Here is a 57,671-nt window from a genome sequence, read left to right as displayed (position 1 = left end):
TGTTGTTGTGGCAGAAGACTCCAAGCTGTTGCGTGACCTGCTTGTCACAACGCTCCATGAGGCAGGCTACAAGTTCATCCGTGACTTTGGCAACGGTCAGGACGCCTGGGATTACCTGCAGGATCTTTCCCGCAAGAACGGTCCCATTGAGAACCATGTGCGCATTATCATCTCTGATATTGAGATGCCAAAGATGGACGGTCACCGCCTCCTCAAACTCGTACGCGAAGACAACCGCCTCGGGGAGGTACCGCTCGTGCTCTTCTCCTCGCTCATCAGCGAAGAGATGAAGCGCAAGGGCGAGAGCCTAGGCGCATCGGGTCAGGTCTCAAAACCGGAAATCAATCAGCTCATCGACCTCATTGATACGCTGATCTTCGGTGAGCCGCTCCATGATGTTGTTGCGGAACCTTGAATGTCTATTTTCGAGGACTGCTGCGAAAGCGGCAGTCCTTTTTGTTTTCGATTGGGCGCATGAATCATGTATTTAGGTTAAAAGACACTGTTGTATGGAAGCTTTTTTTGCGTTATTGACATGCCGGAAAAATCTCGCTATCATAGGGCATGAAGGAGTTGATAAAATGAAGGTAGCAGTCCTTATGGGAAGCGATTCCGACTGGCCGATCCTAAAGCCTGCGGTAGAACTTCTGAAACAGTTCGGCGTTGAACCGGTGGTCAAGGTCGCTTCGGCACATCGGACGCCGTCGATGGTTCGTGATTTCGTCATGGAAGCGGATCACAATAAGGAGTTTGCCGCATTTATCATCGCGGCGGGAGCTGCCGCGCATCTTGCGGGGGTGGTGGCGAGCTATACGATTAAACCCGTGATCGGCGTGCCTGTAAATGCGACGCCGCTGAACGGCATGGACGCACTGCTCAGCACGGTGCAGATGCCGTCGGGTGTACCCGTTGCGTCGATGGCGGTGAACGGGGCAAAGAACGCCGCGATATTTGCGGCGGAGATTCTGGCCATACATGATGCCTCCATCGCAGAGGCATTGATGGACTATCGTGAGAAGATGGTTCTGGACGTTGAGGCAAAGGCGGCGCGTGTGGCGGCACAGCTCTGATACGGAGTCTGCGGGAAGCGGCTCAGTGTGGTATATGGGAATGATGAAAGGCAGGATATAATGGAGCGTAAAGAAGCTCTTTATGAGGGCAAGGCAAAGATTATGTATGCGACGGATCGTCCCGACGAAATCCTCGTTTATTATAAGGACGATGCGACCGCCGGCAACGGCGCCAAGAAGGGCACGATCGCGCATAAGGGCATCATGAACAATAAGATGACGGCGTTCTTTTTTGACCTTCTCGCCAAAGAGGGCGTTGCGCATCATTATATCTCCATGCCGAGCGAGCGCGAGATGCTGGTTAAAAAGCTGACGATCATCCCCCTTGAGGTTATTATCCGGAATGTCGCCGCGGGCTCTCTCGCACAGCGGCTCGGGCTCGAGGAGGGCGTACCGATGCCGTTTCCGGTCATCGAGTACTGCTACAAGAACGACGATCTCGGCGATCCGATGCTCAACCGCTATCACATCCGTGCGATGAAGATCGCGACGGACGCGGAGCTGGACGAAATCGAGCGCATCTCACTGAAGGTCAATGATGTGCTCACAAAATTCCTCAAGACAAAGCGCGTCGACCTCATCGACTTCAAACTCGAGTTTGGCAAGGATGCGGCGGGGCATATCATTCTCGCGGACGAGATCTCCCCGGATAACTGCCGGTTCTGGGACAGCGACACGAAGGAAAAATTGGACAAAGACCGGTTCCGCCGTGACCTTGGGAACGTGGAGGACGCCTACAAAGAAATGCTTCACAGACTGACGGGAGAAGCATAAGAACAATGTATCTAAAAGAGCCAAAGTGGAAGGAAGAGTGCGGCATCTACGGCGTCTATTCCGGGACGGAACCGGTCGCCGAGATGACGTATCTCGGTCTTTTTGCGCTCCAGCACAGAGGACAGGAAAGTGCGGGCATCGCTCTGACGGACGGGTATTGGATTGACGTCAAAAAGGGCATGGGGCTCGTCAGCGAGGTGTTCGGCGCGCATCTTCCGCAGCTTGACAATGCAAAGATCGCGATCGGTCACGTCCGCTATGCGACGACGGGGTTCAGCCTCGCCGCGAATGCGCAGCCGCTGCGCGTCAACTATGCGGGCGGGGCGTTGGCGCTCGCCCACAACGGGGATCTGACGAATGCCGCGATCATTCGCCGCGAGCTTGAGGATCGGGGAACCGTCTTTCAGACGACGATCGATTCCGAGGTATTCGTCCATCTCATTGCGCGCTCACAATGCCGGACAATCGAGGATCGTATCCTCGAGGCGGTAAAGGTTGTGCGCGGCGCATTCTGTCTCACGATCATGACGGAGAATAAGCTCATCGGTGTGCGCGATCCGCAGGGGTTCCGCCCGCTCTGTCTCGGACGCTCGCCCGAGGGGAGTTGGGTGCTCGCCTCGGAGACGTGTGCGCTCGAGGTCAGCGGTGCGGAATTTGTGCGCGATATTGCGCCCGGAGAGATGGTTGTCATCGACGGTGAGGGCGTGCGCTCGTTCCGCTTTTCGAACGGCGAGGACATCGCAACCTGCATCTTTGAATACATCTATTTTGCGCGCCCGGACTCCATCATCGATGGGCAGAGTGTCCATGCGGCGCGCTTTGCCATGGGACGAATGCTCGCGCGTGAGTCCGGGTTCCGCGGGGACGTTGTGATCTCCGTGCCGGACTCCGGTACGACGGCGGCAACGGGCTTTGCCTACGAGGCGGGGATTCCGTTCGCCGAGGGACTGATTAAGAACCGCTACATTGCGCGTACATTCATCCAGCCAACGCAGCAGCAGCGCGATGCAGCGGTAAAACTGAAGCTGAGTCCCGTGCGCTCCGTTGTCGCGGGTAAATCCGTCATCATGGTGGATGACTCCATCGTACGCGGCACGACGAGCGGGAAGATTGTGCGGCTGCTGAGGAATGCGGGCGCGCGCGAGATCCATGTCTGCATCAGCAGCCCGCCGATTACAGATCCCTGCTACTACGGCATCGATACCTCCGTGCGCAAGGAGCTGATCTCCGCGACCAAGACAGTGGAGGAGATTCGCGACTTTATCGGGGCGGATTCGCTGCATTTTATCTCCCTGGAGGGGCTGCGTCAGTGTGTTCCGGCACTGAATCCGGATCATATGTGCTATGCCTGCTTTAACAACGATTACCCCGTCCCGGAAGAAGACGCCGAACTCGACGAGGACGATAAGATCATCCTCGAACGGCGGCGGATTGCACAGCGTGAAAGGGGGCTCTAAGAGCCGATGGAGAAAATGACCTACCGCGACGCGGGCGTCGACATCGATGCGGGCAACGAGTCCGTTTCGCTCATCAAGGAGAGCGTGCGCGCGACCTATCGTCCCGAGGTGCTCGGTGATCTCGGTGGATTCGGCGGTCTGTTTGCGCTGAATACGAAGAACTATCGCGAACCGGTGCTTGTCTCGGGGACGGACGGCGTTGGGACGAAGCTGCGCCTTGCGTTCATGCTCGACCGGCACGATACGATCGGACAGGACGCCGTGGCGATGTGCGTCAACGACATCCTCGTGCAGGGCGCGGAGCCGCTCTTTTTCCTCGACTATCTCGCTGTCGGCAAGCTCCTTCCGCGTCAGGTGGCGGACGTGGTTGCGGGCGTTGCGCGCGCCTGCAAGGAATCCGGCTGTGCGCTCATCGGCGGAGAGACGGCGGAGATGGCGGGCTTTTATCCTGCGGGAGAATATGACATCGCGGGATTCTCCGTCGGTGTCGTCGAGCGGTCGCAGCTCATCACGAGTGCGCGCGTCCGGGCGGGGGACGTCCTGCTCGGACTGCCCTCTTCGGGCGTGCATTCGAACGGATACTCGCTTGTGCGGAAAATCTGTTTTGAACGCAAGGGCTTCAAGGGCGACGAATACATTGAGGAGCTTGGCAAATCCATCGGTGAGGAGCTGCTGACGCCGACGCGTCTTTACCCGCGTGTCTGCCTGCCGCTGATTCGTTCGTTCGACATCCACGGCATGGTGCATATCACGGGAGGTGGGTTCTACGAGAACATCCCGCGTGCCCTGCCGGAGACGATGGGCGCAGAGATCGACGGCGCGGCGTGGGAGATGCCTGCCGTTTTCCGCCTGCTGCAGGAGTGGGGCAACGTGGATTGGGCGGAGATGTATCGCACGTTCAATATGGGCATCGGCATGGTACTGATTGCGTCGGAGGACGAGGCGGCGCGCATCATTGCACATCTCACGGCGGAGGGGGAGACTGTCTATCGCATCGGGCGTGTCACCGAGGGCGCACACGAGGTTGTGATCAAGGGCGGTGTATTCGATGCCTAACGAGCGAATCGGCGTGCTTTGCTCGGGGCGCGGCTCAAACCTCGCCGCCATCATGGAGGCGATTGAACGCGGGGACATTCGCGCCGAGATCGCCGTCGTCATCGCGGATCGGGCGGATGCCTATGCGCTCGAGCGCGCGCGGGAAAAGGGGATTCCCGCCGTCGCTGTCGTCCGCAAAGAACATTTTGATATGGAGGCGTTTGAGGGCGCGCTTCTCAACGAGCTGTATGCGCATCGCGTGACGCTCGTTGTGCTCGCCGGCTTTATGCGCATCCTATCACCCACGTTCGTGTACGCCTTCCGCGGGCGTATTCTCAACATTCACCCTGCGCTTTTGCCAAGCTTTCCGGGAGCGCACGCACATCGCGACGTGCTCGCGTACGGCGCGAAGGTCAGCGGATGCACCGTACATTTTGTAGACGAGGGGACGGATACGGGACCCATTATTTTGCAGGCGGCGGTTCCCGTCATGGAGGGGGATACGGAGGAGACGCTTGCCGCACGCGTGCTGGAGCAGGAGCATCGCATCTTTCCAGAGGCGATACGGCTCTATGCCGAGGGGCGGCTGCAAACGGTCGGGCGAACGGTACATATTTTGCCCGCAGATGAAGGAGGAGCATCATGAAGATAAAACGTGCCCTGATCAGCGTATCCGATAAAACCGGCGTCGTCGAATTTGCACGCGCACTGCACGCGGCGGGCGTTGAAATCGTCTCCACGGGGGGGACGATGAAGGCGCTGCGCGAGGCGGGCATCCCCGTCGTCTACGTCAGCGATGTGACGGGATTCCCCGAGATCATGGATGGACGCGTCAAAACGCTTCATCCGCTCATTCACGGCGGCATTCTCGCCGTACGCGGCAACAGCGCGCACGAAAAGGCGCTGCGCGAGCTGAAGATCACGCCGATCGATCTCGTCGCGGTGAACCTCTATCCCTTTAAGGAGACCGTCGCACAGCCGAACGTCACGCTCGCCGAAGCGGTCGAGCAGATCGACATCGGCGGCCCCGCGATGATACGCGCGGCGGCGAAGAATTTCAAATTTGTCACGGTCGTGACGAACCCCGCGCGCTACGGCGAAATTGCGGAGAAGATCCAAAAGGACGGCGCAGTGGACGGCATGACGCGGATGCGGCTCGCACACGAAGCGTTTGCACACACGGCGGACTACGACGCCGCCATCAACGCGTATTTGGCACAGCAGCTAGAAAAATGAGGAACGAACGTGAATATACTCATCATCGGTTCGGGCGGGCGTGAGCACGCGCTCTGTTGGAAACTCGCCGACAGCATCGACGACGGATATATCTATGCGATTCCCGGAAATCCGGGGATGGCGGAGTCGCCGGACATCTCCATCAATGATAACGCCCCCATTGTGGATTTTGCCAAGGGAGCAAAGATCGATCTCGTCGTTGTCGGCCCCGAGGTTCCGCTCATGAACGGTCTGGTCGACGATCTGACGGCGGCAGGCATCCGCGCCTTCGGCCCTACGGCGGCGGCGGCACAGATCGAGGGATCGAAGTCCTTTGCCAAGAATCTCATGAAGAAATACGGCATCCCGACGGCACGCTATGAGGTGTTCACCGAGGCGGAGCCCGCACGCGTCTATATTCGCGAGACGGGCGCGCCGACTGTCATCAAGGCGGACGGACTTGCGGCGGGCAAGGGCGTCGTTGTCGCCATGACCGAGCAGGAAGCGCTCGATGCGATCGATCGCATCATGGAGGACGGTTCGTTTGGTGCGGCGGGAAGCAGCGTCGTCATCGAGGAGTTCATGGAGGGGGAGGAAGCGTCTCTGCTCGCCTTCACCGATGGAAAGGTGATCCGTCCCATGATCAGCGCGCAGGATCATAAGCGTGCCTTTGACGGCGACAAAGGTCCCAATACGGGCGGTATGGGGACATATGCACCCGCGCCTGTGATGACGCCCGAGATGACGGCACGCGCGGTTGAGGAAATTCTCAAACCGACGATCGCGGCGATGGCAAAGGAAGGTTGCCCCTATCGCGGCTGCCTTTATGCGGGGCTCATGATTACGTCCGAAGGGCCGAAGGTCGTGGAGTTCAACGCGCGGTTCGGCGACCCCGAGACGCAAGTCGTGCTGCCGCTCCTCGACGGGAACCTCGCCGAGATCATGTGCGCCTGCTGCGAGGGGCGGCTCGCCGACGTGCCGATTGCGTGGAAGGACGGTGCGGCGGTCTGCGTTGTGCTCGCCGCGGGCGGTTACCCCGGGAAGTATGAAAAGGGGCATGAGATTCACGGCATCGCGGACGCCGAGGATACGGGCGCATTGGTATTCCACGCCGGGACTGCCGAGCGGAAGGGAAAATCGTCACGAACGGCGGACGCGTGCTCGGCGTCGTCGGCAGGGGGGCGGACATTTCCTCCGCCGTACGCACGGCGTACGCGGCGGCAGAAAAAATTTCCTTTGAGGGCATGTACTATCGGAAAGACATCGCGCATCGCGCGCTGCATCGGTAAATTATATACGAAAAAGACTGCGGCATATACGCTGAAACGTATGATGCCACAGTCTTTTTTTCGGGGCAGTCATATAATCGTTCTCCTTTTTACAAATAAAATAATCATATGAACATAAATATATATTGACAGTAAATATCAGTTATGATAATCTAATCTGCGTTACTGTGAGGTTTTCTCGGGGGGGATAACATGGTCACGTCGTATGACAAGATCTATCTGCGTGTGGGGATTCCTGCGGCGCTTGAGGGCGTCTTTATGATCCTCCTGAGCAATGCGGATATCATCATGGTCGGTTCGCTTGGCACGGCTGCAATTGCGGCGGTCAGTATTTTTACTCAGCCTCGTATGGTGCTCCTCACCGTGGCACGTTCCGTTGCCGCCGCCGTCACTCTGCTCATTGCGGAGCGGTTTGGCAGACAACAGAGCGACAGCTACGGCGATGTGATGAAAAAGACCTTGTCACTCGTCGTTGTCGTTCTCGGCATCGCGCATATTGTCTTTTTTATCTATATCGAGGACATCCTCCTATGGATGGGCGCACAGGAAAACTATATCGCTGACGCAGTGCTTTATGCATCGTGGACGCTGCCCGCTGTCTTTATCACATCGCTCTCGGCGACGATGCAGGCGGTTATGCTTGGGCGCGGCGAGTCTATGACCGTGCTCTCCATCAATCTGCAGGGGAACGTGCTGAACGTCATCCTCAACGCGTTTCTCATCTATGGCATCGGGCCTTTTCCCACCCTCGGGGTGCTCGGCGCCGCCATCGGTACGATTGGCAGCTCTATTTGGTCGTTTCTCCTCAGCGTGCGCGTTCTCTTCCGCTGGGGCATCTTTGGACAGGGGAGCTATCTGCCGACGCGCGATTATTTCCGTGAGTTCCTCGGCGTATTTGGCGGCATCTTCAGCGAGCAGGGATTTGAGCGCATCGGTATGGTCGTCTATACGCGCATGGTCGCCGAGCTTGGGACGATTCCATATGCCGTGCACGCCATCGCGATGAATTTCTGCGACTTTTACTACAGCTTCGGCGGAGGGCTTGGCAAAGCGAGCACCGTGCTCGCAGGACATAACCGTGACGATGAAAAGCGGGATGCATGGCGGCGTTTCGTATGGATCGGCATTACATGGGGCTTTTTCTTCTCGACGGTCGCGTTCCTGCTGACCTTCGTGTTCCGCGAGGAGATCTTCAGTATCTATTCGAGCGATCCGGAGTTGCTTGCACTCGGCAGCATAATTCTCATCTATGTCGCGGCGGTCAGTTTCCCGGAGGCGCATCAGATGATCTGCGCGGGCATCCTGCGCGCGAGCGGAAAGACCACGCAGGTCGCAGCGTATTCCTTTGTCAGCATCACGTTCCTGCGCCCCATCATCACCTATGTGTTCCTGCACGAAATGAATATGGGACTTGCAGGGGCGTGGCTCTCCCTCGCACTTGATCAGACGATACGCGCGCTCTGCGCTACATTCCTCCTGCGCGGTGTATACCGAGCGAAATATGCGCCGAATGTCCTTGTTGCTTCGATAAACAATAATAACTTATGATTATTCTGGACGAATCTCTTGACAAATCTGTCGTATGTAGATATACTACGCCTATAATCCTATAAAACTGCATAAAACGTTGCAAGTGTCGGAGAGATGTTTTCGTATCAGGGGGATATGAAAATATATGCAGGTCTCCGAGCGATGAGAGGAAAACGGGTGCAATGCCCGTGCTGTCCCGCAGCCGTATGTAGGGAATGTTCTTCCACAGGCGCAGAGCCTGTGCCTGTAAAGTCACTGGTGACAACCGGGAAGGCGGAAGAACGTGAGGATCTACAAGCCGGAAAGCCTGCTTGCAATAGGATTCATTGATGGACTCACGAGAGATGGGGAGATGGATGCACGGTTTGTGGTACCCGTATGGGTATTTATGACCTTGTTTTTGTGCGTTCGACCGCCTGTCTTTTCAGAGACAGGCGGTTTTTATGTGAAGAAGGCAAAGGGAAAAAGGAGATGGAGACTTGACTGCCAAATTTTTGCTGACGCGTTTGGGGCAGATGCTTCTAACGTTGCTCGGCGTGACGTTCCTGACGTTCAGCCTGACATTTCTCGCGCCGGGCGACCCGGTGGACGCGATTCTCGAGACAGGCGATACGATCGTCTCGCAGGAGACGATCGAGCAGACGCGCCATGAGCTGGGGCTGGATCTGCCGTTCCATGAGCAGTATATCCGTTGGCTGAACGGCGTGCTGCACGGGGATATGGGGAAGAGCTATTCGGCGAAGATCCCCGTTGTGGATAAACTCGCTCAGGCGCTGCCCGGTACGCTCGTGCTTGCGGGCACCGCGCTCGTGATGATGCTCGTCATTTCCGTGCCGTGCGGGATTCTCGCCGCCGTGTATCGGAACCGCTGGCCGGACTATCTGATTCGAGGAATTACGTTTCTGGGCGTTTCGATGCCGAGTTTTTGGGTCGGACTTATTCTTCTCTTTGTCTTTGGTCTGAAACTGGGGCTGTTCCCGATTGCGGGCGGCGAAGTGACGCCGGATCGGATGGTCTTGCCTGCGCTCACGATCGCGATTCTCCTGTCGTCGAAGTATACGCGTCAAGTGCGTACGGCGATTCTTGAGGAGCTGGGACAGGACTACGTCGTTGGCGCGCGTGCACGCGGGCTCTCGACGCAGCGCATCCTGTGGCGCCATGTGCTCCCAAATGCGTGCCTGCCGCTCATCACGCTGCTCGGTCTTGCGGTCGGCTGGCTGCTCGGCGGCGTGGCAGTCATCGAGATCGTCTTCTCGTGGCCGGGCATGGGGCGTCTTGCCGTGCGTGCGATCGAGATGCGCGACTATCCGCTGCTCGAAGGCTTCGTGTTGTGGATCGCCGTCCTCTATATGCTGGTCAACTTTATTGTGGATATTTCCTACACCTATCTTGACCCGCGCTTGAAGAAGGGGGCGAAAGCATGAGCAAGGATGCCAAAATTCTGCGCAGATACTCGATTATGGCGGGTATCATCTTTTTGGTCGCGCTCCTCGTTCCGTTCATTTTGACGGAGGATCCGTATGCGTCCGTGATGCAAAATGCATTCCTGCCGCCGTCCGCCGAGCATTGGTTCGGCACGGATAAACTCGGGCGTGATCTCTTCACTCGTGTCATCTACGGTGCCCGTATCTCCATCTTTATGGCGCTCACGGTCGTCATCCTCATCGCGGGTGTCGGCTCGCTGATCGGTGTCGTCTCCGGCTACGTCGGGGGCAAGGTGGATACGGTCATCATGCGACTGGCCGACATGTTCCTTGCGTTCCCGGGCATCGTGCTTGCGATCGCGATTGCCGGTATGATGGGCGGGAGCATCGTCAACGCGATTCTCGCGCTCGTTGCGGTCGGCTGGACGAAGTACGCGCGCCTCGCGCGCTCTGTAGCGCTCAAGATACGGCAGCAGGACTATATATCCGCCGCGATCACGAGCGGTACGCGTCCGCGCGATATGCTTATCCGCCATGTCGTGCCGAATATCATCCCCATCGTGCTCGTCACGGCGGCGATGGACATCGGCGCGATGATGATGGAGCTTGCGGGACTCTCCTTCCTTGGATTCGGTGCACAGCCGCCGACGCCGGAGTGGGGGCTCATGCTGAACGAGGGGCGTCAGTCTCTCCAGACGGCGCCGTGGCTCATGATGTTCCCGGGCGCAGCGATCGTCATTGTCGTCGCCGTGTTCAACCTGTGGGGCGATGCGCTCCGCGACTATTTGGATCCGCGCAAGGCGAACTAAGCCTTTTGGGATAAAGGGACGGATGCGGAAGGGTCGCATCCGCCGGATGTTTGGGGTTATGTAAGGAGGTTTTTCTGTGAAAAAATGGAAAAAAATGCTCACGGCGGCGCTCGCTGTGTGCGTGTCGGCGGCGGTCTTGACGGGCTGCGGCGGCGGAGATAAGGCGGCGGACACGAAGACGCTGAAGATCGGTGTGACGAACTTCGCGGACTCGCTTGATCCGACGGAGAATTTCTTCGGCTGGGTCGTCATGCGCTACGGCATCGGTGAGGCACTCGTCAAGTTCGACGAGAAGATGAATCCGTCGCCGTGGCTCGCGGAGAGCTGGCAGGTCAGCGACGATAAACTGACATGGACGTTCAAGATCCGCGACGGCGTGAAGTTCTCGAACGGAAAAGAGCTCACGGCAGAAGCAGTCAAGTCGTCCATCGAGCGCTCGTTCGCGAAGAACAATCGCGCGCAGACATTCTTCAAGTACACGGAGATGAAGGCGGACGGCCAGAACCTCATCATCAAGACGGAGAAGCCGACGCCAAGTATGCCGGGCTTCCTCGCGGATCCGCTTTTCCTTATTGTCGACACGTCGAGCGAGGGCGAGCGTGACTTTGCAAAGCAGGGTCCCATTGGTACGGGACCGTATGTCTGCGAATCCTTCGTGAAGGAAAAAGCAGTCATGAAGAAGAACCCGAACTACTGGGGCGGCGAAGTACCGTACGAGACGGTAGAGATCCCGTCCATCGATGATCCGAATACGCGCGCGATGGCGCTCCAGTCCGGTGAAGTCGACATGGCGGTCAACATTGCGGCGGGCGACATGGGGCTCTTCAACGATACGTCGAAGTTCCATATCGATCGTATTGCATCGCTCCGCACGGTGCTTGCGCGCATCAATGAGAAGGGGATTCTCGGCGATCCGAAGGTACGTGCGGCGTTCATCTCCATGACGGATCGCAAGTCCTATAACGAGGTCATCCTCAAGGGCACGTTCATCCCGGGCAAGGCTCCCGTGCCGCCCTCTCTCGACTATGGCTTTGATCAGCTCGTTGATCCGAACGCCTACAATGTCGATCGTGCAAATCAGCTCCTCGACGAAGCGGGCTGGAAGGACACGAACGGCGACGGCATCCGCGATAAGGACGGCAAGCCGCTGAGCGTCGACTTCATTGTCTACAACAGCCGCGCCGAGCTCCCAATCTATGCCGAGGCCGTGCAGGCGGACGCGAAGAAGGTCGGCATTGATGTGAAGATCAAGACGGTGGACTACAACCTCCTCGACAAGATTGGCATCAACGGCGAATATGACCTCCTGATCTCGAACACGACGACAGCGAATACGGGTGACCCGGAGAGCTATCTCAGACAGTATTGGTATACCAATACGAACGGTGACAATCCGCAGAACGGCTCCGGCTACAGCAACCCCGAATACGATGCGAAGTACAACGCACTTGCGGTTGAGTTTGATCCGGCAAAGCGCCGTCAGCTTATGATCGACATGCAGCAAATTCTGCTCAATGATGCGGCAGCGCTCTTCCTCGGCTACCCCGAGACGAACATCATCAGCTCCACGAAGATCACGGGTGCCATCATGCATCCCGCAGACTACTACTGGCTGACGAGCGCGATTAAACCGGCAAAGTAAACTTTTAGGATAAACGAGCGGGAGCGTCGGGGAATGTCCCCGGCGTTTCCTGCGTCATGAAGGGAAGGAGAAGCGCGGATGCAGATAGAGGTGAAAAACCTTTGCGTCGCTTATGAAGGCACGGAGATGGTGCATGATGTGAGCTTTTCGCTCGGCGAAGGCGAAGTGCTCTCCATTGTCGGTGAAAGCGGCAGCGGCAAAACGACCGTGATTCGCGCCATGATCGGCTGTCTGCCGAGCGTCGGCAAGGTCACGGGCGGACAGATTCTGTTCGATGGGAAGGATATGACGCAGGCGAGTGACGCGGACTGGCGCAAGGTCAGCGGCGGCACGGCGGCAATGATCTTTCAGGACAGCGGCAGTATGCTTGATCCGATTCAGACCATCGGACAACAGTTCGTCGAATACATTCAGACACATGAGGACGTGGGGACGAAGGAGGCAGCGGAGCGCGCGCAGGATATGCTCGCGCGGATGCACCTCAACAACCCTGCGAATGTGATGAAGAGCTATCCGTTCGAGCTGTCCGGCGGTATGCGTCAGCGTGTCGGCGTTGCGATGGCGATGTTTTTCAGCCCCGCGCTGCTTCTTGCCGACGAGCCGACCTCGGCGCTCGATGTGACGACGCAGGCACAGGTCGTTAATGAGCTGATGGATATTTGCCGCAAAGACGGCACGTCCATCGTCATGGTGACACACAACCTCGGTGTTGCTGCCTATATGTCGGATCAGATCATGGTCATGCGCTATGGCAAGGTCTTGGAACACGGCACGGCGGAAGAGGTTATCGAACACGCGCAGAGCGACTATACGAAGGAGCTCTTGCTCGCCGTACCGCAGATTGGGGGGAAAGCTATGCAGCCGGAGCGTGAGGAAATCCTGCGCATCGAACACATCACGAAGCGCTTTCCCATCGCAGGCGGAAAGGTTCTGACCGCCTGCGACAATGTGACGTTCCCCGTCTACAAAGGGGAGCTGCTCGGCATCGTCGGAGAGAGCGGCTGCGGAAAGAGTACGCTCGTGCGTACACTGATGCAGCTGCACGCCCCGTCGGAAGGACAGATTTTCTTCCGCGGGCAGGAGATTACGGGACTCAAGGGCGAAGAGGCGCGCAATATGCGCCGCAACATCCAAATGGTGTTTCAGGATCCCAATACGGCGTTCAACCCGAAGATGAAGATCAAGGACATCATTTGCGAGCCTCTGCGGAACTTTGGTCTCCTCAAGGGCAGTGCGCGCGATAAGGCGGCGGAGTTGCTGCGTCTCGTCGATCTGCCCGAGGACTTTGCGGATCGCTATCCCGCGAACATGAGCGGCGGCCAGCGTCAGCGTGTCGGCATCGCCCGCGCCCTTGCGCTCGAGCCGGCGATTCTCGTCTGCGATGAGGCGACGAGTGCACTCGACGTCTCCGTGCAGGAGAAAATCGTCGAACTGCTCATCCGTATTCAGAAGGAGCGGGATCTCACGATCCTCTTCATCTGTCACGATCTTGCGCTCGTCTCCATGCTCTGCACGCGTGTTGTCGTTATGTATTTCGGCAAGGTTGTCGAAGAACTCGACGGCAAAGATCTCGCACATGCAAAGCATCCGTATACACAGAAACTTCTCAAATCTGTGTTCTCGCTGTTGCCAAAGGGAAAAGCACCGCGCATCGACCTCTCGGACGATATGCCGAGCCCTGAGGATCAGGAAGCCGCGGGCTAAATCAATTAACGAAAAAACGGGACTGCCGTTCCTCTGTATGACAGAGAGCGGCAGTCCCATTTTCGATTGTATGAGACTTTATATGAAGAGAAGAGGTATATTTTTACTGAAGCGCTTCCTTGAGCGTATTCATATTCTTACGCATCGTGTCGAGGTACGCATCCTTTGCCGCCGGCGTTGCCTCGCCCGTGACGACGGGATCAAGCGTATAGATCTTCGCACCTGTCTCGCGCGCGATGGTCTCTGCGGCGGCAGGGGAATACTGCGGCTCGGTGAAGAGAACCTTGGCAGAAAGTCCTTTGACCTGTTCGATGGTTTCCTGCAGTTCGGTCGGTGTCGGCTCCGTGCCCGGCTCACGCTCAACAACGCCGATGATGTTGAGATGGAACTCCTCGGCAAAATAGGGGAATGCTTCGTGGAATGTCACGATGTCCTTGTGCGGCACATTATCGAGTGCGGCGTGCATCTCTGTCTTGAGCGACGTGAGTTTTTCGATGTAGGCGGCAGCATTCTTCTCATAGGCGTCCGCATGGGCGGGATCGGCTTCCTTGAGCTGGTCGGCAATGTTGCGCACCTGCTGGATCGCATCCGTCACGCTGAGCCAGACGTGCGGGTTGTCGCCCTCCTCGTCGTGGATGAGCTTGATGCCGCGTGACGCGTCGATGACCTTGAGATTTTTCTGCTGCTCGGTCACTTTGTCCATGAAGTCCTCCATGCCTGCGCCGTTGATAACGAATGCATCGGCATTCTCGAGGGTCTTCATATCCTCCGTCATGAGCTGATAGTCGTGCAGACAGCCTGTCTGCGGCTTCGTCATGTTGTGTACCTCAACGCCGTCGACCCCCTGTGTGATGTTGATCGTGGCAACATACATCGGGTAGAACGACGTGACGATGCGGAACGGCTGCGCCGGCTGTTTGTCCGCAGGTTTTTCCGCCGCTTTGTCCGTACCGCCGCAGCCGACGAGCGCGAGGGATAGGACGAGCATCAAAAGGGAGAGAATCTTCGTTGTACTACGCATGGGTAATCGATCTCCTTAGAGTGAAAATAAATATGGGGTAAGTCTCATGAAGTGAATCATAACGATATTGAAAAGAATTGTCAATAGAAATGAAAACATTCAGTTATTTTCATATCATATGCTATAGACGATGTTTTTATTTTCAAAATTTGAATCATCTAAACGAGTATGCTATAATAAAACCACAGTATGCGGTGTATCGAGACCGCTCTAGGGAGGAATTATTTTGAACGTTGCAAAGCCGATTTACGTCATCGGACATCGCAATCCGGATACAGACTCCATCTGCTCAGCGATCGGGTACGCTCATCTGAAACAGTCGCTCGGGGTCAACGCTGTGGCAGCGCGCGCTGGGAAAATCAATAAGGAGACAAAGTTCGCGCTGGAATATTTCCATGTGGAACAGCCGCTGCTCATTCCCGATCTCTATCCGCGCGTGAAGGACATCGCGATGGACTGCAAGATTGTCGTTCGTCAGCACGACACGCTGCGTCATCTTGGAGAGGTGCTGCGCCACAATGATTTGAGGTCGATCCCGGTGACGGACAGTCAGGGGATTCTCGTCGGCATCGTCTCTGTCAGCGACCTCGCGAAGCGTTATTTCCAAGAGCTTGGCATGACGAATCTCTCCGATATGCGCGTGCGCTATCGTGACATCATCCATGCGACGGACAGCAACGTGCTGGTCTCAGGCGAAGAGGGCGAGACGATCAAGGGGCAGATCCGCATCGCAGCGGGCAGCGTACATACGATTAAAAAACTTGTCAAGCAGAACGACATTGTCCTCATCGGCGACCGCAAGGAAGATATTGTCCTTGCATGTATCGATCAGGGCATTTCCTGTCTCATCGTGACCGGAGACGGGCGCATTCCCGCAGAGGCGATTGAGGAGGCGGAGAAGCGCGGTATCTTTGTCCTGTCGACGCCCTACGATACCTATACGGTGGCACGTCTCATCAACCAGTGCGTGCCGATTCGCCGCATTATGCACGACAATCCGATCTGCTTTAAGCCGCTTGATCTGCTCTCGGATATCAAGGGGACGATGGAGGAGACGAATTTCCGCAACTACCCGGTGCTCGAGAACGGGCGCATCGTTGGTCTTGTGAGCCGCGACCGGCTCGTCGTCTCCGAACCTGTGCGCGTCATTCTCGTTGATCACAATGAGCGCAATCAGGCGGTCGAGGGCATCGAGGATGCGAAGATTGTCGAGATCATTGATCATCATCGCTTTGGCGGAATCAGCACGAGCGAGCCGATCTACACTCATGCGGAGCCGGTCGGCTGCACGGCAACGATTGTGTCGAATATGCACTGGCAAAACGACATTGATATCCCGCCGTCGATTGCGGGGCTGCTGCTGTCTGCAATCATCTCGGATACTGTGCTCTTTAAGTCTCCTACCTGCACACCTGCTGATAAGAAGGCGGCGGAGCGCCTTGCGGAGATCGCGAACGTCAATCTCAATACCTACGGGCTGGATATGCTCAAGGCAGGGTCGAGCGTCGGCAATATGACACCGATGGAGATCGTGCGCAACGATCTGAAAGAATTTACCATCGGTACATATCGTGTGATTGTGAGCCAAACCTCGGTCATGGGGACAAAGGAAATCATGGAGAAGGAGGACGAGCTGATCGCAGCAATGAAGTCGATCTGCGAGTCTGAGGGCTTTGACATGAGTCTCGTGATGATTACGGACATCCTCGAGGAAGCGACGTATCTGCTCTTTACCGGCTCGCCGCGTACGCTGATCGGCGAAGCGTTCCGCAAGGATACGAGCGGAACGCATCTTTATCTGCCGGGCGTGATGTCGCGGAAAAAGCAGATCATTCCGCCGCTCTCTGAGGCAGTCAAGCGTATTAAATCGTAAAAATCGTCAGTATGATAGGGGCGGCGTTTGCCATGTGGCAGCCCGCCTTTCTTATTGGGAAAAGGAGCTTTCATGGATCTGTTTCAAGGGCTGAACGAGCCGCAGCAACGCGCCGTTGCCTGTCTCGAGGGACCGCTGCTCATCGTGGCGGGCGCAGGCTCTGGCAAGACGCGTGTTCTGACTTACCGCATTGCCAATCTTTTGGCGCATGACGTGCCGCCGTACCGCATCCTCGCCATCACGTTTACGAACAAGGCGGCGCGCGAGATGCGCGACCGTGTCGACACGCTCATCGGCGAGGCGGCGCACGATGTGTGGCTGAGCACGTTTCACTCGTTCTGCGCGCGTTTTTTGCGCATTGAGATCGAGCATCTAAAGGGCTATGAGAAAAATTTTGTCATCTACGATGCGGCGGACAGTAAAGGTCTCATCCGCGAATGCCTCAAAGAGCTGAATATCGACGAGAAGCATACGGCGCCGGGTGCGGTGCAGTCGCACATCTCGGACGCGAAGAATAATCTCTTAACGGCGGCGCAGTTCGCGGCGGGGGCGGGCGACTTCTTTGCCGAGCAGGTCGCGAAGGTCTATGAACTCTATCAGTCGAAGCTGCGCGCGAATAACGCGCTCGATTTTGACGATCTCCTGATGCTGACGGTTGCGGTGCTCTCGCAGAATGAAGAGGTGCGCAGGAAGTATCAAGAGAAGTTCCGCTACATCCTCGTGGACGAGTATCAGGACACGAACGGGGCGCAGTACAACATCACGAAGCTTCTCGCGGGCGGGCATCGGAATATCTGCGTTGTGGGCGATGCGGATCAGTCCATCTACGGCTGGCGCGGCGCGGATATGCGCAATATCCTCAATTTCGAGCGCGACTATCCGGAGGCGACGGTCATCCTGCTCGAGCAGAACTACCGCTCGACGAAGAATATCCTCGAAGCTGCAAATGCGGTCATCGAGAACAATTTGGATCGCAAAAAGAAGGCGCTGTGGACGGACAATGTGCAGGGCGATCCCATTGTCGTCTACGAGGGGGCGACGGAGAAGAACGAGGCGTCCTATATCGTGCGCGAGGTGGAGCGTCTGCATACAATGTTCAACGTTAAATACGGCGATATTGCCGTGCTCTATCGGACGAATGCGCAGTCCCGCAACATTGAGGAGGCATTCTACGCATCGGGCGTGCCCTATTCGATGGTGGGCGCGGTGCGGTTTTACGATCGGCGCGAGATCAAGGATATCATCGCATATCTGCGCGTGATCTACAATCCGCGCGACACGCTGAGTCTCCTGCGCATCATCAACGTGCCGCGGCGCGGGCTGGGGCAGACGACGCTTGCGCGCATGGCGGAGCTGGCGGCGGAGCACCGAATATCGCTGTTCGAGATCATTACGGACAGTCAAATGCTCGCCATGATTCCAAAACTCTCCGGGAAGGTGAAATTTGCGCTTGAGGATTTCGCCGCGCTCGTCTTTACGTTCATGGGGCAGCTCGGCACGCGTCCGCTGCACGAGATCGTGGAGGACATCATCGAGGAGTCGGGCTATGCGAAGGCGCTCGAGGAGGATAAAAAGGAGGACAACCGCGATCGCCTTGAGAACCTGCGCGAATTTATCAGCGTGGCAAAGAACTTTGAGGACGGCGCAGCCGAGGGGGAGAACGGTCTCGAGGACTTCCTCGCGCAGATTTCCCTGATCTCGGATGTGGATCAGGCGGAGCAGTCGGACGGCAGCGTGACGCTCATGACCTTCCACGCGGCGAAGGGGCTGGAGTTCCCGACCGTATTCATGGCGGGCATGGAAGAGGGGCTGTTCCCGCATTCACGGACGCTCCTCGACGACGACGAGATCGAGGAGGAGCGACGTACCTGCTATGTCGGCATCACGCGCGCCGAGAGGCGGCTCTATCTGACACACGCGCGGCAGCGGACGATCTACGGGCGGACGGAGATGTCGCGCCCCTCGCGGTTCCTCGCGGAGATTCCGGAGCATCTCGTGGAGCACAAGCAGGCGGACTTTGCGGCGGAGGGCGATATGCGCGGCGGGCGCACCGACGTTTGGGGGCGTGGGGCAAACGGCGTGCGGCGTCCCTATATGCCGCCCCCGCCGCAGCATACGGCGGAGGACGGGAGCGTGATTCGTCCCGATGCGGCGGCAAAGTTTACGGCGGGCGACGCCGTACGTCACAGCAAATGGGGCGACGGGCACGTCGTCTCCATCCGCGGCGAGGGCGAAGATGCGGAGCTGACCATTGCGTTTCCGGGCGAGGGAATCAAAAAATTCGTGCAAAAATATGCACCCATTTTGAAATTGTGAGGATGCTATGAGCGACATTCAGATGGTCAAGGCGGAGCTGGCGGAACTGCGCAGGCAGATTCGCCGGTATTCGAAGCAGTATTATGACGACAACGCTTCCGACATATCGGATTATGAGTTCGATCAACTCATGCTCCGGCTGAAGGCGATCGAGGCGGAGTACCCCGAGCTCATCACGAAGAATTCACCGACGCAGAAGGTCGGCGGCTCGGCGCAGCGGACGGCGGGCGTACTCGTGAAGCACGATGTCCCTATGCTGTCCTTACAGGACGTATTCAGCGAGGCGGAGATTCGGGATTTTGTCGCGGGCATACGCGCGCATTTTCCGGCGGCGGAGTTTGTCGTCGAGGAGAAGATCGACGGGCTGTCGCTCGCGCTGCGCTACGAAAACGGCGTGCTCGCGCGTGCCGTCACGCGCGGCGACGGCATCGTGCAGGGCGAGGACGTGACGGAGAACGCGCGCATGATTGCAGATGTGCGGGAGCAGCTTAGCGACGCGCCCGTGTATTTTGAAGTGCGCGGCGAGGTCTATATGGAGCGCGCGGCGTTTGCGGCAGTCAACGAGCGGCAGGAGCTGCTGGGGCTGAAGCCGTTTGCGAATCCGCGCAACTGTGCGGCGGGCACACTGCGTCAGCTCGATGCGCGCGTAACGCGCGAGCGCAGGCTCTCGATGTTCGTCTTTAACTTGCAGCGCACGGAGGGGCGGACGTTTGCGTCGCATACGGCGTCATATGACTTTATGCGCGCGCAGGGGATAAAGATCATCGCGGGATATCGCGTTTGCCGCACGGCGGACGAAGTGTGGGCGGCGATCGAGGAGATCGGGGCGCGCCGCGGCAGTCTGCCCTATGACATCGACGGCGCGGTGGTCAAGGTCAACGATTTTTCGCAGCGCGCGGAGCTGGGGGCGACGGCAAAGGCGCCGCGCTGGGCAATCGCTTATAAGTATCCGCCCGAGGAAAAAGAGACGGTGCTCCGAGAGATCGAGCTCTCCGTCGGTCGTACGGGGCGCATCACGCCGACGGCGGTATTCGACCCCGTGCAGCTCTGCGGTACGCGCGTCGAGCGTGCGACCCTGCACAATCAGGACTATATCGCGGGGCTGGACGTACGCATCGGTGACACAATCCTCGTCTATAAATCCGGCGAAATCATCCCGCGCGTGAAGGCGGTCGTCCTCGAGAAACGCCCCGCGAGCACCGTGCCGTACGTCATCGGCGATACCTGTCCCGTCTGCGGTGAACCGGCGGTGCGCGAGGCGGATACCGCCGATATGAAGTGTCAAAATCCCGTCTGCCCGGCGCAGGTGGAGAATCACATTCTTCATTTTGTCAGCCGTACGGCGATGGATATCAAGGGCTTCGGCACGTCGGCGGTCATTGCATTGACACATGCGGGATATTTACATGATATTGCTGACATCTATACATTACATCAACATCGTGATGAACTGATTTCCTCGGGCATTATCGGTCGCGAAAAGACCGTTGATAAACTTCTCGACGCTGTTGCGCACAGTAAGGAGAATACGCCCGACCGACTCCTCACGGGACTCGGCATCGCGGGCATCGGACGCGCGGCGGCAATCTCTTTGATGCAGGAGTTTCCTTCCGTCGATGCGCTCGCGGAAGCGGCGCGCGGCGATGCGGAGAAAATTCTCGCCGTGCCCGATATGGGCGAAGTCAGCGCGCGCAGTCTCGCGGAGTTCTTTGACTCAGAGGCGGGCAGGGGGCTGCTTGAGAAATTCCGTGCGGCGGGGGTGAACTTTGTATCCGCGCCCCGGGAACGCACGGGAACGGCGCTCGAGGGCAAGTCTTTCGTCATTACGGGAACCCTGCCGACGCTCTCGCGCGAGGAATGCGCGGCGCTCATTACGGCACACGGCGGCACGGTGAAAGGCTCTGTGTCGAAAAAGACGGACTATCTCGTCGCGGGCGAAGCGGCGGGCAGCAAGCTCGCGAAGGCGGAGTTCTTGGGCGTTCCCGTGCTGGACGAAGCGGCGCTACGGCGGATGATAGAAGAATAATTTGGATCGGAATCGCATCCGAATGGAGTGAAGGGATCTATGCGTTTTATCCATACGGCGGATTGGCATTTGGGAAAGCTGTTCGGACAACGGCACATGACGGAGGATCAGGCGTATGTGCTGGACGAGCTGATCGCGCTCTGCGACGACCTACGCCCCGACGCGCTCGTCATCGCGGGCGATATCTATGACCGTGCGATCCCGCCGCCCGAGGCGGTGGCGCTCTTCAGCGAGACGCTTGCAAAGCTCGCCCTGCGCGGCGTCAAGGTGCTCTTTATCGCGGGCAATCATGACAGCGCCGTGCGTCTAGGCTTTGGTGCGGAGCTGCTGCGCGCCTCGGGCGTCTACCTTGCGGGGATGGTGCGCGCCGCAGAGCCGCCCGTTGTGCTTTCCGATGATTATGGGGACATCTATTTTTCCCTGATTCCCTACGGTGATCCGCCGCATGTAAAGGATGCCTTTGCCCTAGAGACGATGCCGTCCTTTGACGCGGCGCTTGGTGTGCAGATTGCCGCGGCGCGGGCGCAGATCCCTGTGGGTGCGCGCAGTGTGGCGGTCGCACATGCCTTCGTCATCGGCGGGCAGACCTCGGAATCCGAACATGCGCTTTCGGTTGGCGGCAGCGATCAGGTCAGCGCCGAGAATTTTGCGGCATACGACTATACGGCGCTCGGACATCTCCATGCACCGCAGCGGGCAGGCGCGGAGCATATACGATATTCCGGTTCGCTGCTCAAATATTCGTTTGACGAAGCACGGCAGAAGAAGGGCGCCGAACTCGTCGAAATCGACGGTGCGGGCGCGGCGTCTCATACGTTCTATCCGCTCACGCCGCGTCATGATGTGCGTATCGTCAGCGGTCTCATGAACGAGCTCATGGCGGATGGATTCGACCCGCTCCCGCACGACGACTATATCTGTGTCGAGCTGCTTGACAGCGACGCCGTGCTCGCCGCGCATGAGAAGCTGCGCCATGTTTATCCGAATCTCTTTTCCATCACGCGCCCCAATGTCAATATGGGGCGTCTTTCTTCGAATGAGAGAAGCTATGAGCGCGGAAAGTCGGAACTCCACCTCTTTGCGGAGTTCTTTGCCGATGTGACACGGGAGAAGCTATCGGCGGAGGAGGAGCACGCACTCATCCGCGTGATCGACGGACTGGAAAAGGAGGCGAGGGAAGCGTGAGACCGCTGAAGCTGCGGATGCAGGCGTTCGGTTCGTATGTCGAGGAACAGATACTGGACTTCGAGACGGCGCTGTCGGGCGCGCCCTTTGTCCTCATCCATGGAGCGACGGGCGCAGGGAAAACGACGATACTAGACGCTATTGTATTTGCGCTGTATGGCGAATCAAGCGGCGATGTACGCGAGGGAGCTATGCTGCGTTCCTCCGCCGCACCGCCCGAACGCGTCACGGAAGTGGAGTATACATTTGCGCTCGGCAGGCGGCGGTATCGTGTTCTTCGCTCTCCCGGCTATGAGCGTATGTCGCGGGGAAAGATGACGCGACGTACACCGAGAGGGGAGCTCTATCGTCTGCCGGATGTGGGGGAAGAGGGCGAAGAGGTACTGCTGGATTCGAATGTGACGGAGGTCTCAAAGCGCATCGGAGCGCTCATCGGATTCGACGCCGATCAGTTCCGTCAGGTCATCCTGTTGCCGCAGGGGCAGTTCCAGCGGTTTTTGCTCGCCGAGGTCAAAGACCGCAGCGCGATCATGCAGCGGATCTTCCGCACTGAGCGGTATCGGCGGCTGGAGGAGGCTCTGACGGAGGAAGCCCTCGTACTTGAGCGCGCATCGGCGGAGGATCGTGCGCGCACGGAGCAAATGCTGCAAACGCAGGAGCTCGCATCCACCGAAGAACTCCGCGATCGCATCGACCGGCTCGACGCGGATACGAAACAGTATGCGGCGCGTCTCGGCACGCTCGAAAAGACTGCCCGGGACGCGCGACGCGCGCGTGAGCAAGGGGCGGCGGCGGAAATGCGTCTCGGCGCGCTTGCCGAGGCACGGAAAAAAGCGGATGAGATGCGCGCGAAAGTAGATACCGTGGAGGAGTTTCGCAGAAAACTCGACCGTGCAAGGCGCGCGATGCCCGCGTTCTATAAAGCTCAGGAACTGCGGCAGGCGGACGCGCAGGCGCGGCGCAGAGCCGAGGAATATAAAGCCGCGGCGGAGCAATTTGCAAAGGCACAGGCGGCATCCCGTACGGCGCAGGAATTGCTGAAGCGTGAGGAGGTGCGCGAAGCGGAGCGTACGCAGCTCGCAGAGCGGATCAGGACACTTACGGGATACAGCGCGCAGGCGGCGCAGCTCACGGAGTGCCGCAGCGCGGTAGAGCATCTGCGCACCCGGACGGCGCGCGCACAGGAGGAGAAAACCGCCGATGCGGCGGCGTTGAGCGCGCTGACGGAGGAGATCCGGCGGACGGAGCAGCGGATTGCCGCGTGCGACCAAATCCTAGCGACCGAGGAAGCCGCGGCGCAGGAATCCGAGCGGCTGAACCGCTGCCGCCGCGCCGCGCAGGAGGAAGCGGCGCACGCCGCCAAGCTCCCGGCGCTGAAGAATGCAGAGCAGGCGGCAGGGCAAGCGTTCAAAGATGCGGAGCAACATTTGAACGACGCCAAAGCAAAACGGCGTCGGATGCAGCTCCTCTATGATCTTGGGAGCGCCGCGCGGCTCGCCGAAAAACTCGCGGACGGGACGCCGTGTCCCGTCTGCGGGGCAATATCTCATCCCCATCCCGCCGTACATGCGGAAGACATTCCTACGGCGCAGGAGCTGGATGCGGCGGCGCAGGCGGAGGACGCGGCGGAGCAGAATCTGCGGCAATGCCGCGTGCAGGAGGAAGAATGCAGAGCGCAGCGGGAGCGCGCAGAGCAGGACGTGCGCCACGCCCGGCAAACGCTGACGGATTACCTCGGCGCGGATACGTTAGAGGAACTGACGCGGCGTACGCAGGAGCGCGGCGATGCTCTCGCGCGCGCACGGTCGGAGCGTAGGGATGCACAGACGCAGCTCGACAAGGCGAAGCTCCGCCGCGCGCAGACGGAGGAATCTGCCGCCGCAAAGGAGAAGACGGTGCAGGAGACGAACGATAAACTCCGTTTGCGCGAGGGCGAGATGCAGGGGCTTGAGACACAGCTTCCCGAGGAATATCGGGATATGGCATTGCTCGAAACGGAACTGAATAAACTAAAAGGGGTGCTAGAGACGGCAAATGCATCCTATCTCGCGGCACAGCGGAAGGAAAAAGAGACCGCAGCCGATTTTGCGCGCGCGGAAACGGAACTGCGCGTGAAAAAGGCCGCCACAGAGGAGAGCGCAGAGATACATCGCGCGGTTGCGGAGGCGTTTGCCGCCGCGCGCACGGAAGCGGGCTTCGCATCGGAGGAGGAGTACCGCACGGCGGTTGAAGGTCGCTGGTCGGAAGCCGCCTATCAGGAAGAAGTCGAAGCACGCATCAAGAAGCACACGGACAACTACAATACAGCGCTGGAGCTGCTGAAACAGGCGGAGACTGCCGCCGCGGGGCTTACTGCTCCCGATACGCCTGCGCTCATAGCGGCGGAGACGGCGGCGGATGCGGCGGTCAAGGAGGCGTCGCAGGCGCAGGGCAGCCGCATGGAGCGGCTCGCGGGGCTGCGCCGCATGGCGGCGGATATTGCGGCACTGGAAAAGACGGGCGAGGAGCGCGCGGAGAAATACCGCATCATGGGCAAACTGGCGCAGGTTGCCGCGGCAAAGCCGCCGTATCAAGTGCATTTCCAGACTTATGTCCTGCGCTCCATCCTGAGCGACGTCATCGAGGCGGCAAACGCGCGGCTCGTCATGATGAGCCGCGGACGCTACCGTCTCGTCCACGGCGAAGGCGGGCATAAAAACAAGTGGTGGGGGCTTGAGATCGACGTGTTCGACGAGTATACGGGACTTCCGCGCGGGTCGCGGACGCTCTCGGGCGGCGAGACCTTTCTCGCATCGCTCTCGCTGGCACTCGGGCTGTCCGATGTCGTACAGCATTATGCGGGTGGAATGCATCTCGACATGATTTTTATCGACGAGGGGTTCGGCTCGCTTGACAGCGAGACGCTCGATGTCGCCGTCCGCGCTTTGCTTGAGGTACAGCGGGAGGGCGGACGGCTCGTCGGCATCATCTCCCATGTGGAGGAACTACGCGCGCGCATTCCCGTGCATCTCCTCGTGGAACGGACAGCACAGGGGAGCAGGGCGCGCTTTACGGAGGGCGGCACGGAGGCGTTATGACGGCGACACTAGAGTTTATCATCGGACGCGCGGGGACGGGCAAGACGCACGCCTGTCTCATGGCGATGAAGGATGCGCTCACGCGCGAGCCGCTGGGCAGACAGCGGATTTTGCTCGTGCCCGAGCATATGACCTACGCCGCGGAGCGCGCGCTCGCCGAGGTCTTGACGAGCGGCGCAGGTTTTTTGCAGGCATACGTCTTTGGGTTCCGCAGATTTGCGCGTCAAGTGCTGATCGAGACGGGGGGAGCACATCTGCCGCGCATCAGCGATATTGGGATGCGCATTTTGCTCAAGGACATCCTCATCAAGCGCGCGGGTGACCTATCCGCCTTTGCGCGTTCGGTGCATAAACGCGGATTTACCGAGACGCTGGGAAGCACGATTGCGGAACTCAAACGCTATCGGATTCATCCGGATATACTGCGCACAGCTGCCGAGCAGGCGGCGACCGGACGACTGCCGCAAAAACTCGCGGATCTCTCAATCGTCATGGAGGACCTTGCTGCGCGTATGGAGGGACGCTATACGGATCAAACCGACCGGATGGAGCGTCTCGCCCGGCAGCTTGGCACGGCGTCCTTCCTCCGCGATGCGGAGATTTGGGTGGACGGCTTCGATTTTTTCAACCCGCAGGAGCTTGCCGTATTTCGCGCGCTCTTTCATACGGCGGGCGCGATCCATGTGACACTCACGATGGAGGGACGCCGGGACGGCGGACATGTGCGCGTCAACCTGCCGGAGAACACGCAGGATACAGGGCTGTTTTCCCGCGGCTATCGAGCGATGCGAGATCTCGACCAAATTCTAGCGGAAATCGATCCGCAGGCAGCATCTTCGATTCAACTGATGGAAGTGCAGCGGCGCACGCACCGGTCTTCTCTCGCGGCAATCGAGGGACATCTCTTCGGTCACGACCGGATTGTGCCGTGCGGGGACGGTGCGCTCCGCCTCGTGGAGGCGGCGAATCCGCGCCTTGAGGCGGAGGCTGCGGCGGCGGACATTCTGCGCCTCACGCGCGAACAAGGGTACCGCTACCGTGAGATCGCCGTGTTCGTGCGCGATATGCCCTGTTATGCGGAGCTGCTAACGTTGACCTTCGCGGACTACGGCATTCCGTGTTATTTGGATGCGAAGCGTCCGAGCACGCATCACCCGCTCGCCGAGCTTCTGCGTGCTGCCGCCTGGACGGCGTGGCGCGGCTGGGGATATGAGACGATGTTTCGTGCACTGCGTACGGGATTTTTCCCCGTGCTCGGCGCATCGGAGGAAGAGACAAAAGTACTTGCTCCCTCGGGCGACTGGCAGGAGGCGGTGGATCGCCTCGAAAACTACTGTCTCGCGTACGGCATTCGTACGCAGCGGCAGTGGACGGCGACGGAGGATTGGGATTTTGCGCGGCGCGCGATTGCGTCGGATGCCTATGAGAGCGAGGAAAATGCCGCGCGCATTGCCGAGGAGATCGCGCTCGACGCCGTGCGCAGGCGTATCGCCGCGCCGCTCGCCCTGCTGAAGGAACGCCTGAGCCGGGCGCAGGGGACGGCGCGCACGCGTACACAGTCCCTCTATGAATTACTCATGGAGCTAGACGTGCCGCGCATTTTGGAGACATGGCGCACGGCGGCGGATGCCGAGGGGCGGCTTGCCGATGCGGCGGCACATCGGCAGATTTGGACGTCCTGCATGAACCTCTTTGATCAAATGGTCGAGACCGGTGGGGACGAGGAGATTTCCGCGCACGATTATGAGGAGATCCTCGGCGACGGGCTGGACGCGCTCGACATCGCGCTCATCCCGCCGGGGCTTGACCATGTGACGATTGCATCCTTTGACCAAAACAGTCTCGCGGGCATTCGTACCGTCTACATCGTTGGTGCGAACGCGGGAACAATGCCGCGCGCGGGCGCGCAGCAGGGCGTGCTCTCGGATGCCGAACGGCTCTCCATGAACGAGATGTTTCATGCGCTGCATGAGGGCGCCGCGCCTGAGATTTTCGGCGGGGGGCGGGAACAGAGCTTTTTGGAGCGATACCGTCTGTACCGCGGGTTCACGGCGGCGCGCGAATATCTGTGGGTATCCTACGCGCTTGCGGGGAGCGACGGCTCTGCGCTCTCCCCGTCGCCGCTCATCGCGCGCCTGCGCCGTCTCGAACCGTCGTTTTATCCATCCCGCTGGCGACGGTGGAACGGGAGGACGCGCTCGTACTCGCGGCGACGCGTCCCGCGCTCTCGGCGCTCTCGGGCGCACTGCTCGGGCAAAAGGAGCGCGGAGACATGCGTCCCCTGTGGCGGGACGTTTACAACTGGATGCGGAAGAGTGAAGAGATGCGTCCGCCCCTGCGTCTCATGGTCGGCGGGCTCTTTGCGCATCTGCGCGAGACGGAGATCCCCCCTGCGGTCGCAGTGCGTCTCTTTGCACCGCACCGCCGCATCGCCGGGAGCACGACGCGGCTCGAAGCGTTCCGCGCGTGTCCGTTCAGTCATTTTGCGAAATACGGACTTACGCTGCGGGAACGCGAGGTCTACGAATTTCAAAACAATGATTTCGGCACGCTCCTGCACGGCATTCTGCGCGGCTACGGCGAATGGGTACGCGCGGCGCATGGGAATGACTGGAGCACGGCGGCGCAGGAGGGCGATGCGAAAATCGACGAACTCCTCGCGCAGATCGTGCCGCAGGTTCGCTCTGCGGTGCTCCTGAGCCGTGCGAGCTATCGGCATCGCGTCGAACGCATCCGCAGGACGGCGCGGCAGGTGATCCGACGCCTGACCGCATGGGCTGCGGCGTCCGAGTTCCGCCCGCAGGGATTTGAGGTCGGCTTTGGGGGGCATGACGGCGTTCGGATCGCGGAGTTCCCGCTCGCGGACGGTATGACGCTCTCACTGCGCGGACAGATCGACCGCTATGACGTCTCGGAGGACGGGGCGTATTACATCGTGCTCGACTACAAGACGGGTACGGTGTCCCTTGAGCTGCCCGAGATTCGCCATGGGCTGAAGATGCAGCTGCTCCTCTATCTCTATGTGGTGCACTGCCTCCTGCGTGACGGTGCGCCTGCGGGGATGCTCTACGCGCCCGCCGTGAATCCCCTCATCGAACCCGATATACGGCTCGACGATGCCGCACTGCAAGATGCATCTGCAAAGAAATCGAAGCTGACGGGATTCCTCATCGACGATATGGACGTCATTCGGCGCATCGATGCGTTGACCGAGCACCTTTGCGTATCGATTACCGGAAAGAATGCGTTTTCCAAGGCGTCCGAAAAATATCTGCGTGTGCGGGAGGAGTTTGAAAGCCTGCTCAAATTCCTCCCGCAGCTCGTACGCGAAACGGCGGAGGAGATTCTGAGCGGTCGAATTGCAGCGGCGCCGTATCGGTTCAAACAGAGAACAGCGTGTGCGTTCTGTGCGTATCGTGTCGTCTGCGGATTTGCGCCGGAGCTCGGGGACGGTTACCGCGACATACCGAACGACGCGCAGGCTGCGATGGAGGAGATCACGGACGCCGTAAGAGAGGAGGGAGATACGGATGGCGAATGACATGCGCTTTACGGCGGATCAGCGCCGGGCGATTGAAACGCGCGGGCAGAACATCCTCGTCGCGGCGGCGGCAGGATCGGGCAAGACGCGCGTCCTCGTGGAGCGTATCATCGCGCAGGTGCGCAGCGGAGAACTTTCGCTCGACCGCGTGCTTGTCCTCACCTTTACGAAAGCGGCGGCGGCGGAGATGCGCGAGCGCATCGAGACTGCGCTCAATGCCGAGATTGACCGTATCGCGGAGGAGCGTGCGGCGACATCCGACGCGGACGAGGAGATCGCCGCGCTTGAACGTCAGCGCATTCTCCTGACGGGCGCGGATATTTCGACCTTTCACTCCTTTTGTCAGCGAATATTGCAGACGTATATCGAGGCGACGCAGATTCCGCCGAACTATCGGCTGGCGAGCGAGCAGGAGATTCTTCTGCTGACGAACGATGTCTTTGAGCGTCTGCTTGAGGAGAAATATAGCGCGGCGGCGGCGCAGGGCGATGCGGACGGTTTTCTCGCCTTTGCCGACGCCTACGTCGGGGATAAGGGGGGCGACGAACGACTGCAAAAGGCGGTACTTGCCCTCTACAAATTCTCGCTCAGTCAGCCCTCGCCCGAGACGTGGCTCGCCGCGCAGGGGAGCGTGCCGGATGATACGCCGTATTGGGAACGCGCCGGATTTTCGCTCCTCGTCGACGAGCTGCGCACGGCGCTCAGGAAGATCTGTGCGGATTACCGGCGCGCCCTCGCGCTGCTGTCGGAGGGGACGATGCGTTCCGTGCGGCGGCGGAAAAGACCCGTGACGCCGTGCTGAAGCATCTGGGCATCTACGAAGCCCTCGCGGGAGAGGTCGAGGTGTTCGCACATGCGCAGGACACGGCGGCATGGACGCATTTCGTGTCCGCAGCGACGGCGGCAAAAAAGGCGCGCGGCGCGATCCCGCGCAAAGACCTCGACGCCTATGCGCCGGAGATTGCCGCGGAGTTCAATCGTCTGACCAGGACTGTCTTTGCGGCGTGGGAAAAGCTCTTGAAGCGGCTCCCCAAGACTGCGGAGGATCTATGCGCGGCGGAAAACCGTGCAAACGCGGACATACGCCGGTTTGCGCAGCTCACAATAGATTTTCACGCGGCGATGCAGCGTGAAAAGATTGCGCGCGGCATCTTGTATTTCAGTGATCTCGAGCATGAAGCGCTGCATCTTTTGTGTGCGCACCCGGAAAAGCTGCAAGCCGATCCGACGATGGTCGATCCCACGGACATCGCCGTCGAGCTTCAGGGGCATTTTGACGCCATCATGGTGGATGAGTATCAGGATACGAACGGCTTGCAGGAGGGCATTCTGCGGCAGATCGCGCGCGGGGACAACCGCTTTATCGTCGGCGACGTCAAGCAGAGCATCTATCGATTCCGCCTTGCCGATCCCGTCCTCTTTCAGCAGACCTATCGCGCGTACCGCAGCGGGGCGGCGGAAGGAACGCTCGTCACGATGTCGGAGAATTTCCGCAGCCGCGCCGAAGTGCTCGAACCCATCAATTACATATTTTCGCAGATCATGACGGAGACCGCCGTCGATATTGCGTACGACGAGAAGGCGCGCCTGAATCCGGGGCGCAAATTCGACGAGCTACCGGGCGGGAAATCCCTTGCCGCGCCCATGGAGGTGAACCTGCTGCGCGTCGACTACACCGACCGCGCAGATGAAGAGGAAAAGGAGGAGGGGGAGGAAGAAAGCGGCGAGGAGCTCGGCAAATTCGAGGTGGAGGCGCGCTTTATCGCGCGGCGCATCGTAGAACTGATCTCCGAGAAATATATCGTGCACGACGGCGGGGGCGGGCATCCGCTGACTTACAGCGACATCGTGATCCTCCTGCGCGCGGCGAAGGGGCGGGCGGAGATTCTCATCGAGGCCCTGCGCGATGCGGGTATCCCCGCCTATGCCGACGAGCCGGGCGGCTACTTTGAGAGCGGCGAGATCCGTATGATGCTCGCCCTGCTCGCGGCGCTCGATAATGCGCGGCAGGATACCGCGCTCGCCGCGGTACTCGCATCGCCCATGATCGGGCTGCGCATGGAAGAGCTTGCGGAACTGCGTGCGCATACGCCCCGGGGCAGCATTTACGACATGCTGACGGCAGACGGGGGAGACGAGCTGCCCGCGGAACTCATGACACGCGCCCGGCACGCGCTTGAACGCATCCGAGCGTGGCGCCGCTATGCGCTCGTGCACAGCGTTCCCGAACTCCTTTGGATGCTCTATCGCGATACGGGATACTACGACTATGTAGGGACGCTGCCCGGCGGCGTCCTGCGGCAGGCAAATCTGCGTATGCTCATCGACCGTGCGTCCGAATTTGAACGCACGAATGAGCGCGGGCTCTTCCGTTTCCTGCGCTACATCGACGCATTGCGCAGCCGCAGCACGGATCTCTCCGCCGCGCGTACGCTCGGCGAGAGCGAGAACGTCGTGCGCATCATGACCATTCACAAGAGCAAAGGGCTTGAATTTCCCGTCGTGTTCCTCTCCAATATCGGCGGCTCGTTCAACGAGAAGGATACGGGCGGCGATCTCCTCTATCACGCGCGGGAGGGCATCGGGCTTCGCCTGTTCGAGAACACGGAGGCGGGACGTCAGCGATACGATACACTCTCCCTGCGCCGCGTCAAAGACGTGATCGCGCGCGAGACCAAGGCAGAGGAGATGCGCATCCTCTACGTCGCCATGACGCGCGCACAGGAAAAACTGATCCTGACCGGAACGCTGAACGTCACGCGCAGCGGCAAGGACAAACTTGAGCAACTGCGTGAGAAATGCTTGACGTATGCGCAGGAGACGGGGGCAGTCCTGCCGGATGCGGCAATCCTCGGCGGGAAATCCTATCTCGACTGGACCGCGCTGGCGCTCATGCGGCATCCGGACGGCGCGCCGCTTTTTGAAGCGGACACCGAGATTACCCCATACCTGCCCGTGTCTCCTGCGGCGCGGTTTGATGTCCGCCTGTTCGACGAAGACGCGCGTGCCGCCCGTCGCCGGGCGGCGGACGAGGACGATCCGATCCTTGCCGCCGTCCGTGCCGACGATCCTCTGCCCGAGGGGGGCAGAGCGGAGGAGGTCGCGCGCATCCTAGATTGGCATTACGACGCGCGCGGCACGGAGCATATCCACGCGAAGACCAGCGTCACGGAGCTCAAATGCCGCCGTGCGGAACTCATCGAGGAGATGCCGCCGCCCTTTGCCCCGGCGTTTGGAGATACGAGCGCAGAGATGGCGGAAGCGTGGGAAACACCGCGCTTTCTCCGCAGCGACGCGCGCGCGTACCTCACGCCAATGGAGCGCGGCATTGCTATGCATACGTTCATGCAGCAGCTTGATCTCACGGATGCCGCGGACATCGATGCCATCGTGCGGCAGGCGAACACGCTGCTCGAGAAGGGCATACTCACCGAGGCGGAGCGCGAGAGCATCCGCATCGAACACGTATGGAAATTCGCCGCATCCCGGCTCGGACGCCGGATGCGTGCCGCAAAGGCGGTCTACCGAGAGCTCCCTTTCGGGCGTCTCCTGCCCGCGCAGAAGTACTATGCCGAGGCGCAGGACGCGGAGGACAAAATCTTTCTGCAAGGCATCATTGACGTTCTCTTTGAGGAGGACGACGGCGGCTACGTCCTGCTCGACTACAAGACCGACCGAAAAATCTCCGCCGCAGCGGCGCGGGCGCGCTACCAATTTCAAATCGACTTGTACGGAGAAGCCGTGGAGACCATTCTCGGGAGACCCGTGAAAGAACGCTGGCTCTTCCTGCTCGATACCGGGCAAGAGGTGAAGATGTGGGACGCGGGGAAATGATCTTCCGTGTGAACATTGTGCAGGAATATGGATGCCCGCGGCGAATCATTTTGGTAAAACCAATGCATAGAAAAGGAAGTGAACGATATGGCGGATTGTATCTTTTGTAAAATCGCGTCGGGGGAAATCCCTTCAGGGAAAGTCTACGAGGACGAGAGCGTGCTCGCGTTTCGCGACCTCGAACCGCAGGCGCCGACGCATGTCCTCATCATCCCAAAGAAACATATCGGCAGCATCATGGCGCTGACCGGCGCGGACAAGGAACTCGCGGGGCACATCCTCACCGAGGTCGCGCCTGCCGTTGCGCGCTCCTGCGGCGTGGACGAGGGCGGCTTCCGACTGGTCGCGAACACCGGCGCGGACGGCGGACAGACCGTCGGGCATCTGCATTTCCACCTGCTCGGCGGGCGGGCTATGACGTGGCCGCCGGGGTGAGTGCGGAACGCATAGAATGAGAATGAGTATTTTATGAGAATTTTAGTTCGATGATTGACATGAATTATCCCCATAGAGTATAATGTATTCGTGTCATTTATTGGCGCGAAATTACTCCGCGCGTGGAGGGAGGGGAAATGCATGGCAAATGAAATCAAGGTCGGCAAAAATGAGTCGATCGACAGTGCTCTCCGCCGCTTTAAGCGTATGTCACAGAAAGCCGGCACACTTGCAGAAGTGCGCAAGCGTGAACATTACGAGAAACCGAGCGTTCGCCGCAAAAAGAAGTCTGAGGCAGCGCGTAAACGCAAATACAGAGGCTGATTGCAAAGGGCATCCGTGGACGCTGTACCACGGATGTTTTTCTTTATCCTTATATGTGTTCCCCGAAATGATGCAGAAAGGAAGTTATCTCATGACATTAATGGAACAGTTGACCGCCGATATGAAGGAAGCAATGAAGCAGGGGGAGAAGGAACGTCTTTCCGTCATTCGGCTTGTGCGCGGCGCTGTACGACAAGCGGAAATTGATGGAAAAAAGACGCTCACTGACGACGAGGTGCTCGGTGTTATTGGGAAGGAAGTCAAGATGCGCCGCGATTCTATCGAGGAGTTTGAGCGCGGCGGACGTGCCGATCTCGTCGAAAAGACGCAGGCGGAGATTGCCGTTCTCATGCCGTATCTGCCGGAGCAGTTGAGTGCGGATGAGATCAAAAAGATTGTTGAAGAAGTCATTTCCTCTGTCGGCGCCTCCTCATCCAAGGATATGGGTAAGGTGATGGGAGCATTGATGCCGCGCGTGAAGGGGCGTGCGGACGGGAAGCTCGTCAACGAAACTGTCCGCGCACTGCTCCAATAAATATTTGCGGAACGGTGGGAAATCCCCGTGTTTTCTTTGACAAAACACCGGGGATTTTCGTATAATTAGTGAGAATTTGTTGATGTGAAGGAGCGGACGACATGGCGGAGAAAGAAAAGAAAGACAGTAAAAAAGACAAGCCCATGACGCGGGAGGAGGCACTTGAGCAGGCGCTCAAGCAGATTGAAAAGGCGCACGGCAAAGGCGCTATCATGCGCCTTGGTGAAGCGCAGGCGAACATGAACATCGAGGTTATATCGACAGGTATTCTGCCGCTCGATATTGCTCTCGGTGTAGGCGGCATCCCACGTGGCCGTATCATCGAGGTGTATGGACCGGAGTCCTCGGGAAAGACGACTGTCACGCTTCATATGATTGCAGAAGCGCAGAAAGCAGGCGGCGTGGCGGCGTTCATCGATGCCGAACACGCACTTGACCCGGAGTATGCCAAGCGGCTCGGTGTTAATATCGAGGAGCTTCTTATATCACAGCCGGATACGGGGGAACAGGCACTTGAGATCGTCGATGCGCTCGTGCGCAGCGGAGCGGTTGACATCATTGTCGTGGACTCCGTCGCAGCCCTTGTGCCAAAGTCGGAAATAGATGAGGATATGGGATCGTCTCATGTCGGCCTGCAGGCGCGTCTCATGAGTCAGGCAATGCGCAAGCTCACGGGCATTATCAGCAAGACACGCACGGTAGCCATCTTTATCAACCAGCTCCGCGAAAAGATCGGCGTTACCTATGGCAACCCGGAGACGACAACGGGCGGGCGTGCATTGAAATTTTATGCATCCGTGCGTATCGATGTACGGCGCAGTGATACGATTAAACAGGGCTCGGATTCGCTCGGCAACCGTACGCGTGCAAAGATTGTTAAAAACAAGGTTGCGCCGCCGTTCAAGACCGCAGAGTTTGATATTATGTACGGTGAAGGAGTGTCACGCATTGGCAGCATCATTGATATGGGCGTCGATCTCGACATCGTGGATAAGAGCGGTGCGTGGTACTCCTATGAAGGGACGCGTCTCGGCCAGGGGAAGGAAAACGCAAAGGCAGCACTCGAAAGCAAACCGGAACTCATCGCAGAGATTGAGGGAAAAATTCGTGAGCAGCTCTTGACGATCGGAGGCGTCGGCGGAGAAGATACACCGGATGCGGTCGACGCGGAGACTGAGGCATGACCGAGGAAGAACATAAATCGGGGCGAAAAAAATCCGCAGAGAAAACGGCGCTCGTCACCGCGGTGGATTATCTCGCGCGTCAAGCTCACAGTGAGAAGAAGCTGCGCGAGAAACTTCAGCGCAAGGGCTTTCCGCAGGAAGAGATTGATGCGGCGATAGAGCGGCTCATCGAGTGGAAGTATCTTGACGATGCGGATCTCTGCGCACAGCAGTTCATGTATCTCTACAATGAGAGCCGCTATTCCGTGCGGCAGATTTTCGTCAAGCTCATGCAGCGCGGATTCGATAAGGAACTCATTCGCAGTGCGGTTCCTCCGGACACGGCGGAGCGCGAGGCAGCTGCGGCGGAGCGTGTGCTTGCGATGAAGTTCAAACCGACGGATAAGAAGCAAAAGATGATGGCAAATCTCTACCAAAAGGGCTTTTCCGTCGATACCGCCCATGCCGCCGTGCGTAATTTTACAGAAGGTGCAGAAGCATAACAGCAGAAAGGGACTTGCATGATGAATCAACCCGATGCCTCGGAAATGATTTTGGTGCTCGACTTTGGCGGACAGTATAATCAGCTGATTGCCCGCCGCGTACGCGAGAGCAGCGTCTATTGCGAGGTGCATCCGCACACGCTTTCGCTCGCTGAGATTCGTGCGCTTGCGCCGCGCGGCATCATCCTGACGGGAGGACCGAACAGTGTATACGGCGCGGAGGCGGTGACGGCGCCGAAGGAACTCTTTTCCATGGGGATCCCCGTGCTTGGCATCTGCTACGGGGCGCAGCTCATGGCACACCTGCTCGGTGGAACGGTTGAGACTGCGCCGACGAGCGAGTACGGCAGAACAGAGGTGGACATCACGGGGCAGGATTCTCTCCTCTTTACGGGGATTCCGGAAAAGAATGTCTGCTGGATGAGCCATACCGATTATATCAGCGGTATGCCTGCGGGATTTGCCCTAACGGCGCATACACCTGTCTGTCCGATCGCGGCGATGGAGAATGCGGCACAGCGTCTTTATGCCGTTCAGTTCCATCCGGAAGTCATGCACACGGAGCACGGGAGCGAGATCCTGCGCAATTTTGTCTACAACGTCTGTGGCTGCACGGGTACGTGGCGCATGGATTCCTTCGTACAGAAAACGATTGAGGAACTGCGTAAAAAGATCGGCGGCGGTCGTGCGCTTTGTGCACTTTCAGGCGGTGTAGACTCCTCCGTTGCAGCAGTGCTGCTCTCTAAAGCCATCGGCAAAAATCTGACCTGCGTCTTTGTCGATCACGGGCTTCTGCGCAAGAATGAGGGTGACGAAGTGGAGGCAGTGTTCGGCAGCGCCGGTACTTATGACGTCAACTTCATCCGCATCAATGCGCAGGAGCGGTTCTATGAAAAGCTCAAAGGTGTTACGGAGCCCGAGCAGAAGCGCAAGATCATCGGCGCGGAATTTATCCGCGTGTTTGAAGAAGCGGCGCATGAAATCGGCGCGGTAGACTTCCTCGTACAGGGAACGATCTATCCGGACGTAATTGAGAGCGGTCTCGGGAAGTCGGCGGTCATTAAGTCGCATCATAATGTCGGCGGTTTGCCCGACCATGTGGACTTTAAGGAGATCGTCGAACCGCTGCGGCTTCTCTTTAAGGATGAAGTACGCGCGGCGGGGCGCGAACTTGGCATCCCCGATTATCTCGTGGATCGCCAGCCGTTCCCGGGCCCCGGGCTCGGCATCCGCATTGTCGGCGAGGTCACGGCGGAGAAAGTGCGGATCGTTCAAGACGCGGATGCGATCTATCGTGAGGAGATTGCACACGCCGGCCTGCAAAAGAATCTCGGTCAGTATTTTGCCGCGCTCACGAATATGCGATCCGTCGGCGTGATGGGAGACGGGCGCACCTACGACTATGCCGTTGTCCTGCGCGCCGTTGTCACGACCGACTTCATGACCGCAGAGGCGGCACAAATTCCGTGGGAAGTGCTCTCCAAGGTCACGACACGCATCGTCAACGAAGTGCGCGGCGTCAACCGCGTTCTCTATGACTGCACCGGGAAACCGCCCGCAACCATAGAACTAGAATAAAATATGTCCCGGTGCTCTTCCGCGCCCTATGGATTCAAAAATAGATACATTAGACATCGTTTGAATAACAGTATTTAAGCGTGAATTGCAAGAGCAAGTTGAACAGTGATTTAATTAAGAAACATTTTCAATAGCGTATACTTCATCCAAGAAGGTGTTAAACAGTTCTGCTGGTGTTTGATAGTCGAGCACTCGACGAGGGCGGCTGTTTATCTCATCCGCTATGTTTAGGATGTCCTCGTCACTGTATCCGTCGATGCCCGTTCCTTTGGGGATATATTGGCGGAGGATGCCGTTGTGACGCTCGTTCTGCGGGCGTTCCCATGAGCTGTAGGGGGGAGCGAAGTACACCTTCGTGCCGAGGCTCTCAAGCTGCGTGAACGTCTCGCACTCTGTCCCGTTGTCAACGGTAATCGTCTTGAACACTTGGCTGAAACGGTCCTCTCCATATTCCGATTTCAAATGGGCGATGGCTTCTTCAATGCCGGCGCACGTGCGACCCGAGATGCGGATTGCGATGTAGTCGTGCGTCACCTTTTCCACAGCGGTAAATACGGCTGCGCCGCGCCCTTTTCGCGATCCGACAACGGTGTCGGCTTCCCAGTGTCCGATTTCCGTGCCTTCGTCCACAAGGGCAGGACGCTCCTGTATGCTACGCCCTTTCAGGCGCTTGTTCTTGCGGTTTCGCTTGCGCTTGCACTTTCGTCCGAGCGCTTGCGGGACATCGAACAGCGTCAGCGGAATCCTACCCGCCCACAGCATATTGTAAAGCGTCTTGGTGCATGGGATACCATCCTCGTCGAACCGTTTGTTCGCCCTGGCATCCCCGACGCACATGTCGATCGACCACTTGTTCTTACGGATTCTTTCGGTCATCCAACGCAGGAATGGCGCACAGCCTGCGCTGTCAAGCTTATACGGTCGTTTGGAGTTCTTTCGATGTTCGAGGTAAGCCCGTTGCCCACGCCTTGCCGTATATTGTGGAGACCGCCCGCGAGCAGCTTGGCGTTCGGGTGTCCCCCGCTTAAGCTCATAGTGGATCGCCGTGTGCGAGCATCCAACCCGTGCGGCTATGGCGCGAAGGGAGAATCCTTCGCGGTGAAGTGCCTGTATTTGCCCCCTTTCGTCAAGGGTAAAGTGCTTTCCCGATTTACGAACAGCTTCCATTGTGGTAGAATAGGCGTAATCCATAGTGATTGCTCCTTTGCTGATGTTTTGTAGCGGAACCATTATAGCACGGGATGTCACTATGGATTTTGTTTTTGTTTAGCTGTTCAACTTCATTTTACAACGAACCAAAAAATAGGAGAGTGAAGTTTTTAGGAATTAAGATTTGTTAAACATCAATATCCTTTATTACAGACAAAGATGAAGAATCGGAATGCGACGGCAAACTTGAATGAGGATGCGAACGTGAAAGCCGAAATTGACGAGATATGCAGCTTGTCGCCGAGGGAGCAGCCCAAGAGAAAAAGTCTTTATGCGGCTGCCGTAGAGGCTCTGCAAAAGTCTTCGTTTTTCCAACAGTATTTGAATTCGGATGAACTGGAGAACTTAGTTAAAATCTACATGAAAAAATCGGTGCAGATCGCGTCGATATACCGTCAAAAAATGATCCTAGGAAAGGAAACCATGCAGATGCAGACATCATTGCTGATTTTGACCGTTTGAAGGCTCGCGTATATATTCAGGTAAAGCAGCATGTGGGGGAGACGAACGAACATGCAGTAGAGCAGATCAGCAACTATAAGAAACAGCAAGCAGATTCGCTTGACGGTGAGTATACTCCCTTGGCATGGGCATTGACCTCTGCGGTATTTTCCGAAAAAGCAGTTCAAAAAGCGGGCGAGTGCGGCGTACGCCTCATCAATGGGGAAGAGTTCATTGGGATGCTGCTGGAAGCGGGCATTACCGATATTGACGCGGCGATTTCGTAACGTTGTACGATAATCATACTTTTTGCTTAGAGATACGGGGCTGTTGCACGAATGTATCGTCGTGCGGCAGTCCCTTTCTGCACTACATTTTGAATTTTCGTTGCGGCAGCTTAATATGTATGGCATAATAAATATCATTCGAAATAATGAAGCGACTATAACCTGTGAAAAATGAATGACCAAGAGAGGATTCCGGATGGAACAAAACAATACAATCAATATGCCGCACCTGCAATGGTATCCGGGGCATATGCGGAAGGCGGAGCGGCTGGTGCAGGAAAATTTGAAGCTTGTGGATGTGGTGATAGAACTGCTCGATGCGCGGATTCCAATGAGCTCGGCGAACCCCGTGCTGCGTGAGATCGTCGCGGGGAAAACGCGTCTTATTGTGCTGAACAAATCCGACCTTGCCGATCCCACGGCGACGCGCGCATGGGTACAGTATTTTGCATCGCAGGATATTGTCGCCGTGCCGGTGGATGCGGTGAAAGGGAGCGGTACGAAGGAACTTGTGCAGGCGATTCAAAAACTTGCCGCGCCGCGTACGGAAAAGCTCGCAAAACACGGAGCGAAGCCGCGTGCCGCGCGCTGTATGATTCTCGGCATCCCCAACGTGGGGAAGTCCTCTCTCATCAATCGTCTTTCCGGCGGCGCGCGGACAAAGGTGGAGAACCGTCCCGGCGTGACGCGGGCAAAGCAGTGGATTCGTATCGGCGCACAGCTCGAACTGCTCGACATGCCGGGCATTTTGTGGCCGAAATTCGAGGATGCGCGTGCCGCGCTCCGTCTTGCGTTCACCGGGGCGATCAGCGATACGGTTTACGACGTAGGGGGCGTCGTCTTGCAGCTCCTCCGGGTTCTGCACGCCGATTATCCGGCGACGCTGCGAGCGAGGTATGGTCTCGCAGAGAATCTGCCCACGGGCGTGGAACTGTTAGAGGAGATCGGGCGGCGACGCGGCTGTTTGGTGCGCGGCGGCAGGATCGACTATGAAAAGGCAGAGCAGATTGTGCTCACGGACTTTCGCAGCGGACGTCTCGGGCGCGTGACGCTTGACTCGCCGATACAGGCGGAGACGACAGATACTTCAAGCGACTGTATACGGTGAAGGATTTGATGAATTTGACGATAAAAGAAATAGAGAGCGTGTTTTTGCACGGCGATGTGACGGAGGATTTTTTAGCGTCGTGCCGCGCAGATACGCGAACGTCCGTCGGAACTCTCCTGCACCGCTATGAGCGTATGTACCGGGAGCGGAAACGTCTTGCCGCGATGTACGCGTATGAGCGTGCGGCGGCGGCGCGCGGGCACATCCTTGTCGCGGGCGTGGACGAGGCGGGGCGCGGTCCTCTTGCAGGCCCCGTGGCGGTTGCCGCCGCGATTCTTCCGAAGGAACTCTATTTGCCTCGTTTGAATGATTCCAAGAAACTCAGCGCGAAAGTGCGTGCGGAACTTTTTGAAGAGATTACAGAAAAGGCGATTGCCTATCATGTGACGCTCATCGATGCCGCGGAGATTGACCGCATCAATATTTTGCAGGCGACGCGCTGCGGGATGTACGAGGCGGTCGCGGCGCTCACGCCCGCGCCGGAGGAAGTCCTCGTCGACGCGGTGGAGCTGCCGCAGCTCAGGATGCCCGTGCAGTCCATCATCAAAGGAGACGCGAAGTCCGCCTCGATTGCGGCGGCGTCGATTCTGGCAAAGGTAACGCGCGATCGATTGATGGAGCGCTACGATACAGAATACCCCGGATATGGGTTCGCCGGTCACAAAGGATACGGGACGGCGGAGCACATCGCTGCGATTCGCGCGTTGGGCGTGACGCCGATTCACCGCCGCACATTCGAACCAATACGATCTATGATTATGGAACAAATATAGTTTAGGAAGGTTGTGTCCGTTATGCCGATGGAAGCGAATGCCGCAGCAGTCTCTGCGGTGATGCCCGCGGCGCCCTCCCGCATCTCGGACGGGCGTCCGGTGCAGGGCGTGCAGGAGCGCGGCGGCGGGGATTCGTCGGCGGCATTCAGTCAACGGACAAACGTGTCGATTGAGACGGCGATCGACACATTGGCAGACGTTCTGTCGAAAATCAGCGGACGCCAACAGTCGAGCGTGGAGCAGATGCCGCAGGAACTCAAGGCGGTGATTCAAAATATTATCAGGCAGTCCTTTTCCATTGAGACAACCTTGGCGCAAGGGCTTGGCAGCACGGCGGCAAGTCAGCGGTTTTCAACGGATCAGCTGACGACGCTCTCGCGGATGCTCAATCAACTGGGCAATCTCGCGGAGGCGGGAGCGGCGCCGCAGGTGAGCGACGAGCTTGCGGCTCTTTTGACGAAGCTAAAATCGTTGATTGCACGGGAAACGGGCGGCACGTTCGAGCCGGTCATGCTGACCAAAGCCGCGTTCCAACTGCTTGATACCGGGAATGCACAGCTCCTGCCGAAGGAACTGCGCGCATTTCTCGAAAATCTTAATATGCAGTCCGCACAGGGGGGCAATATGCAGTCCGGGGGAACGCAGGCATCCGGCGCTGCGCCGCTTGGCTTCCTAAGCCGCCTCGTGCAGTCCCTGATGCCGCGTGAGCCTATGGGGACGAATACCGGCGCACCGCAGACCGGGAACGCACAGAGTGCGAGCGGAATGCCGGCACAGGCGAATACAGTGCCGACACCTGCGTCGCAGGGGGCAAATCCCGCGACAGTGTCGGCGAACGCAGCATCTCAGGCAGAGCAGGGCGCGCAGCCCGCGCCGCAGGTGCAAACGGGCAGCGGTTCCGCACAAGGCACTGCTGCGGGACAGACTACACCGGAAACACCTAGCCAATCCGTCGTAGGACAAGAAGCCGCCGCACAAGGAGCCGTTCGTACAGAATCACAGCAGGGGGAGCGGCAGGCTTCTAGGCAAGCTGCACAGCCGCAAGGTACGCCGGAAAACGGCTCCCCCGTGCAGCAAAGTACAGCCGCGCGCGGAGCTGCGCAAGTTCCAACGGATTCCGCACAGCCCGGGATGCAGGACGGGCGTCCGCAGGCGAGCACACAGAACGCCGCCCCCGCCGCGCAGACGGGCCAGAAGGGCACACAAGGCAGTCCACAGACAGCAGAGACTGCCCGGCAAATGCCGAAAGATAATACGTCTCCTGCCGGAACGCCCGCCCCTGAGACCAACGGGCGCCAAGACGCGGCGACGACACAGCAGCGGACGGCGCAGCGCACGCAGAACGCAGTACAAACGCCCGGCGGGCAGGGGAACGCAGGCACACAGGTGCAGCCGTTAGAGAATACGCCGCAGACGATGCAGACCATGCGCGCCGCCGCGCAGGCATTACTCTATCAAAACGAAAATCTCTCCCAACGGGAAGTACAGCTCCTGCAAAATTTCGTGAACAGCCGGAACAGCACGCTGAGCGACGCCGATGCTAAGCAGCTGCAGCAGCTTATAGAGATCGTGCAGCAGAACGTCCCGGGGACGGTTCGGCAGACGGCGACAGAACAGCGTATGCCCGACCTGCCGCGCCTATGGGCGTTCATGCAGACGGCGGATATTGTCGCCACGCGCAAGATGAACGCTGAGCAGTATAAGCGCGCCGGCAGGAACGTCGCGGCGCTTGCACTCTCCATGCGCGGCGCACTCGAGGGGGAGAACGCCGCGCCTCAGCCGGGACAGCGCTCCATGAACTTTGTGATGCCGCTCTTCATGGGCGAGGCGGAGTATCCCGCATATATCCACGTTTATGACGAATCCCACGAGGATGAGGGCAGCGAGCAAATCAAAAAAGAAACGTGGCTGCGCATCTGTGTGCTCACCGATCACATCGGTACGGTGGAACTCATCAATCGCATCTATGAGGAAACACATGTCGATATGCGGCTTTATTTCTCCGATCCGGACGCCGCATGGGAGTTCCGCAGTCATCTGGACGACATTCGAGCCTCCGCCGAGGATACGCCGATCGTCATCGAGGGCATTCAGATCGGTGCGATCGGCGAGCGGCGGTTCTTTACAAATTAAATGCGGGGAGCATTGTAATTTGCCGATATCGGCGTCTTGACGAAAAAAGAACACACGGCGTATAATATCAATTGGATTTACAATGCAAGGATGGGTGAGATATGCCGGAAAATTGGATGCCGGACGCTCCGCCGGCAGACGACTTGTCCGAGGAACAGGAGCAGAAAGCGGTCGCGGTTCGCTACGATGTGGAAAAAGATCGAGCTCCGCGCGTCACAGCGAAGGGACGTTCGTTTGTCGCGGATCGCATCCTCGCTGAGGCGAAGAAGAACGGCATTCCCGTCTATCAAAATAAATCCCTCGTCAATATGCTTATGGCGCTCGAGATCGATCGGGAGATTCCGCCGGAACTCTACCGTACGATCGCGGAAGTGCTCGCACATGTCTATCGCATTGACCGGCATATGGGAGACAGGAGATCGTAACGGTGAGCAATCAGACTTTGGGCGCGCAGGGCGAAGATCGTGCGGCGGCATACCTCACGGCGCGCGGCTGCATCATATGCGAGCGCAACTTTCGTGTGAAGTCCGGGGAAATCGACATCATCGCCGACGACCGCGGCACGCTGGTCTTCGTCGAGGTTAAGACGCGCACCGGAACGCAGTACGGCACACCGGCGCAGGCGGTGGACTTTCGTAAGAGAAATAAAATCATCCAAACAGCATATTGGTATCTGCGGCAGAGACAGATCGACAATCGTCCCTGCCGTTTTGACGTGATAGAGGTCTACGCCGTGCGCGGCGACTGGCAGGTGCGCCATATCAAGGGTGCCTTTGAGGCGTGATAAAACCGGAAGATAAAAAAAATAAATTTCATTTGCGCGGGCGGGGTTGTCGTGTTATACTGTTACACAGATTGTATGGGTGGGATTATGTTTGTCGACGGTCATTGAGAATCGTTACAAATTACGGTGAGGTATATGGAGGTCATCTTAGCAGAGCATTTGGGATTCTGTTATGGCGTGAAGCGCGCCATAGAGATCGCCCGGGAGAATGCCTCCACAGACGGTACGTCCAGTACGCTCGGACCGATCATCCACAACCCGCAGATGGTCGAACGTCTCAAGAAGGAAGGCGTCGGCACGGTGAGTTCTCTCTCTGAGATGGATGACGGACTTGTCATCATCCGCTCGCACGGGGTTGGTCCCAATGTATACGAGGAGGCGGAGTCACGCGGCTTAGAACTTGTGGATGCGACCTGCCCCCATGTCAAAAAGGCGCAGCTTTCGGCGAAACTGCTGTCCGACGAAGGCTACACGGTTATCATTATCGGCGAGAAGAATCATCCGGAGGTCAAGAGTATCTTCGAATGGACAGGATCCGGCGCTCATATTATCGAGACCGAGGCGGAGGCAGAGGCTCTGCCGAAGGTTGGACGGCTCGGGGTTGTCTGTCAGACGACGTTCTCAAGTGATCGATTTCGGAGCATCGCCTCGTGTCTGCTCGAAAAATCCCGCGACATTAAGATTCTCCGCACGATATGTACGGCGACGGATGTGCGCCAAGCAGCGGCGCTTGATCTTGCCGAACGGGTGGATATGATGATTGTCGTCGGCGGGAAAAACAGTGCGAATACTTCGCGTCTCGCCCAGCTGTGCGCAAGCAAATGTACAACATACCATATCGAAACCGCAGACGAACTGCGGGAAGAATGGTTCAAAAATGTTAATAAAATTGGTATTACAGCCGGTGCCTCAACGCCGGACTGGATTATCAAGGAGGTTTATAAACAGTGTCAGAACAGAGCATGAAAGAACTTTTGGAACAGGAAGAAATGCCCGATTTCCAGGAGCGTACCGTTGTCAAAGGGGTTGTCGTACAGGTATCCCGCGACGAGGCGTATGTCGATATCGGGTATAAGCAGGAGATTCCTGTGTCTAAGAGGGATCTTGCCGTGCCAGCCCCGGATGATGCGCGTGATGTCGTGAAGGTCGGCGACGAGATTGACGTCTATATTAAGTCTCTCGGCGGAGATAACGGCGGCAGCCTTTCCAAGGTGGAAGCCGATAAGATGGCTGCGTGGAAGGATATTGAAGTCATTCAGGCGAACGGCGATACGGTTGAAGCGAAGATCGCGAAGGAAGTCAAAGGCGGGCTCGTGGCATATGTCATGGGACTGCGCGGATTCATTCCCGCTTCGCAGATGGAGCTCCATTTCGTTAAGGATCTTTCGGTCTACGTCGATCAGACGGTAGAGGCGGAGATCATCGAAGTGGACGTTCAAAAGCGCCGTCTCGTGCTCTCGCGCCGCAAACTCCTCGAGCGCGACCGCGCCGAGAAGGAAGAGGCTGTGTTCTCCGCGATCGAGCCGGAACAGATCGTGCGCGGTACGGTCAAGCGTCTCGTCGATTACGGTGCGTTTATCGACATCGGCGGTGTGGACGGGCTCGCCCATATCTCCGATCTTGCGTGGCACCGTGTCAAGCATCCGTCTGAGGTGCTTGAGGTCGGTCAGGAACTCGACGTTTACGTCAAGAGTGTGGATCGCGACGCAAAGCGCATCTCTCTCTCGGTGAAGGATACGTTGCCGGATCCGTGGGTCGAGAAGGCGGAGCAGTACGCCGAGGGTGACTTCATCGAAGGCAAGATCATCAAGCTGACGGACTTCGGCGCGTTTATGGAGATCGAGCCGGGCTTTGACGGTCTGATTCCGATGGGCGAGCTTGCCGAAAAGCGCATTGAGCGTGCGGACGAGGCTGTCCATACGGGCGATATTGTCACGGTCAAGGTGCTCCGCATCGATACGAAGCGCAAGCGCATTTCGCTTTCGATCACCAAGGCAAAGCGCGATGCTGACAATGCGGATATTAAGAAGTATATCGATGAAAAGCAGTCCGAGAAGGCTGAGTCCAGCGAGAATACCGAAGGTCAGGTCGAGGCACATCTCGATTGGCTGAAGTAAGAACGCGGCGCATTTACATAACTTCATAAAAAACGAAGGAGTGATGTAATGTCACTCCTTTTTCATGGAAAGGAGGGGTACTGTGGCAAAAATTTATCCGGGCGTTATCCTGCGTGTCCTAGAGGGCAGCATCGCCGAAGAACTAGAGCTTGTGCCGGGGGACAAGATCCTCAAGGTCAACGATACGCCGATGCGCGACATCATCGACTTCAGCTTTGCGATGGCGGAGGAGGAGATCGAACTGCTCGTGGAGCATGCGGACGGCACGCAGGAGATCATCGCCTTTGACAAGGACTATGACGAAGAGCTTGGCGTAGAGTTTGAGCGTGCCGTGTTTGACGGTATCCGCGAGTGCGCGAATCACTGTTATTTTTGCTTTGTGGATATGATTGCGCCCGATATGCGCCACAGTCTCTCCGTGAAGGATGACGACTACCGCCTTTCGTTTCTCTATGGGAATTTCGTGACACTCACGAATATGGGGGATGCGGATTTTGCACGTATCAAAAGGCTGCATCTCTCGCCGCTCTATGTCTCCGTGCAGTGTACGAACCCTGTGCTGCGCGCGGAGATGCTGCGCTATAAGGGGGCGTCCAACATCCTCGGACAGCTCGCACGTCTCGAGGAGGCGGGCGCGGAGTACCATACGCAGGTGGTTCTCTGTTATGGGCTGAACGATGGGGAGGAGTTGGAGCGCACGATCCGCGATATTACGGAGCGGCGTCCCCATGCGCTCTCACTCGCCATCGTTCCCGTCGGTCTGACGAAACATCGCAGTGATCCTTTTCCACTCGTGCAGTTCGACCGTGCGGGGGCGGCTGCCGTCATCGATCAGGTCGAGGCGTGGCAGCATAGGCTTCGCGCGGAAGAGGGGCGTACTTTTATCTACCTTGGCGACGAGTTCTATTTCCTCGCCGGGCGCGAGGTGCCGTCCGCCGAAATGTACGACGGGTTCCCGCAGCTCGACAACGGGATCGGACTGACGCGGAACTTTATCGAGGAGTGGCGGCGCGCGGGGGAATATTTTCCGCAGTGTGACGAGGAGTCCGTGCTCTGCGTCCTCAGTGGAACGGCGATTGCGCCTGTGATGGAACGCCTCGCACGGGAACTCGATCCCGACGGGAAGAGAATCCGCGTGCTCGCCGTTGAGAACCGGCATTTTGGCGCGACGGTCAACGTGTCCGGGCTGCTCACGGGTGGGGATATTGTCGATGCCATCAGCCGTGCGGACTTCAACCCCGACGGTGTTTTGATCCCGGCGTCGGCGCTGCGCGAGGGAGAGGACGTTTTTTTGGATGATATGTCGCTGGCGGATATGCGCCGCCTGTTTTCTCCTATACGCATCGAGCCGGTTGCCACGGGGACGGACTATCGGGAAGCCCTCACGGATTGGAAGAGTTACCGCAGACAGAGAGTGAGCGGCGGCTATACATGGCAGAGCAATGCGGGGTATACGAAGCCCGTCGCCGCTGTGGAGCACGCTTCGGCATAGAGAGGAGTGATCGGAAATGAGTAAACCGATCGTCGCCGTTGTGGGGCGGCCGAATGTTGGAAAATCGACACTGTTCAATCAGATCGGCAAAAAGCGTATATCTATTGTTGACGATATGCCCGGCGTGACGCGCGACCGCATCTATATGGACGCCGAGTGGCTGAACCATGAATTTACCATCATTGACACGGGCGGCATTGAGTTCGATGAGAGTGACCACATCCTGCGGTCGATGCGCAGTCAGGCGGAGCTCGCGATGGAAGAGGCGGATGTCATCCTTTTCCTCGTCGACGGGCGGGCGGGGCTGACCGCTTCGGACGAAGAGGTCGGACGTCTCCTGCGCCGTACAAATAAGCCCGTGATCCTTGCCGTCAATAAGATTGACAGCTTTGAGCGGGAAAATTTAATCTATGATTTTTACGCACTCGGGCTGGGCGATCCGATTCCCATTTCCGCGTCGAATGCGATGAATCTCGGCGATCTCCTCGATGCCGTTGTGGCGGTATTTCCAAGAGAGGAGGCGGAGGAGCGTGAGCCGGATGAGATCGCGATCGCCGTGGTGGGGCGTCCGAACGTGGGGAAATCCTCGCTCGTCAATCGTCTGCTCGGCGAGGAGCGCGTCATCGTCAGCGATGTGCCGGGGACGACGCGCGATGCGATCGACACGCATTTCACGCGGGACGGTGCGAAGTATCTGCTCATTGATACGGCGGGGATGCGGCGCAAGGGGAAGATTACCCTGCCCGTCGAGCGTTACAGCGTCATGCGGTCGCTGCGCGCTATCGACCGCGCGGGCGTTGTGCTGATGGTCATCAACGCTGCCGAGGGAATCCTCGAACAGGACACGAAGATCGCGGGATATGTGCATGAGTCGGGCAAGGGCGTCATCATCGTCGTCAACAAATGGGATATTTTCCCTGAAAAAAATGATAAGTCGACGCTTCGTTTTACCGACGATCTGCGCGAAGAACTCGGATTCCTCCAATACGCGCCCGTCCTCTATACGTCTGCGCTCACGGGGCAGCGCGTCGAGCGCGTCACGGAGCTGGTCAAATACGTTGCCGAGCAGCAGTCGATGCGCATCAAGACGAGCGTGCTCAACGAGCTGATCCGCGACGCAGTATCGGTCAATCCGCCGCCGACGAAGAAGGGGAAGCAGCTCAAAATCCTCTTCATGACGCAGGTCGGCATCGTTCCGCCGACGTTCATCATCTTTGTGAATGATCCCGACCTCATGCATTTTTCCTATCTGCGCTTCATCGAGAACCGTCTGCGCGAGAGCTTCGGGTTCGAGGGGACGCCGCTGCGCCTCGTCGTGCGTGCGCGTAAGGAGGAAGAGTGATGACGGAATATATTTTGGCAGTCCTCGCGTCGTATTTGATCGGCTCTATTCCGAGCGGGCTGATTCTCGGCAAGCTCATTTGGCACACGGATCTGCGTGCATACGGCAGTCACAACATCGGCGCGACGAATGCGTGGCGTACGCTCGGCAAACCGGCGGGCATCGCCGTGTTCCTCGCGGACAGCTTGAAGGGGCAGGCGGGCGTCTATATGGGGCTGATGCTTGTCGGGACACCGCTTGCGGCGGTGCTCTGCGGGCTTGCTGCCATTGTGGGGCACAGCTTCTCCGCATTTTTGCGCTTTCATGGCGGCAAGGGGGTGGCAACATCCCTCGGCGTGCTGACGATGCTGATGGGGAACGTGACGCTCATCGTTTTCCTCGTGTGGCTCGCCGTCGTCTATACGACGCGCTATGTGTCACTGGGCTCTGTGATTGCGGGCTTCCTCACGCCGATCCTCGCCGCGGCATTCGGGTACCCGCTCGAATACCTGCTCTTCACCGTGCTTGCCGCAGCGCTCGTGATTGTGCGGCATCGGGAGAACATCGAGCGTCTCCTGCGCGGTACGGAGAATAAGATTTAGCGTGTGCCACTGTATTTCAAAGCGCCGCTGCTGCTCAGCGGTCATTGTCTTTTGCGGCGTTGTGTGGTAATATTTGACTGTGATTTTTTCGGCGGTCGCGGAATCGGAGGACGCCCATGAAACGCGGTGCGATTTTTGATATGGACGGTATTCTCTTTGATACGGAAACCGTTTACCAAACGGCATGGACAGTCGTTGCCGACGATTTCGGCGTGCCGCGCAAAAAAGCACTCGGCACTGCCTGCTGCGGTACCTGCGGCGATCTCACACTCAGGATCATCAATGAGTTTCATCCAACGGTGGATGCACGCGCATATATGGAGCACGTACTCGCTTACGTCGCGGAGGAAGCCGCGCGGCATCTTCGCGTAATGCCTGGCACGCGGGAAATTCTTGCTTATTTTCGTGCGGAGGGCGTTCGGATTTCCACAGCGAGCAGTTCCACGACGGTGCAGATTGAGAAAAATCTGACGCAGAGCGGGCTGCGAGATTATTTCGATGTGATTGTCGGCGGAGACCACGTTGCGCACGGGAAACCGGCGCCGGATATCTTCTTGCTTGCGGCGGAGCGCATCGGCGTTCCGCCCGCGGACTGCTACGTCTTTGAGGACGGATATAACGGGCTGCGCGGCGCGGCGGCTGCGGGATGCAGTCCCGTGATGATCCCGGATACACTGCCTGCAACTGAGGAGATGCGCGCCCTTTGCACCGGGATCTATCCTACCCTCGACGACGCGCTCGACGCGCTGCAGGACGGCAGACTATAGTTGCTTGTGCAGGATTTTTCGTGTAAAGGGGTGAATCATTGTGGATGAACAGAAAACAATGATGTTTTCCTTCGGTGCTGACAAACCGAAGGCGGACGTTGTGATACGCGAGGCGAGCGCCGCCATGCGAGAGAAGGGGTACAATCCTATCAATCAGCTGGTCGGTTATTTGCTCTCGGGCGATCCCGCCTATGTGACGAGCCATAAGGAGGCGCGGAGTAAGATCCGCAGTCTTGAGCGTGACGAGCTGCTGGACGAACTCGTGAGGTTCTACTTGGAGCACGAGAAGTGAATCGCTATATGTCGCTCGACATTGGCGATGTGACCATCGGCATCGCGGTGAGTGATCTCCTTGGGCTGACAGCGCAGGGAGTCGAGACGATCCGCCGAACGACGCCGGCCGCAGATTTTGAGCGTCTCGGCACGCTCATGCGGGACTATGAGGTCGACGCGCTTGTCGCGGGGCTGCCGAAGCATATGAACGGGGATGAGGGGACACGCTGCGAGATGGTACGCGCATTTATGGCGGAGGCAGCGCAACGCTTTCCGGGCGTCAAGATCCATTATTGGGACGAGCGGCTTTCAACCGTTGCCGCGACCCGTACGCTGCTCGAGGGGGACGTCTCGCGGAAGAAACGCCGCAAGGTCATCGACAAGATGGCGGCGGTTTATATTTTGCAGGGATTCTTGGATCGGCAGCGGAATTTACACACATGAATACTGCACCGAACATAAAAAGAGGTATACACATGGAAAAGGACTATAAGGAAAAATATAACAACTTGAAAGATGCCCCGGAAGCGGCATACGAGATGGAGGATGAGGACGTTGTGGTCGTTCTCACAAATGAGGACGGAGAGGAGACGTACTATCGGGAGGAGACCATCATCACGGTAGGTGATGATCGGTTCGCCGTGCTCGTGGGGCTGGCGCTCGATCCGGACGGCGAGGAGACCGAGGAACTTCCCGAAGAAGACGAGGCGGTCATTGCAAAGATCGTCGTCGAGGACGGCGAGGATGTCTATGTAGATCCTTCGGAAGAGGAGTTTGAAGCGGTTCTTGCTGTTTATGGCGAGCTTGAGGAGAACCAAGAAGGCTAAAAAGGAGGCGGCTGTCATCTGTGGGAGGATGACAGTTTTTTCATAGGGGCAGTTTGCATCAGAGAGGGAGGATTTGTTTGAAACGGTCACTAGAGGGGCTGTGCGGCCTTTTGCATGTGAACGAAGTGCGGGATGCGATGCGTGCCGTATATAGGGGGAAGGGGACGCCCTTGCAAAAAAAACTGATCTTTGGTGGTGCCGCAGGTTTTGGGCTGGTTTTGGTAGGTATTATGTTCATACTTTTTTCCACACCGGTGCAAAAAATGCCTCCCGCTGCACAGGGGGGGCAGATTTACTACACCGTCCGTCCGGGGATGACGGTCGGCGAGATCGGCAAAGAACTGCATGAGCAAGGTGTTATAGAGAGTGAGTTCAAATTCTGGTGGACAGCGAAGCTGAACGGCTTTGAGAATAAGGTCAAGAGCGGTACCTTTGCGCTGCACGCAGGCATGACTCCGCGCGACGCTCTTGAAACGCTCGTCTACGGCAATACGGTGACCGTTCGCTTTGTTATTCCCGAGGGATTCAATGTCCGCGACATCGCGGAGCGGCTCTCCGATGAGGGCATCGTGAATGCGGATGACTTTATCGCGCGAGCAAAGGACTATCGCCCCTACGACTATGTGGAGGATCATGAGGGCGTACGCTATGCCGCCGAGGGATTTCTCTTCCCGGACACCTATGAAATCAACGGCTCGTTTGATACCGCGCGCATCCTCGAAATGATGGCGGAGAATTTTGACCGGCGGCTGACCCCGGAGATGCGGGAGCGCGCAAAGGAGATGAACCTTTCTATCTATGAGCTCGTGACGCTTGCGTCTATCGTTGAGAAAGAGGCGTATCACGAGGAGGATCGTCCGATCATCGCGCAGATTTTCCTAAAGCGGCTGAAACTCGGGATGCCGCTGCAGGCCGATCCGACTGTGCAGTACTTGCTCGACGCGCCGAAGGAGGATCTGCTCCTGCGCGATACGAAGATCGAATCCCCCTACAATACCTATCAAAACGCGGGTCTGCCGCCCGGACCGATCGCAAGTCCCGGCACGGCGTCGCTCATGGCGGTGCTTCATCCTGCGGAGACGGATTATCTGTATTTCGTTGCCGACCGCAGCGGCAACAACTACTATGCGACGAACTATGCGGATCATTTGGCACTGGTCGACCGGGTGCGATGATACTTTCATTGATGCGGAGGCGGATGCATGAGACGGCGACCTGAGTTATTGGCGCCTGCGGGGACACCTGAGAAATTGCGCATGGTGTTTGCCTACGGTGCGGATGCGGCATACCTCGGCGGCGAGCAGTTCGGTCTGCGCGCCTTTGGGGGCAATTTTTCACCGGATGAGATGCGCACTGCCGTTCGCCTTGCTCATGCGTCAGGAAAAAAGATCTACGTCACTGTCAACGTGTTCCCGCACAACGAGGATATCAATGCGCTGCCGGACTATTTTACGTTCCTCACGGACGCCGGAGTGGACGCGGTACTCATTGCCGATCTCGGCGTCTTTATGCTCTGCCGGGAGACGGTGCCAGATCTGGCCGTCCATATCAGCACGCAGGCGAACAATGTGAACTGGCGGACGGTAGACGCGTGGCGCAAACTCGGCGCAGCGCGCGTCGTACTTGCGCGGGAACTGTCGCGCGAAGAGATTCGAGAGATTCGCAGGAATACGGATGTAGAGCTCGAGATGTTCGTCCATGGCTCGATGTGCATTTCCTATTCGGGACGCTGTCTCCTCAGTAATTATTTCACAGGACGGGATGCGAACCGCGGGAGCTGTGCGCAGTCCTGCCGTTGGAAATACGCGCTCGTGGAGGAGTCACGCCCCGGGGAATACTATCCGGTCGCGGAGGATGAGCGCGGCACCTATATCATGAACTCCAAGGATCTGTGTCTCCTGCCGTATCTGGATGAGGTAATCGCCTGCGGCATCGACAGCCTCAAGATCGAGGGGCGCATGAAGAGCGTGCATTATGCTGCGAGCGTCGTCAAGACTTACCGCGCAGCGCTCGACGCCTGCATGACGGATGCACCATATGAGGTGGAAAGCGCGTGGATGGACGAGCTCGAGAAGGTGTCGCACCGCGCGTATACGACGGGATTTTTCTTCGGCAAGACGACGGAACAAGATCAGATCTACGGGACGTCAACCTACGAGCAGTCGTCCGATTTTGTGGGTCTGGTACACGATTATGATGAAGCGACGGGACTTGCAACGGTAGAGCAGCGCAATCGGATGTTCGTCGGTGAGGAGCTCGAGATCTTTCCGCCTACGGGAACACCGAGGCGGTTCATCCTCAAAGGGATGTGGGACGATACGGGGGTACCGATCAAGGTCGCTCCGCACCCGCGTCAAATTGTGCGCATGGAGATCCCCCGGGACGTTGTACCGGATACCATTTTGCGCAGAGATGCAAAGAGCTAGGAGGGAACTATGATGGAGGAGATCGTTCGTTATTCCGCATGTGCGGCGGGGCGCGTGCAGGGCGTCGGCTTTCGCATGTTCGTGCGGCAGCAGGCGCTCGCGCATGAGATTGCGGGCTGGGTGAAGAACATGCCCGACGGGACGGTGACGATGGAGCTCCAAGGGGCGCAGCGGGACATCGACGCCGCGTTCGCCGCCATTCGTGCCGGCAATATGTTTGTTCGTGTGGAGCGGCTGGACATCGAGCCGCGCGATCCTCTTGCGGACGACCGCGATTTCTCCATTCGCTACTAGGAGCAGGCTATGAAGAGAATACTGGTACTGAACGGACCGAATCTGAACCTTTTGGGGACGCGCGAGCCGGACATCTACGGCGCGCTCACCTTGGAGGACATAAACGATCGCCTGCGCCGCCGTGCGGAATCCGCGGGGGCGGTGATCGATTTCTTCCAGTCCAATCATGAGGGGGATCTCGTGGATGTGATACAGGAAGCGCAGGGCAAAGCGGATTACATCATTTTGAATGCGGCGGCGTTTACGCACTACAGCATCGCGATCCGCGACGCGATCGCGGCAGTCGACGTTCCCGTGATCGAGGTGCATCTTTCGAATATTCATCGGCGTGAGGAATTTCGTCACACGTCGGTCATCGCGCCTGTGGCACTCGGTCAGATCTGCGGCTTCGGTGCGGAAAGCTATATGGCGGCGCTGGAGGTTGTTCTTTGCCGACCGGAGGGGATATAATGAACATGGAATCGCGTATTGAGCGTCTGCGGACGCTGCTGTCCGAGCGGGAACTGGATGCCGTGCTCGTGACGAAAGAGGTCAATCTGCATTATTTCAGCGGATTTCGCGGCGACTCCACAGTTCTTATCGTGACGGCGGATCACCTTACCCTCGTGACAGACAGCCGCTACACGGAGCAGGCTGCAAAGGAAGCGTCTGCGTTTGAAGTCGTGGAGCAGACGGTAGGACTCTATCAAAAAGCGGCGGCGCTGCTCAAAGAATACCGTGTGAAAACGGTCGGATTTGAGGGTAATGTGCTCACCTACAGTGCCTATATGCAGATAAAGGATCTGCTGGCGGGGATTGCATTCGAGACGGCACTGAACCTCGATGTTTTGAGGCAGGTGAAAGACGCGGACGAGATCGCCTGCATCCGGCACGCATGCGAGATGGCGGACGCGGCGTTTGCGCATATCATCACATACATTCGCCCCGGCATGACGGAGCGCGCCGTCGCTGCCGAGATAGAGGACTATATGCGCCGTATAGGTTCCGAGCGCCCTGCCTTCCGGACGATCCTCGCCTCGGGGGTGCGCGGCAGTCTGCCGCACGGCACTGCGACCGATAAGGAGATCGCCTTGGGCGAACTCGTGACCATGGATTTTGGCGCGGTGTACCGCGGCTATCACTCGGACATCACTCGAACCATCTGCGTCGGACACGCGGATGAGCGTCAAAAGGAATGCTACGACGCCGTACTGACGGCGCAGAAGACGGCACTCACCGCCATCCGCCCCGGCGTGACGGGCGTTACCGTAGACGAGGTTGCGCGCGATGTTCTACGGGCGCGCAACCTGAATCAATATTTCGGACACGGTCTTGGGCACAGTCTCGGGCTTGAGATACACGAAGAGCCGCGCCTGTCGAAGTTCGGCAAGGACATGCTGCGCGCCAATATGCTCATCACCGACGAGCCGGGCGTTTACATCCCGGGGTGGGGCGGCATCCGCATTGAGGATACGGTGCTCGTTACGGAGACCGCCGGCGAGCCGCTGACGCATGCGCCAAAAGAATTTATTGAAATCTGCATATAAAACCGCTATAATAGCAAGTGATGATTGATAGTATGGAGGACTGAACAATATGATTAACAGCACCGATTTTCGCACAGGTCTCACGATTGAATACGATGGAGGCGTTTGGCAGATTGTCGATTTTCAACATGTGAAACCGGGAAAGGGTGCAGCATTCGTCCGTACGAAGATCAAGAACGTTGAGACCGGCGCTGTGGTTGAGCGTACGTTTAACCCGAATGAGAAGATGCCGGCAGCACATCTCGAGACGCATACGATGCAGTATCTCTACGAGGCAGACGACGTCTACACATTCATGAATACGGAGACATTCGAGCAGACGGAACTCACGCGGGAGCAGCTTGGCGACGCGCTGAACTACCTCATGGAGAACATGGAGGTTGCGGTGCAGCAGTTCAAGGGGCGCATCATCGGCATCCAGCTGCCCAACTCCGTCAGCCTGAAGGTCGTCGAGTGCGAGCCAAGCGTCAAGGGCAATACCGCGACGGGGGCAACGAAGATGGCAAAAGTGGAGACCGGCTATGAGGTGCGCGTTCCTCTCTTCATCAATGAGGGCGATGTGCTCCGTATCGATACGCGTACGGGCAACTACATCGAGCGCGCATAAAAATACAAAGAAGAGGTTCACTGAGGAATGGAGGATATGAAAATGGAAAATGCAAAGGACGCTGTCAAGAAGGAAACGGGGCTCGGCACGATTCGCGTGGCGGACGAGGTCGTCAGCATCATCGCGGGGCTTGCGACTACGGAGGTTGAGGGAATCGCCGGCATGAGCGGCGGAATTGCGGGCGGCATCGCCGAGATGCTCGGGCGCAAGAATTTCTCGAAGGGCGTAAAGGTTGAGGTCGGTGAGAAGGAAGCTGCTGTCGATCTCTACATCATCGTGAAGTACGGCATCCGCATTCCTGAGGTTGCGCTTTCGGCACAGGAAAACGTCAAGCGTGCGATCGAGACGATGACGGGACTCACCGTCGTTGAGGTCAACGTACACGTGCAGGGCGTCGGATTCCCCGAAGAGGAGCCGAAGGTTGAGGAAGTGCGCGTTCGATAAGCGCGCGTGAGGCACGGAACCATGGGTATATTGAATCGCTTGCTGCTGCTGCCGTCCGCCCTGTTGCTCATGGCAGTTGCGGCACTTGCGGCTGCCGCGGCGCTTCGGCTGCTGCCCGAGAGCATTTGGCTCAATGAGATGCGTTTTGCGCTCGTGCAGCCTGAGTTTCCCGCAGTGTGCGCGGTGGTATTCTTGATCGGATTAAAGCTGTTCTTTGCAGTCTTTTCCGGGCGTTCGGAGACAGGAAGAGCGCATGGAGAGATCATGGTTGTGGATACGCCGGCAGGTGCCGTACAAGTGGAGCTCTCCGCCGTTCGAGGTATTATCGAGCGCATAGCGCTTGGCATATCTGGCGTACGAGATGTATCCGCACGCGTCTGTGTGCCGCCGCAGAAAAATGAGAATGCCGCCCCGCTTCAGGTTGATCTTGAGCTTGGTCTGTCGGCGCAGGCACATCTCTCCCCGGTTTCGGAACAGATGACGGAACGTATTCGGCAGGAACTCCTGAACTTGCTTGGCATTGAGGGGATTCCGATTTCGATTCGCGTGACAGATGTTTCGAGTGCTGCGCCGCAGTCGAAAAAGCGTGTTATGTGATGTGGGAGGTCGGATATGAAAGAACAAATTATCCGTTTCCTGCAGGATGAGTGGCAGAATAACAGAGGGCGCTCTCTGGGGCTTTTGCTGGGTGCGCTCTTTGCGATTTTTGTGCTCCTATTTGGGTTTTGGCGGACGATATTCTGTATTGTCTGCGCACTCGTCGGCATGTATATCGGTCGATGGGCAGAGCGCAGAGGTACATGGGCGGAGATACGTGAGGATATGATGGAGAGTGCTTTTGTGCAGCGACTGTTTCGGAGGGTTTAGATGAGTCGGAGAC

Annotated in this window: 50 protein-coding genes, 4 pseudogenes and 1 riboswitch (1 of these 55 running past the window's edge); of the genes and pseudogenes, 52 read left to right on the top strand and 2 right to left on the bottom strand. The window is 58.0% G+C overall.

Features of this window, described 5'->3' with window-relative positions; genetic code table 11:
* The 14 genes and pseudogenes from HMPREF9162_RS07415 to HMPREF9162_RS12605 all read left to right on the top strand — a co-directional run.
* Positions 1 to 415, top strand: partial view of a chemotaxis protein gene (locus HMPREF9162_RS07415; protein WP_009348981.1) — the final stretch only. The gene continues 536 nt to the left of window position 1, outside the view; the window shows 415 of its 951 coding nt (coding positions 537-951); its start codon lies beyond the left edge, outside the window; it ends in the stop codon at positions 413 to 415.
* Positions 416 to 581: 166 nt separating this feature from the next.
* Positions 582 to 1,070 carry a 5-(carboxyamino)imidazole ribonucleotide mutase gene (purE, locus tag HMPREF9162_RS07410; protein WP_009752793.1) on the top strand — a complete coding sequence of 163 codons (489 nt, stop codon included), beginning with the start codon at positions 582 to 584 and terminating at the stop codon, positions 1,068 to 1,070.
* A gap of 60 nt (positions 1,071 to 1,130) precedes the next feature.
* Complete coding sequence (purC, locus tag HMPREF9162_RS07405; RefSeq protein ID WP_026762349.1) at positions 1,131 to 1,844, top strand: phosphoribosylaminoimidazolesuccinocarboxamide synthase; 714 nt, start codon at positions 1,131 to 1,133, stop codon at positions 1,842 to 1,844.
* Positions 1,845 to 1,849: 5 nt separating this feature from the next.
* Positions 1,850 to 3,301 (top strand): amidophosphoribosyltransferase, encoded by a 1,452-nt coding sequence (gene purF, locus HMPREF9162_RS07400; RefSeq protein WP_009752785.1) that lies wholly within the window; start codon positions 1,850 to 1,852, stop codon positions 3,299 to 3,301.
* Between the two features lie 6 nt (positions 3,302 to 3,307).
* Positions 3,308 to 4,357 (top strand): phosphoribosylformylglycinamidine cyclo-ligase, encoded by a 1,050-nt coding sequence (gene purM / locus HMPREF9162_RS07395; RefSeq protein ID WP_009752859.1) that lies wholly within the window; start codon positions 3,308 to 3,310, stop codon positions 4,355 to 4,357.
* On the top strand, positions 4,350 to 4,982 hold the full coding sequence (gene purN, locus HMPREF9162_RS07390; RefSeq protein ID WP_009657502.1) for a phosphoribosylglycinamide formyltransferase: 633 nt from the start codon (positions 4,350 to 4,352) through the stop codon (positions 4,980 to 4,982). Before purM ends, purN begins: the two co-directional genes overlap by 8 nt.
* On the top strand, positions 4,979 to 5,572 hold the full coding sequence (locus HMPREF9162_RS07385) for an IMP cyclohydrolase (protein ID WP_009348975.1): 594 nt from the start codon (positions 4,979 to 4,981) through the stop codon (positions 5,570 to 5,572). Before purN ends, HMPREF9162_RS07385 begins: the two co-directional genes overlap by 4 nt.
* 9 nt (positions 5,573 to 5,581) lie before the next feature.
* A pseudogene (gene purD, locus HMPREF9162_RS07380) lies at positions 5,582 to 6,765 on the top strand (phosphoribosylamine--glycine ligase); the annotation flags it as partial.
* 267 nt (positions 6,766 to 7,032) lie between these two features.
* Positions 7,033 to 8,388, top strand: a complete 1,356-nt coding sequence (locus HMPREF9162_RS07375; RefSeq protein ID WP_009752781.1) for an MATE family efflux transporter — start codon at positions 7,033 to 7,035, stop codon at positions 8,386 to 8,388.
* Positions 8,389 to 8,502: 114 nt separating this feature from the next.
* Positions 8,503 to 8,700, top strand: a riboswitch (cobalamin riboswitch).
* A 149-nt stretch (positions 8,701 to 8,849) separates the two neighbouring features.
* Positions 8,850 to 9,794 (top strand): nickel ABC transporter permease, encoded by a 945-nt coding sequence (gene nikB / locus HMPREF9162_RS07370; protein WP_009752887.1) that lies wholly within the window; start codon positions 8,850 to 8,852, stop codon positions 9,792 to 9,794.
* Positions 9,791 to 10,603: a nickel transporter permease gene (gene nikC / locus HMPREF9162_RS07365; protein WP_009657484.1), complete on the top strand. Its 813-nt coding sequence runs from the start codon at positions 9,791 to 9,793 to the stop codon at positions 10,601 to 10,603. Before nikB ends, nikC begins: the two co-directional genes overlap by 4 nt.
* A 94-nt stretch (positions 10,604 to 10,697) precedes the next feature.
* Positions 10,698 to 12,245, top strand: a complete 1,548-nt coding sequence (locus HMPREF9162_RS07360; protein WP_371067612.1) for an ABC transporter substrate-binding protein — start codon at positions 10,698 to 10,700, stop codon at positions 12,243 to 12,245.
* A gap of 78 nt (positions 12,246 to 12,323) precedes the next feature.
* Positions 12,324 to 13,040 (top strand): annotated as a pseudogene (locus HMPREF9162_RS12610) (ABC transporter ATP-binding protein); the annotation flags it as partial.
* A 60-nt stretch (positions 13,041 to 13,100) separates the two neighbouring features.
* Positions 13,101 to 13,949 carry an ABC transporter ATP-binding protein gene (locus HMPREF9162_RS12605; protein ID WP_037350406.1) on the top strand — a complete coding sequence of 283 codons (849 nt, stop codon included), beginning with the start codon at positions 13,101 to 13,103 and terminating at the stop codon, positions 13,947 to 13,949.
* A gap of 103 nt (positions 13,950 to 14,052) precedes the next feature.
* Here HMPREF9162_RS12605 and HMPREF9162_RS07345 read toward each other — a convergent pair whose 3' ends face one another.
* On the bottom strand, positions 14,053 to 14,970 hold the full coding sequence (locus HMPREF9162_RS07345) for a metal ABC transporter substrate-binding protein (RefSeq protein ID WP_009657477.1): 918 nt from the start codon (positions 14,968 to 14,970) through the stop codon (positions 14,053 to 14,055).
* A gap of 226 nt (positions 14,971 to 15,196) precedes the next feature.
* Here HMPREF9162_RS07345 and HMPREF9162_RS07340 point away from each other — a divergent pair, with 226 nt between their 5' ends.
* The 13 genes and pseudogenes from HMPREF9162_RS07340 to guaA all read left to right on the top strand — a co-directional run bounded on the left by HMPREF9162_RS07340 (position 15,197) and on the right by guaA (position 37,360).
* Positions 15,197 to 16,843, top strand: a complete 1,647-nt coding sequence (locus HMPREF9162_RS07340; protein WP_009348966.1) for a putative manganese-dependent inorganic diphosphatase — start codon at positions 15,197 to 15,199, stop codon at positions 16,841 to 16,843.
* 72 nt (positions 16,844 to 16,915) lie between these two features.
* Positions 16,916 to 19,159, top strand: a complete 2,244-nt coding sequence (gene pcrA, locus HMPREF9162_RS07335) for a DNA helicase PcrA (protein ID WP_009438961.1) — start codon at positions 16,916 to 16,918, stop codon at positions 19,157 to 19,159.
* A gap of 7 nt (positions 19,160 to 19,166) precedes the next feature.
* Positions 19,167 to 21,185, top strand: a complete 2,019-nt coding sequence (gene ligA / locus HMPREF9162_RS07330; RefSeq protein WP_009752815.1) for an NAD-dependent DNA ligase LigA — start codon at positions 19,167 to 19,169, stop codon at positions 21,183 to 21,185.
* A 39-nt stretch (positions 21,186 to 21,224) separates the two neighbouring features.
* Positions 21,225 to 22,370 carry an exonuclease SbcCD subunit D gene (locus HMPREF9162_RS07325; protein ID WP_009752878.1) on the top strand — a complete coding sequence of 382 codons (1,146 nt, stop codon included), beginning with the start codon at positions 21,225 to 21,227 and terminating at the stop codon, positions 22,368 to 22,370.
* On the top strand, positions 22,367 to 25,447 hold the full coding sequence (locus HMPREF9162_RS07320; protein WP_009752787.1) for an AAA family ATPase: 3,081 nt from the start codon (positions 22,367 to 22,369) through the stop codon (positions 25,445 to 25,447). The genes HMPREF9162_RS07325 and HMPREF9162_RS07320 overlap by 4 nt, the downstream gene beginning before the upstream one ends.
* Positions 25,444 to 28,988, top strand: a pseudogene (locus HMPREF9162_RS07315) (PD-(D/E)XK nuclease family protein). Before HMPREF9162_RS07320 ends, HMPREF9162_RS07315 begins: the two are co-directional and overlap by 4 nt.
* Positions 28,978 to 32,822: pseudogene (addA, locus tag HMPREF9162_RS07310) on the top strand (helicase-exonuclease AddAB subunit AddA). The pseudogenes HMPREF9162_RS07315 and addA overlap by 11 nt, the downstream one beginning before the upstream one ends.
* Before the next feature lie 87 nt (positions 32,823 to 32,909).
* Positions 32,910 to 33,257, top strand: coding sequence for a histidine triad nucleotide-binding protein (locus HMPREF9162_RS07305; RefSeq protein ID WP_009752831.1), 348 nt, complete (start codon positions 32,910 to 32,912; stop codon positions 33,255 to 33,257).
* Positions 33,258 to 33,398: 141 nt separating this feature from the next.
* Positions 33,399 to 33,581 carry a 30S ribosomal protein S21 gene (gene rpsU / locus HMPREF9162_RS07300; protein WP_005841552.1) on the top strand — a complete coding sequence of 61 codons (183 nt, stop codon included), beginning with the start codon at positions 33,399 to 33,401 and terminating at the stop codon, positions 33,579 to 33,581.
* Between the two features lie 91 nt (positions 33,582 to 33,672).
* Complete coding sequence (locus HMPREF9162_RS07295; RefSeq protein ID WP_009657508.1) at positions 33,673 to 34,116, top strand: GatB/YqeY domain-containing protein; 444 nt, start codon at positions 33,673 to 33,675, stop codon at positions 34,114 to 34,116.
* A 101-nt stretch (positions 34,117 to 34,217) separates the two neighbouring features.
* Positions 34,218 to 35,300, top strand: coding sequence for a recombinase RecA (gene recA, locus HMPREF9162_RS07290; protein WP_009348957.1), 1,083 nt, complete (start codon positions 34,218 to 34,220; stop codon positions 35,298 to 35,300).
* Positions 35,297 to 35,782 (top strand): regulatory protein RecX, encoded by a 486-nt coding sequence (locus HMPREF9162_RS07285; protein ID WP_009438957.1) that lies wholly within the window; start codon positions 35,297 to 35,299, stop codon positions 35,780 to 35,782. Before recA ends, HMPREF9162_RS07285 begins: the two co-directional genes overlap by 4 nt.
* A gap of 18 nt (positions 35,783 to 35,800) precedes the next feature.
* Positions 35,801 to 37,360, top strand: a complete 1,560-nt coding sequence (guaA, locus tag HMPREF9162_RS07280; protein WP_009752856.1) for a glutamine-hydrolyzing GMP synthase — start codon at positions 35,801 to 35,803, stop codon at positions 37,358 to 37,360.
* Positions 37,361 to 37,474: 114 nt separating this feature from the next.
* On the opposite strand, the gene HMPREF9162_RS07275 is transcribed toward guaA, so the two are convergent.
* Positions 37,475 to 38,527, bottom strand: a complete 1,053-nt coding sequence (locus HMPREF9162_RS07275; protein WP_254655377.1) for an IS30 family transposase — start codon at positions 38,525 to 38,527, stop codon at positions 37,475 to 37,477.
* A gap of 246 nt (positions 38,528 to 38,773) precedes the next feature.
* On the opposite strand from HMPREF9162_RS07275, the gene HMPREF9162_RS07270 reads away from it, so the two are divergent.
* The 25 genes from HMPREF9162_RS07270 to HMPREF9162_RS07150 all read left to right on the top strand — a co-directional run bounded on the left by HMPREF9162_RS07270 (position 38,774) and on the right by HMPREF9162_RS07150 (position 57,658).
* Positions 38,774 to 39,031, top strand: coding sequence for a hypothetical protein (locus HMPREF9162_RS07270; RefSeq protein ID WP_254655374.1), 258 nt, complete (start codon positions 38,774 to 38,776; stop codon positions 39,029 to 39,031).
* Positions 39,028 to 39,297, top strand: coding sequence for a restriction endonuclease (locus tag HMPREF9162_RS07265; RefSeq protein ID WP_037350403.1), 270 nt, complete (start codon positions 39,028 to 39,030; stop codon positions 39,295 to 39,297). The genes HMPREF9162_RS07270 and HMPREF9162_RS07265 overlap by 4 nt, the downstream gene beginning before the upstream one ends.
* 196 nt (positions 39,298 to 39,493) lie before the next feature.
* Complete coding sequence (gene ylqF / locus HMPREF9162_RS07260) at positions 39,494 to 40,405, top strand: ribosome biogenesis GTPase YlqF (protein WP_009752797.1); 912 nt, start codon at positions 39,494 to 39,496, stop codon at positions 40,403 to 40,405.
* A gap of 8 nt (positions 40,406 to 40,413) precedes the next feature.
* Entirely contained in the window at positions 40,414 to 41,178 is a 765-nt protein-coding gene (locus HMPREF9162_RS07255; protein WP_175282257.1) for a ribonuclease HII, read from the top strand.
* 21 nt (positions 41,179 to 41,199) lie between these two features.
* The gene (locus HMPREF9162_RS07250; protein ID WP_009752822.1) at positions 41,200 to 43,311 is read left to right on the top strand and encodes a hypothetical protein; all 2,112 of its coding nucleotides are present in this window, start codon (positions 41,200 to 41,202) and stop codon (positions 43,309 to 43,311) included.
* Between the two features lie 101 nt (positions 43,312 to 43,412).
* Complete coding sequence (locus HMPREF9162_RS07245; protein ID WP_009752833.1) at positions 43,413 to 43,736, top strand: EscU/YscU/HrcU family type III secretion system export apparatus switch protein; 324 nt, start codon at positions 43,413 to 43,415, stop codon at positions 43,734 to 43,736.
* A gap of 2 nt (positions 43,737 to 43,738) precedes the next feature.
* Positions 43,739 to 44,095: a YraN family protein gene (locus HMPREF9162_RS07240; RefSeq protein WP_009752779.1), complete on the top strand. Its 357-nt coding sequence runs from the start codon at positions 43,739 to 43,741 to the stop codon at positions 44,093 to 44,095.
* Between the two features lie 135 nt (positions 44,096 to 44,230).
* Positions 44,231 to 45,061 carry a 4-hydroxy-3-methylbut-2-enyl diphosphate reductase gene (gene ispH, locus HMPREF9162_RS07235; protein WP_009752882.1) on the top strand — a complete coding sequence of 277 codons (831 nt, stop codon included), beginning with the start codon at positions 44,231 to 44,233 and terminating at the stop codon, positions 45,059 to 45,061.
* Complete coding sequence (gene rpsA / locus HMPREF9162_RS07230; RefSeq protein WP_175282260.1) at positions 45,058 to 46,212, top strand: 30S ribosomal protein S1; 1,155 nt, start codon at positions 45,058 to 45,060, stop codon at positions 46,210 to 46,212. Before ispH ends, rpsA begins: the two co-directional genes overlap by 4 nt.
* 82 nt (positions 46,213 to 46,294) lie before the next feature.
* Positions 46,295 to 47,704: a DUF512 domain-containing protein gene (locus HMPREF9162_RS07225; protein WP_009752794.1), complete on the top strand. Its 1,410-nt coding sequence runs from the start codon at positions 46,295 to 46,297 to the stop codon at positions 47,702 to 47,704.
* A gap of 16 nt (positions 47,705 to 47,720) precedes the next feature.
* Positions 47,721 to 49,046, top strand: coding sequence for a ribosome biogenesis GTPase Der (der, locus tag HMPREF9162_RS07220; RefSeq protein WP_009752839.1), 1,326 nt, complete (start codon positions 47,721 to 47,723; stop codon positions 49,044 to 49,046).
* Positions 49,046 to 49,627: a glycerol-3-phosphate 1-O-acyltransferase PlsY gene (gene plsY / locus HMPREF9162_RS07215; RefSeq protein ID WP_009752829.1), complete on the top strand. Its 582-nt coding sequence runs from the start codon at positions 49,046 to 49,048 to the stop codon at positions 49,625 to 49,627. The genes der and plsY overlap by 1 nt, the downstream gene beginning before the upstream one ends.
* Before the next feature lie 116 nt (positions 49,628 to 49,743).
* Entirely contained in the window at positions 49,744 to 50,394 is a 651-nt protein-coding gene (locus tag HMPREF9162_RS07210; RefSeq protein ID WP_009752830.1) for an HAD family phosphatase, read from the top strand.
* Positions 50,395 to 50,434: 40 nt separating this feature from the next.
* A complete protein-coding gene (locus HMPREF9162_RS07205; RefSeq protein ID WP_009752893.1) occupies positions 50,435 to 50,686 on the top strand; it encodes an IreB family regulatory phosphoprotein in 252 nt (83 codons plus the stop codon).
* Positions 50,687 to 50,694: 8 nt separating this feature from the next.
* The gene (ruvX, locus tag HMPREF9162_RS07200) at positions 50,695 to 51,111 is read left to right on the top strand and encodes a Holliday junction resolvase RuvX (RefSeq protein WP_009658460.1); all 417 of its coding nucleotides are present in this window, start codon (positions 50,695 to 50,697) and stop codon (positions 51,109 to 51,111) included.
* 32 nt (positions 51,112 to 51,143) lie between these two features.
* Positions 51,144 to 51,494: a DUF1292 domain-containing protein gene (locus tag HMPREF9162_RS07195; protein ID WP_009752873.1), complete on the top strand. Its 351-nt coding sequence runs from the start codon at positions 51,144 to 51,146 to the stop codon at positions 51,492 to 51,494.
* A 77-nt stretch (positions 51,495 to 51,571) separates the two neighbouring features.
* Positions 51,572 to 52,669 (top strand): endolytic transglycosylase MltG, encoded by a 1,098-nt coding sequence (gene mltG / locus HMPREF9162_RS07190; protein WP_009752799.1) that lies wholly within the window; start codon positions 51,572 to 51,574, stop codon positions 52,667 to 52,669.
* A gap of 27 nt (positions 52,670 to 52,696) precedes the next feature.
* A complete protein-coding gene (locus HMPREF9162_RS07185) occupies positions 52,697 to 53,920 on the top strand; it encodes a U32 family peptidase (protein ID WP_009752891.1) in 1,224 nt (407 codons plus the stop codon).
* Positions 53,921 to 53,929: 9 nt separating this feature from the next.
* Positions 53,930 to 54,214: an acylphosphatase gene (locus HMPREF9162_RS07180; protein ID WP_009752819.1), complete on the top strand. Its 285-nt coding sequence runs from the start codon at positions 53,930 to 53,932 to the stop codon at positions 54,212 to 54,214.
* Between the two features lie 9 nt (positions 54,215 to 54,223).
* On the top strand, positions 54,224 to 54,664 hold the full coding sequence (gene aroQ / locus HMPREF9162_RS07175) for a type II 3-dehydroquinate dehydratase (protein WP_009348933.1): 441 nt from the start codon (positions 54,224 to 54,226) through the stop codon (positions 54,662 to 54,664).
* The gene (locus HMPREF9162_RS07170) at positions 54,664 to 55,740 is read left to right on the top strand and encodes a Xaa-Pro peptidase family protein (RefSeq protein WP_009752895.1); all 1,077 of its coding nucleotides are present in this window, start codon (positions 54,664 to 54,666) and stop codon (positions 55,738 to 55,740) included. Before aroQ ends, HMPREF9162_RS07170 begins: the two co-directional genes overlap by 1 nt.
* A 49-nt stretch (positions 55,741 to 55,789) precedes the next feature.
* Positions 55,790 to 56,347, top strand: a complete 558-nt coding sequence (gene efp, locus HMPREF9162_RS07165) for an elongation factor P (protein WP_009348931.1) — start codon at positions 55,790 to 55,792, stop codon at positions 56,345 to 56,347.
* 27 nt (positions 56,348 to 56,374) lie between these two features.
* Positions 56,375 to 56,791, top strand: coding sequence for an Asp23/Gls24 family envelope stress response protein (locus HMPREF9162_RS07160; RefSeq protein WP_009348930.1), 417 nt, complete (start codon positions 56,375 to 56,377; stop codon positions 56,789 to 56,791).
* A gap of 21 nt (positions 56,792 to 56,812) precedes the next feature.
* Positions 56,813 to 57,388 (top strand): alkaline shock response membrane anchor protein AmaP, encoded by a 576-nt coding sequence (amaP, locus tag HMPREF9162_RS07155; RefSeq protein ID WP_009658406.1) that lies wholly within the window; start codon positions 56,813 to 56,815, stop codon positions 57,386 to 57,388.
* Between the two features lie 15 nt (positions 57,389 to 57,403).
* Entirely contained in the window at positions 57,404 to 57,658 is a 255-nt protein-coding gene (locus HMPREF9162_RS07150) for a DUF2273 domain-containing protein (protein WP_009752906.1), read from the top strand.
* The last annotated feature ends 13 nt before the right edge of the window (positions 57,659 to 57,671 follow it).

This window comes from Selenomonas sp. oral taxon 137 str. F0430 (genome assembly GCF_000183625.1).
Classification (GTDB): domain Bacteria; phylum Bacillota; class Negativicutes; order Selenomonadales; family Selenomonadaceae; genus Centipeda; species Centipeda artemidis.
The sequence above is the reverse complement of the archived record's forward strand: the minus strand, read 5'-3'. Positions and strand labels throughout refer to the sequence as shown.

Bases quoted from the DNA above. Each gene is read 5' to 3' on its own strand.
- HMPREF9162_RS07160 (WP_009348930.1), top strand. From the start codon at position 56,375: ATGGAGGATATGAAAATGGAAAATGCAAAGGACGCTGTCAAGAAGGAA.
- pcrA (WP_009438961.1), top strand. From the start codon at position 16,916: ATGGATCTGTTTCAAGGGCTGAACGAGCCGCAGCAACGCGCCGTTGCC.
- purC (WP_026762349.1), top strand. From the start codon at position 1,131: ATGGAGCGTAAAGAAGCTCTTTATGAGGGCAAGGCAAAGATTATGTAT.
- HMPREF9162_RS07375 (WP_009752781.1), top strand. From the start codon at position 7,033: ATGGTCACGTCGTATGACAAGATCTATCTGCGTGTGGGGATTCCTGCG.
- rpsU (WP_005841552.1), top strand. From the start codon at position 33,399: ATGGCAAATGAAATCAAGGTCGGCAAAAATGAGTCGATCGACAGTGCT.
- HMPREF9162_RS07325 (WP_009752878.1), top strand. From the start codon at position 21,225: ATGCGTTTTATCCATACGGCGGATTGGCATTTGGGAAAGCTGTTCGGA.
- plsY (WP_009752829.1), top strand. From the start codon at position 49,046: ATGACGGAATATATTTTGGCAGTCCTCGCGTCGTATTTGATCGGCTCT.
- HMPREF9162_RS07285 (WP_009438957.1), top strand. From the start codon at position 35,297: ATGACCGAGGAAGAACATAAATCGGGGCGAAAAAAATCCGCAGAGAAA.
- ylqF (WP_009752797.1), top strand. From the start codon at position 39,494: ATGGAACAAAACAATACAATCAATATGCCGCACCTGCAATGGTATCCG.
- recA (WP_009348957.1), top strand. From the start codon at position 34,218: ATGGCGGAGAAAGAAAAGAAAGACAGTAAAAAAGACAAGCCCATGACG.
- amaP (WP_009658406.1), top strand. From the start codon at position 56,813: ATGGGTATATTGAATCGCTTGCTGCTGCTGCCGTCCGCCCTGTTGCTC.
- ispH (WP_009752882.1), top strand. From the start codon at position 44,231: ATGGAGGTCATCTTAGCAGAGCATTTGGGATTCTGTTATGGCGTGAAG.
- HMPREF9162_RS07345 (WP_009657477.1), bottom strand. From the start codon at position 14,970: ATGCGTAGTACAACGAAGATTCTCTCCCTTTTGATGCTCGTCCTATCC.
- rpsA (WP_175282260.1), top strand. From the start codon at position 45,058: ATGAAAGAACTTTTGGAACAGGAAGAAATGCCCGATTTCCAGGAGCGT.
- HMPREF9162_RS07385 (WP_009348975.1), top strand. From the start codon at position 4,979: ATGAAGATAAAACGTGCCCTGATCAGCGTATCCGATAAAACCGGCGTC.
- HMPREF9162_RS07150 (WP_009752906.1), top strand. From the start codon at position 57,404: ATGAAAGAACAAATTATCCGTTTCCTGCAGGATGAGTGGCAGAATAAC.
- HMPREF9162_RS07170 (WP_009752895.1), top strand. From the start codon at position 54,664: ATGAACATGGAATCGCGTATTGAGCGTCTGCGGACGCTGCTGTCCGAG.
- aroQ (WP_009348933.1), top strand. From the start codon at position 54,224: ATGAAGAGAATACTGGTACTGAACGGACCGAATCTGAACCTTTTGGGG.
- guaA (WP_009752856.1), top strand. From the start codon at position 35,801: ATGATGAATCAACCCGATGCCTCGGAAATGATTTTGGTGCTCGACTTT.
- HMPREF9162_RS07275 (WP_254655377.1), bottom strand. From the start codon at position 38,527: ATGGAAGCTGTTCGTAAATCGGGAAAGCACTTTACCCTTGACGAAAGG.
- HMPREF9162_RS07245 (WP_009752833.1), top strand. From the start codon at position 43,413: ATGCCGGAAAATTGGATGCCGGACGCTCCGCCGGCAGACGACTTGTCC.
- efp (WP_009348931.1), top strand. From the start codon at position 55,790: ATGATTAACAGCACCGATTTTCGCACAGGTCTCACGATTGAATACGAT.
- HMPREF9162_RS07185 (WP_009752891.1), top strand. From the start codon at position 52,697: ATGAGACGGCGACCTGAGTTATTGGCGCCTGCGGGGACACCTGAGAAA.
- HMPREF9162_RS07180 (WP_009752819.1), top strand. From the start codon at position 53,930: ATGATGGAGGAGATCGTTCGTTATTCCGCATGTGCGGCGGGGCGCGTG.
- HMPREF9162_RS07295 (WP_009657508.1), top strand. From the start codon at position 33,673: ATGACATTAATGGAACAGTTGACCGCCGATATGAAGGAAGCAATGAAG.
- der (WP_009752839.1), top strand. From the start codon at position 47,721: ATGAGTAAACCGATCGTCGCCGTTGTGGGGCGGCCGAATGTTGGAAAA.
- nikC (WP_009657484.1), top strand. From the start codon at position 9,791: ATGAGCAAGGATGCCAAAATTCTGCGCAGATACTCGATTATGGCGGGT.
- HMPREF9162_RS07250 (WP_009752822.1), top strand. From the start codon at position 41,200: ATGCCGATGGAAGCGAATGCCGCAGCAGTCTCTGCGGTGATGCCCGCG.
- purF (WP_009752785.1), top strand. From the start codon at position 1,850: ATGTATCTAAAAGAGCCAAAGTGGAAGGAAGAGTGCGGCATCTACGGC.
- purN (WP_009657502.1), top strand. From the start codon at position 4,350: ATGCCTAACGAGCGAATCGGCGTGCTTTGCTCGGGGCGCGGCTCAAAC.
- purM (WP_009752859.1), top strand. From the start codon at position 3,308: ATGGAGAAAATGACCTACCGCGACGCGGGCGTCGACATCGATGCGGGC.
- HMPREF9162_RS07210 (WP_009752830.1), top strand. From the start codon at position 49,744: ATGAAACGCGGTGCGATTTTTGATATGGACGGTATTCTCTTTGATACG.
- ligA (WP_009752815.1), top strand. From the start codon at position 19,167: ATGAGCGACATTCAGATGGTCAAGGCGGAGCTGGCGGAACTGCGCAGG.
- HMPREF9162_RS07305 (WP_009752831.1), top strand. From the start codon at position 32,910: ATGGCGGATTGTATCTTTTGTAAAATCGCGTCGGGGGAAATCCCTTCA.
- HMPREF9162_RS07255 (WP_175282257.1), top strand. From the start codon at position 40,414: ATGAATTTGACGATAAAAGAAATAGAGAGCGTGTTTTTGCACGGCGAT.
- ruvX (WP_009658460.1), top strand. From the start codon at position 50,695: ATGTCGCTCGACATTGGCGATGTGACCATCGGCATCGCGGTGAGTGAT.
- purE (WP_009752793.1), top strand. From the start codon at position 582: ATGAAGGTAGCAGTCCTTATGGGAAGCGATTCCGACTGGCCGATCCTA.
- HMPREF9162_RS07195 (WP_009752873.1), top strand. From the start codon at position 51,144: ATGGAAAAGGACTATAAGGAAAAATATAACAACTTGAAAGATGCCCCG.
- HMPREF9162_RS07360 (WP_371067612.1), top strand. From the start codon at position 10,698: ATGCTCACGGCGGCGCTCGCTGTGTGCGTGTCGGCGGCGGTCTTGACG.
- HMPREF9162_RS12605 (WP_037350406.1), top strand. From the start codon at position 13,101: ATGCAGCCGGAGCGTGAGGAAATCCTGCGCATCGAACACATCACGAAG.